The organism is Brevundimonas intermedia, assembly GCF_004614235.1.
In the GTDB taxonomy this organism is placed as follows: domain Bacteria; phylum Pseudomonadota; class Alphaproteobacteria; order Caulobacterales; family Caulobacteraceae; genus Brevundimonas; species Brevundimonas intermedia_A.
Genome location: NZ_SPVH01000002.1, coordinates 114667 through 169381, shown reverse-complemented (window position 1 = coordinate 169381; position 54715 = coordinate 114667). Strand labels below are relative to the sequence as shown.

Here is a 54715-nt window from a genome sequence, read left to right as displayed (position 1 = left end):
GCTGCGCAGGGCGACCATCTCCAGCGAATAGGGCAGGGCGCTGGAGAAGATCGCGACCGCGACGCCCGCCAGGATGATGGCCGGGTTCAGCAGGGCCGCGCCCGCATGGGCCACGCCGAACGGCACGACGACTAGGGCCGCCACGCTCATGCCCAGCGCCACCGACTGGCCCGCATGGATGTGCGAAAGCCGCTTGCCGAAGACGATGTACAGCGCCCAGCACAGGCCGGCGAAGGCGGCCAGGGCCATGCCCACAGGATCCAGCGCCCCGGCGCCAGCCTTCAACGGCAGCAGCAGGCCCAGGCCCACGACGGCAAAGCCGATGCAGACGAAATGGATGGGTTTCCTCGAATGGATCAGGGCCAGGGTCAGCGGCCCCATGAACTCGATGGCGATGGCCAGACCCAGCGGAATGGTGCGCAGCGACATGTAGAAGCTGAGGTTCATCGCCCCCAGCACGACGCCGTACAGGGCGATGGCGCCCAGGTCCGCGCGGGCCAGATGGAACCGCCACGGCCGGAACACAGCGACCAGCAACAGGGCCGAAATCCCGACGCGATAGGCCGACGTCCCCTCCGCCCCGATGATCGGGAACAGGGTCTTGGCGAAGGAGGTGCCGCCCGCCAGCGTCACCATGCCCGCGAACAAAGCCAGATAGGGGATGACGCGCATCGCCAGCGGGGAGTTCAGGTGCTGTTTCAGGGCCAGGGAAGTCATGACCAGTGAGTAGCCGAATCCTGCTTGCGCTTCCCGGCGATTTTCCGCTTGAATGCGCCTGAAATCGTCACGAAAGGCCATGTAATGACGAATTTCGTCACCCTCGACGATTTCGACCATCGGCTGCTGGAGCGGGTCCGGCGCAACAATCTGGAGCCGGCGCGGGTGACGGCCGAGGCGGTGGGCCTGTCGGAATCCGCCGTGCTGCGCCGGCTGCGTCGTCTGCGGGCGGAAGGGGTCATCGCCGCCGACGTCGCCGTTATCGATCCCGCCCGGGTCGAACCGCGCATCGTCCTGCATGTCCAGGTCGAGATGAACACCCAGGACCGCAAGGTGATGGACGACTTTCAGCGCGCCATGAAGGCCAGTCCCGAGGTCCAAGGCGCCTGGGACGTGACGGGCGAGACCGACTATCTGCTGACCGTCGCCGTGCGCTCGATGCAGGACTACGAGGCCTTCGGCATCCGCGAACTGCTCCCCGAAAAGGGCGTGCGCGGCTTCAAGAGCATGATCGTGATCCGCGAGGTGGTCGGCTTCGACCCGGCGCGCGCGGTGCTGGAACGCTAGGTCGCCGAGGCCTCGACCACCAGGATCGCGCCGACGCCCTCGCCTTCACCGGCGTCTTTCCCGGCGTGTGGGGCCTGGTTCACGATGGTGCCGCCGATCTGGCGCACCAGACTGTCGATCACGCGCATGCCCAGGCTGCGGTCGCTGCGGGCGGCGATCAGGTCGAAGCCCTTGCCCTGGTCGGCCACCGTCACGGTCAGGCGCCCGTCCGCGATCCGGCCGGTCACGGCGATGTCGCCGCCGTCGGGGCCATAGGCGTATTTGATGGCGTTGGTGACCAGTTCGTTGACGATCAGGCCCAGCGGAATGGCGATGTCGGCGCCCAGAGGCGCGTCGGAGGCCTCGCAGGTGATGACGTGACGATCGCTGCCGGTGTCGATGGCCGCGCACAGCTGGCACAGGAAGTCGGACAGGATCACGGTCTGGACGTCGGCGCCGCGCCACAGCTGGTCGTGGACCTGGCTGATGGCCTGGATGCGCGACCCGGCCGTGGCCAGGGCGGCGCGCACGTCGTCGGACGCGGCGCCGCGCGCCTGCATCGACAACAGGCTGGAGACCAGGGACAGGCTGTTCTTGACGCGGTGGCTGACCTCGCGCGTCAGCAGGGCCTGGTGCTCGATGGCGGCCAAAAGCCGCTGCTCGGTCTGCTGGCGGGCGATGGCGGCGCCGACGACGGCGGCGAAGGCGTCCAGGAACAGGGCGTCGCGGGCGTCGAACTGACCCTCGTCGGGGCTGTCGACCTCAAGCACGCCCCAGGGTTCGCCGTCCAGTTCGGGCCGGATCAGCACGTTGATGGCGCGTCGCACCCCGTGGTCGGCCAGCAGTTTGGGCGTGCGGAACCGGTCCTCGATGTCCAGATGGTTGGAGATCAGGGGCTTGCCGGTCTGGAAGGCGTAGCCGGCCGGGGAATCCAGCTCGACGCCCAGCGAGGCGCGGCCCTCGACCTCGCCGCTCCAGCCCACGCCGGCGACCAGAACCAGGCGGTCGCGGGCCTCGTTGTGGATCAGCACCTTGGACAGGGGCGTCTCCAGCCCGTCGGCGCAAACCTCGCAGGCGGCGTCGAGCAGGGCCTGGCGGTCCCGCTCGCGCAGGGCCACCTCGCCGAACCGCGCCAGCAGCGACTGCTGCTTGAGGCGATAACGCAACTCGTCGGCGGTGGAGCGGGTCTCGGGCGCCGGGGCCTCCTCGACCTTGGGCGCGACCGGATCGTCCATCTGAATCTGGGTCTCTGCGGCCGTGTCGGCGTGCACCTCCGCGACCAGTTCGGCGATCTCCGGCGTCAGGCCGGTGTCGGAAGGCGGGCGGGTGTGGGGCAAGGGAGAAAATCTCGGTTCGCGCGACCGCGTCATATAGGCCTACATAGCCGCTCTGAAAGGGTCGCGCAGAAATGATCGCGTTCGCCCCCTTGCGCCGTGCGGCGAGGCCTTATCTGTTGCGGGCCACAGATTCACGGAGACCTCCCTCATGACCGACTTCAGCTACGATGCGTCCCGCCACCTGAAGAAGGGCCGGGGCAAGGTCTATGACTCGATCGTCGACACCATCGGCGACACCCCCATCGTGCGGCTGCCGCGTCTGTCGGCGGAGTATGGGGCCAAGGCGACGGTGCTGGCCAAGCTGGAGTTCTTCAACCCCATCGCCTCGGTCAAGGACCGGATCGGGGTCGCCATGGTCGAGGCGTTGCAGGACGCGGGCAAGATCAACGCGGACACGGTCCTGGTCGAGCCGACCAGCGGCAACACCGGCATCGCCCTGGCCTTCGTGGCGGCGGCGAAGGGGCTGAAACTGATCCTGTGCATGCCCGAGAGCATGTCCATCGAACGGCGCAAGATGCTGGCCCTGCTGGGCGCCCAGCTTGAGCTGACCCCGGCCGAGAAGGGGATGAAGGGCGCCATCGCACGGGCCCAGGAACTGCTGGAGACGACCCCCAACTCGGTCAGCCCGTCGCAGTTCGAGAACCTGGCCAACCCCGCCATCCACCGGGTGACGACGGCCGAGGAAATCTGGAACGACACGGACGGGGCAGTGGACATCATCGTCGCCGGCGTCGGCACCGGCGGCACCATCTCGGGCGTAGGCCAGGCGCTGAAGGCGAAGAAGGCCTCGGTGAAGATGATCGCGGTCGAGCCGGAGGCCTCGCCCGTCCTGTCGGGCGGCGCGCCCGGCCCGCACAAGATCCAGGGCATCGGCGCCGGCTTCACGCCCGCCATCTACGATCCGGCGGTGGTCGATGGGGTCGAACAGGTCTCGAACGACGACAGTTTCGACATGGCGCGCAAGGCCGCCCGTGTCGAAGGCATCCCCGTCGGCATCAGCTCGGGCGCGGCCCTGACCGCCGCCTTCCGTCTGGCGGCGCTGGACGAGAATGCGGGCAAGACCATCGTGGTCATCATCCCGTCCTTCGCCGAACGCTATCTGTCGACGGCATTGTTCGAAGGGCTTTAAGCCGAGCGTGATTCACGCTTTTTGACCTCACCGCTGCGCGGTTCAGTTAAAAAACGATCAAGCTCCAAGCGGAGCCTTTTCACCGCCCGCGTGTTCGATATCGGACGCGCGTGCGGCTCCGCTTGGGATGTGGGCGACGCGCGGCGGATCAACAACGCCGGAGCGTTTCATGACTGTCGCCCTTCGCCTGATCGCCGTCGCAGGGGCTTCGGCCCTGGCGCTCGCCGCTTGTTCGAACAACGACGACAAGCAGGCGGTCGATCCGTCGATGTCGCCGGAACAGCAGGCCGCAGCCGCCGCCAACACCCCCGTCACCGCCCAGCCGCGCCAGATCCGCAACGTGCCGGTGGACGTGCAGGGCGTGACGGACGTCGGGGCCACGGTGCGGGTCAAGAACGTCGATTTAGCCGAGGACGCCACCATCCTGGACGTCAGCATCTCGTTCGCCAGCGACATGACGAACAATGTCCAGATGGCGTCGAACGCCACCTATATCGAACTGCCCAACGGCCAGAAGCTGCGTCTGAAGCCGCCCGAGGGCAATCCGAACATGAACATCGTCAAGGGCGACACCATGAACGGCCGCCTGGTCTTCATGGGCGCCGTGCCGGCCGGGGTTAACCAGATCTCGGTCGTGTTCAACGAAGGCTCGACCTCGGACAGCATCATCGGCCCGTTCCTGCGGATGACCATTCCGCTGACGGCCCAGGCGGCTCAGAATCCGACGGCCCAGAACCCGGCAGGAGCCGCCGGATGATGCGACGACACGCGCCCGCCATGGCGGCGGCGCTGTTGGCCGCCGGCCTGACGCCGAGCGTGGTCTCGGCCATGACGGTGCGGCTGATGAGCGGCAGCGCCATCGGCACGATCTCGACCTTCGAGAAGGACATGACCGCGCCCCAGTCCAGCTTTGCCAAGGCCGGGCCGGACAGTGAACTGGAGAGCGTCTTCGTCTCGTCCGAGGTGGCGCCGGAACGGGTCGAGACGACGCGCAGCCTGCTGACCGAGCTGAATGCGCGGCGCAGCGACGGGGTGATCGTGATCGACCTGCCCGCCGACGTGCTGTTCGACTTCGACAAGGCGACGATCCGGGCCGATGCGGAGCCGGCCCTGATGCGGGCGGCCGAACTGCTGAAAAGCTACCCCGGCGCCCAGGTCAGCATCGGCGGCCATACCGACGCCAAGGGCGACGACGCCTATAACGAGCGCCTGTCGCTGAGACGCGCGCGGGCGGTGGCGGCGCGGCTGCAACGCGAGGCCGGGCGCACCCTGGGCGCGCAAGGGTTCGGGGAACGCCAGCCGGTCGCCGCCAACGCCAGGCCCGACGGCTCGGACGATCCCGACGGGCGGCAGAAGAACCGCCGCGTCGAAATCCGCATCACGCCGAAACCGGGAGGCTGAGCATGGCCCTGATCCCTTGCCCCGCCTGCGCGCACCAAGTGTCCGAGGCCGCCGTCGCCTGTCCCAACTGCGGTCATCCGATCGCGGGTGGGGGCGGTGCGGGCGGCGGCTTCAAACAGGCGCTGACGCGGCCGGAGGCGGTCAAGAGCGGCTTTACCGTGCTGGGCGTCTTCGTCGCCTCGCCGTGGATCGCGCGCGTGCTGGCGGTGATCGCCTTCGTGATCCTGGCCATCGTGGTGGTGGTCAACAAGAGCTGAAGGCTCACGCCCGGTTAACCGCTGGCGCCTAAACTGGGCGAATGGGCGAACTGTCAGCCATGATGGGGGAAGAGGCGACGCCGGAGACGCCGCTGCGCGCACGCCGTGCGCTGCTGAAGCGGCTGGCCGATGTCGTGTCCCTTCCCGCCAGCCGGATCAACGCCTTCGAGCGGGCCGTCACCGGCGATCTGCTGGTCGAGATGCTGCGTCTGGCGTCGCGCGAGGAGCGGCGTCGCGTGGCGTCGCGGCTGGCGCCGCTGGCTGAACTGCCCAACAGTGTGGCGCGCATCCTGTTGCGCGACGAGCCGGAGATCGCCGGCCTGTTGATCGAACAGTGCGCGTCGTTGAGTGACGCCGACATCGTCGGCTGTGCGCGCGACGCCAGTTTCGAGCATCGGCTGCTGATCGCGGCGCGTCGGGGCCTGTCCGAGATCGTGACCGAGACCCTGTTCTCGTTCGGCGAGATGGAGGTGATCGAGGCGGTGCTGCGCAACAAGACCGCGCGCCTGTCGCAGGTCGGGGTCGAGGCGGTGGTGGGGCTGAGCCGTCAGTCGCCGGGTTTGTGCGGCCCGTTGCTGAAACGGCCAGAGCTGAGGCCGTCGGGCGCCTATGTCATGTTCTGGTGGTGCGTGCCCGAGGATCGCCGCACCATCCTGCAGCGGTTCGCCGTGTCGCGCGAAGTCATGCAGGAGGCGACCGAGGACGTCTTTCCCATGGCGGCCGAAGAGGGCTGGGCCGATCCGGTGGCGCGCAAGGCGCTGCAGTTCATCGAGCGCCGCCAGCGCAACCGCGCCGCCATCGAAAAGAGCCCGTTCGACAGTCTGGAACAGGCCGTCATGGTCGCCGCGCGCGATGGGCTGACGCGGGAGACAGCGTCCGAAATCGCCTTCCTGGCCGGGGTCAAGCCGCTGACGGGGGCCAAGCTGCTGGGCGATCCGGGCGGTGAGCCGCTGGCGATCCTGTGCAAGGCCACGGGGATGTCGCGTGTGGACCTGACCAATCTGTGGCGCTCGATGCGTCGGCCCGAGACCCTGGCGGACGGCAAGATCCATCCCGACTGGGAGCGGGTGCAGATCACCTACGAGATGCTGGCGGTCGACCGGGCGCAGACGGTGTTGCGATACTGGAACTGGTCTTTGTCGTCGGCTTTGACGCCCAGCCTGTTGCGGGCGATCCGCGATGGCGAGGATGATGCGGTCGATGAATATTCGGCGCCCGAACGCGCGGCGATGATGGTGCTGGCCGAAGACTTCGGCCGCTGATCTTAACCACTACATGTATTTTCAGTAACGTGCATATCGCACCGCTTGAGCGCGTGTTTGCTTTCGGACCAAAACAACCCTATGACGGTATAGGGATGACTCGACTGGAGAATCAGTCGAGCGCACATGGATCATGAAAGCGATGTCGATAATGGAAGATAAGCCCGAACTGCTAGAGATGACTGCGGATATCGTGTCGGCCTATGTCGGCAACAACTCCGTCTCGGCAGACGCTCTGCCGGCGCTTATCTCCAATATTCACGCCGCCCTTTCGGGCGTTTCCAATGGTCCGGTCGAAGCTGAGCCCGAGCCCAAGGAGCCGGCGGTGCCGATCCGCAAGTCGATCGCGCCCGACTTCCTGATCTGTCTGGAAGACGGTCGCAAGTTCAAGTCGTTGAAGCGCCACCTGCGCACCAAATACGACATGAGCCCCGAAGATTACCGCGCCAAATGGGGTCTGCCGAAAGACTATCCCATGGTCGCCCCGAACTACGCCAAGGCGCGTTCGGAACTGGCCAAGTCGATGGGCCTGGGCCAGGGCGGCCGCAAGCCCGCCCGCGCCGCCACGACGGCGCGCGCCAAGAAATAAGCCGGATTTTTTCGGTAACAGGACGCCCGCTTCCGAAAGGAGGCGGGCGTTTTTGCTTTGGGGGCACGATCCTCTCCCTCCTCCTGCGGGGGAGGGTGGTCGCGTAGCGACCGGGTGGGGGCGGCGGCAGGGACGCACTTGCCGGAAACAAGAAGGATGGTGGGACGTCGCCTTGCCGTCCCCACCCGGCTTCGGCTGCGCCTCAGCCACCCTCCCCCGCAGGGGGAGGGAGAAGTCAGTTTTGCGTCAGGCCGCCTGTGCGGTCCGCCGCATGCGCCAGAAGCGCAGGGTGCGAAGGGCGGCGTCACGGGTCAGTTCGCCGTACATCCGGCCGTAGGCGGCGGCCTTGCCCATCGGATTGTCTTCCGAGCCCAGGACGGCGACGGCGTAGGTCAGATAGATGGCGCGGTCCATGTCGGCCGCCTTGCAGACCACCGACAGGGCGTCCAGGTCCTTGCGCTCGACGATGCCGCGCGCGGTGTGGAAGTCGATGTCGGCCAGTTTGGACAGGGCGATCAGGAAGGGCGTGCGGCCGTTCGAGCGCAGGAAGCGGATCAGCACCTGGGGCGTCAGCTGTCCGGCGGCCTTCAGCTCGTCCACATAGGCCAGGTTCTCGGCATAGTCGGCGGGCAGGGCGCCGTCGTCGGTGGCGACCCGCGTGCGGCCGGCGGCTAAGGCCGCCTCCAGCAGGTCGGGATCCATGCGGGCGTTCTGTTCCAGAATCTGGTGACGCAGCCGGGCCTCGACGACGAAATACATCTCGTTCAGCAGGTCGGCAGGCAGGCTCTGGCGCTCGACCGTGGCGGCGTGCAGGGCGGGATTGGCCTTGGCGCGTTCGACGGCGGTCTCGGACGCCGCGCGCGACAGGCGGGCGCCGTCGTTGCGCAACAGGGCGTCCAGGGTGTCGTCGTCGCCGCGTTCCACGATGATATCGGACACGGCCTCTGACACGGTGGCCCGCTCCGACACGGCGCGCAGGTGACCCTGGCCGCGCCGGCGCACGACGTGGATCAGGTCTTCGTCAGTCAGGACGCTGGAGGCGCGCAGCACCTGTTCGGCGACCTCCAGCTCGTCGTCGGCGAAGCGGCGGATCAGGCTGTGGGGGGCGTTGGGCGCCTCGGCGAAGCGGGCGGCCAGTTCGGCGCGAACCGCCAGCTCCATCTCGTCGGACAGCTTGGCCAGGACCGAGCCGTAGAGGTCGGTCTCGTTGGCGTTGTGGTCGGAAACGCCGAAGAAGTGGTCGGTCAGTTCGCGCAGCAGCAGGCGGCGTTTCTCGCTGGATTCCTCACCGGCCAGGGCGATCAGCTGCGGCAGGCGCGAGCCGGGGATCACGGCAGGTTCGATCACGACTTGATCGTTCATGGCAGGTCGTCGGCTTCGGTCTGGGGCACGGCGCGCAGGGAGCCGTTGGCGTTGCGGATCAGGGCCGGGGGACCGTCCGGCTGGGCCAGGTCGTTCGAGCGCGGCGTCTGGGTCATCTCGACCGGCAGGGCGTCCAGATAGGTCTGCTGCGGGGCCTGGATGGCGTCGGGGTGACGGCCGGCCTGGCGGTGGACGGAATAGTAGCGGGCGCTGTTGTCGCCGGTCGGGGCCATCTGCGCCGCCTGCTGATTGGCGGCGACGGCGGCGCCGTCTAGGGGGACGCCGGCCTGGGGTCGTTGCAGGCGATAGATGGGGGCGTCGCGGCGCGGGGCCATGGGGTCGGCGACGGCGACGGCTTCGGCCGGTTGCGGCTGAGGTTCTGGCTGGGGTTCGGGAGCGGCCTGGGCCGTCTGCTGCGGTACGGGCGCGGGCGCGACCTCGGCTTGCGGTTGCGGTTGGCTCTGGACCGGCTCGGGCGGCTGCGGCTGAGGCGCGGGGGTGTAGGGGGCAGGGGTGGACTGCGCAGGGGCGGACTGCACGGGGGTGGGGGCGGGCTGGCCCATCCAGGCGCTGGCGGGCGTCAGGCCGTTGCTGCGCGGTGTAGTGGTGGAGGGCGCGGGCGCCAGGCGGGCCAGCGGAATCGCGCCGGGGATCGTGCGGTTGGCGGCGACGACGGTCGGTTGCGGCGCCTCGGCCTGCGTGACCGCGGGCCTCGGCGCGGGGCTCTGGGCGGATCGGGCGGCGACCGGCGGCTTGCCGGGCCACGACAGGTAGCGCAGGCCGGACGGATTGGTCGACGCCTGCTGGGCGACAGCGCCGCTGGCCACGAGGCTGGCGGCGGTCAGGAGGGTCGTGAAGGCGAGGGCGCTGCGCAAGGCGGCTCTCCGGTAAGGAATTGCAGCCCGCACACTAGGGTTCGACCACTTAATCCCGCGCTAACGCCACGGCAGGTTCCCACGACGAAGGCGTGTCAGCCGCGACCGGGCAGATAGTTGTCGGTGAAGGCGTCGCGCCAGTTCAGGTCCGCCTCATAGACCCCGGCCTGGGAGGTCACGTCGAAGAAGGCCTGCCAGCGCTCCTCGGTCAGGGCGCCCAGGCCGTAGAGGGCGGCGTCGCCGCCGTCGACGATGGCGTAGTCGCGCAGCTTGTCGCGGGCCTGATCCAGCACGGCTTGCGTCATGTCCGGGTTGTCCTTGCGGATCAGGGCGTCGGCGGCCGAGGCGTCGCCCCGGATATAGTCGCGCCACCCCTCCGCCGAGGCGGCGATGAAGCTGCGCAGGGCCGCCGCGTTGTCGCGGGCGAAGGCGTTGGGGGCCAGCACCATGGCGGCGTAGGAGGGATAGCCTTCGTCGGCCATCAGGAAGACGCGCGGGTCGAAATCGGCCGACTGTTCGATGGCGTAGGGATCGCTGGTCAGATAGCCCTGCTGCACCGCGCGCGTGTTGGCGATGAAGGCGGCGGGGTCATAGGCGTAGGGGCGCAGCTGCTCGTCGGTGAAGCCGTAGCGGGCCTTCAGCCAGACCCAGAAGGTGTTGATCGCCGTGTCGGCCAGCAGGAAGGGGCGGCCGGTCAGGTCGGCGATGGTCTCCAGCGCGTCGTCGGGATGGGCCATCAGGACCTGGGGGTCCTTCTGGAAGAAGGCGGCGACGGCCTTCACCGGGGCGCCGGCCGCGACCAGGTTCAGGGGGATGAAGCTGTTGGAGCCCATGCCCAGCTCGACCGCGCCGGACGCCAGCAGTTGCGGCACGTTCACGCCGGGACCGCCCTGGACGATCTGGACGTTCAGCCCGCGCTTCTCATAGGCCCCGCTGGCCAGGGCCTGATAGAAGCCGCCCTGCTCGGCCTGGGCGCGCCAGTCGGCGGCGAAACGCAGGCGAACCCGACCCTGTTCGTCCACCGGCGCCTCGACCCGCCCGCAGGCCCGAAGCCCCACGGCCCCCGCCGCCACGGCCGCACCGCCCGCGATCAGAGCGCGGCGGCGGGTCAGCAGGCGATTCCCCAGCATAGTCATGCGCCTGACTTACGGGGGGATAGGGGCCTTGGGAAGGCGCGGCGTCAGTCGGCCGCGTTGTCGGACGTGGGAGAGGCCACGTCGCCGGGACTGTGGGAAAGGACATAGCGGACGGGCGCGACACAGCGAATGCCCGCGTCGAACCCGGAGTCGGCCCGACTGGTGCGAACCACGCGAATGCCGCCGTCGCCGAACGCGGCGGCGGGCTGGGCGTCAATGACCCCCACGTTGCCCACCTCACCCCAGCTGGCGAGGTCGAACCGCACGCGGGCCCAGCCCTCGATCCCGCGATCCCTGAAAGCCTGAGGGTAGGTTTCCGGCGTCGCGCGCGCCTGGAAGCGCGCGCCGACTTCGGGGGGACAGTTCTGCAGCGGATCGTCGCTGGTTTGCTGCATCACCGGCGCGGGCAGGTTTTCGCCGTTGCGATAGAAGTTGAACACGCAGCCCTTCAGGGGAGCCCCGCCCTCGACCACGGTTTCCGAAAGGGCGCGTCGCGTCTCGGCGTCGAATGCCGTGTCGCCGGACGAGCCAAGGGTTTCGACATCGACGGAGCGTCCGTCAGCATCCACGCCCCAGCGCACGACGGTCCAGGACCGGCCGCCAGGCGGCGGACGTTGTCCGATCTTGTAATCTGGATAGCTGACGACGCGGGGCGCGCGACCGCCTCTGCGCTCTCCTCCGCAGTTGGCGTCTGGCCCGGCGAGACGAGCGGCCACAGCGTCACGGATAAGGCCGCGCGTACGCGTAACGGCGAAATAGCGCAGCAGATCGCCTGTCGTCGCCTCAATGAGAGGCTTGAAGGCGTAACGGATCGTCAGGGTGCAGTCACGACGAGGGCCATCGAAGCGCCAGGCGGCGAGAGCGGCCTGTTCATGCTGCGAGGCAATGTCGGTCGGGATGATAACAGGGATGGGGCCAAGCGTTGCAGCTTGAGGCACGCGAATGTCAAAAGTGCGACCCGTGTCATCGACGCTGAAGGACAGAGAGACGGCCGCCCGGTTCGGTCGAGACGGGCCGGTGGTTTCCACGCGCAGATCGTCGGAATAGGTCGGCTGAACCGCTTCGCCGTCACATCGGATGTCGGTCGAGGGAATCTGAAACAGGACCTGATCGGGCGATGTCCCATTTTGATGGCGGATGACCGGCGCTTGCGCCAACGCCGAGGTGGTCATCGTCAGGGTCAGGCCGAGGCCGAACAGGGCTGCGCGCATGAGTGTCTCCATCTGCACTTCATGGGTGCATCTGGCGCGTCGGCTGTCTAGCGGGATTTCGTGAAATCCAACCCCAATTGAGCGAGGGGACGAAGCGTGCGGGCAAGCCCGTGCTCTTCGTCCCCTCGCCAAGTCCGGGTTGGACTTGGCCGTCTGGGTCAGGGCCTTGGCGTCAGCGCCGTTTCGAGCGAACCCGAAAGGGCGGTCGGCTGTGTCCTGTCGCGCTCCTGGTCTTGGGCGTCCCACGGCATTGCGTCCGCGTCGTCCGTCGATCCCGATCCGGTTCTCTCGTTCCTTGTCGATCCGGAGACCGTCGAGGACTGGAGCCTGGATCCCGCCTGTCGCACGTTACGATCCGAAGATCGCCCGATCGCGCCGGGTCGGAGAGCCGGGCCGGTTCGCTTGATGTCCGGGGTCTCCCCTGGATTTCCGCGCCGCCGTGTCCCTTGGCCTGTTGACGTTCGGACGAAAGCGGCTATCAGGCAAGCGTCCGAATTCGCCCCGATGTGCACGACTGGCCCGGCGGCGGTGGACAAGCCTGTGAACATCGGTGGACGGATCAAATTCGCTTTGGCGGATCAGCGGTTTGTCTTGTCCACAAGAAGACGGTGATGCGGGCTTATGTTCGGCGGCGGACACATTGCGCTGCAACCGCCCGGCGCGCTTTGGGTTCTGTGATCAGCGGATGAAAGTCCTTGGGGGAATGTTTGTCCATCACCGGGTCTGGCCACGCCTTGTCTAACGGTATCAATCGCGGGCAGCTGGCCCATATGTTCGCCCATGCGCCGGGGTTCATGGCGCTGGTCACGGGACCCGAGCATCGGTTCGAGCTGACCAATCCGAACTATCAGAAGGTGATCGGCCATCGCGAGGTGATCGGGCGGACGGTCGCCGAGATGCTGACCGACGCCGTGGCGCAGGGCTATCTGGACCTGCTGGATCAGGTCTATCGCACGGGCGAGGCGCACCGGGCCGACAGCGCGCTTTACGCCGTTCAGGCCGAACCCGGCGGCGACGTCGTGGACCGCTACGTCGATTTCGTCTTCCAGCCCCTGAAGGAAGACGGTCAGGTCTGGGGCATCTTCATCCAGGGCATGGACGTCACGGATCGCCACCGCGCCGACCAGGCCTTGGCGGCCAGCGAGTCGCGATACGGCGCCCTGTTTGCCGCCATGGCGACGGGGTTCTGCGTCATCGAAATGAAGTTCGACGAGGCGGATCGCCCCATCGACTATTGTATCGTCGAGGGCAACCAGGCCTTCGAGGCGATGACGGGCCTGGTCGATCCCTATGGCAAATGGGTCAGCGAGATCGCGCCGGGGCTGGAGCAGCACTGGTTCGACCTGTACGGCCGCGTCGCGCGCACGGGCGAGCCGGCGCGGTTTGAAAATCCCGCCGACATCTTCGGTCGCTGGTACGATGTGCAGGCGCTGAGGATCGGCCAGCCGGGCGCCTATCAGGTCGCGATCCTGTTCAACAACATCACCGAGCGCAAACAGAGCGAGGCGCGCCAGAACGCCCTGCTGGAGCTGAACGACGCCATCCGCGACCTGACCGACGCCGGCGAGATCGCCCAGGCGTCCGCCGAGGTGCTGGCCCGCACCATGGGCGTCAGCCGCGCGGGCTACGGTACGGTGGACACCGTCGCCGAGACCATCACCATCGAACGCGACTTCAACCAGCCGGGGGTGAGCAGCATCGCCGGCGTCCTGTCGTTCCGCAACTACGGCTCCTACATCGAGGACATCAAGCAAGGGCGGACGGTGGCGATCGACGACGTCGCGCGCGATCCCCGCACCGCCGACACGGCCGAAGCCTTGAAGGCCATCAGCGCAGGCTCTTTCGTCAACATGCCGCTGATGGAACAGGGGCGGGTGGTGGCGATGGTCTTCGTCAACCATGCGACGGCGCGTCACTATACCGACAGCGATCTTCAGCTGATGCGCGACGTGGCCGAACGGGTGCGGATGGCGACCGAGCGCGCCCGCAGCGAGGCCGCCCTGCGCGACAGCGAGGCCCAGTTCCGGGTCTTCGCCCAGGCCACGCCGAACCAGATCTGGGCCAGCTGGGCCGACGGGTCGCTGTATTGGTTCAACCCCCAGGTCTATGCCTATACCGGGTTGATCCAGGGCGCGCTGGACGGGACGGACGGGTGGGGCCAGATCGTCCATCCCGATGACCGGGAGAAGGCGGCTGTGCGCTGGTCGCAGGCCCTGGCGAGCGGTCAGGTCTATGAGGCGGAGTTCCGCATCCTTCGCCACGACGGCGTCTATCGCACCTTCATGGTGCGGGCCGAGCCGGTCCATGACGAGGAGGGCCGGATCACCCGCTGGGTCGGCTCCAACATCGACATTGAGGATCTGCGGCGCCAGTCGGCCGAATTGGCGCGGTTCAACGAGACGCTGGAAGACCAGGTCGCCGAACGCACCAGCGCCCTGATGAAGGCCGAAGAGGCGCTGCGTCAAAGCCAGAAGATGGAGGCGGTGGGCCAACTGACCGGCGGCATCGCCCACGACTTCAACAATCTGCTGGCCGGGATCAGCGGCAGTCTGGAGCTGATCACCAACCGGATCGCCCAGGGTCGGTATGGCGATGTCGAACGGTTCACCGCGGCGGCCCAGGGGGCGGCGAAACGGGCGGCGTCCCTGACGCACCGGCTGCTGGCCTTCTCGCGGCGTCAGACGCTGGATCCCAAGCCGACCGATCCCAACCGGCTGATCCGCGGGATGGAGGACCTGATCCGGCGCACGACGGGGCCGGGCATCGATGTCGAGGTGGTGGCCGGCGCCGGCCTGTGGCCGGTGATGATCGACGCGCACCAGCTTGAGAATGCGGTGCTGAACCTGTGCATCAATGCGCGCGACGCCATGCCGAACGGCGGGCGGCTGACCATCGAGACCGGCAATCGCTGGATCGATGCGCGCACGGCCAAGGCCCAGGACCTGGACCCCGGCCAATATGTCTCCATCTGCGTCAGCGACACCGGCGGTGGCATGGCGCCCGAGGTGGCGGCGCGGGCGTTCGAGCCCTTCTTCACCACCAAGCCGCTGGGCGAGGGGACGGGGCTGGGGCTGTCGATGATCTATGGCTTCGTGCGCCAGTCGGGCGGGCAGGTGCGGATCTATTCCGAACCCGGGCAGGGGGCGCTGATCTGCCTTTACCTGCCGCGTCACTTCGGCGAGGTCGAGGACAGCGATATGGTTTCCGAGGTCGAACAGGCCCCGCGCGCCCAGGCCGGCGAGACGGTCATGGTCGTGGACGACGAGCCGACGGTGCGGATGCTGGTCGCCGAAATCCTGCATGAACTCGGCTATCAGTGCCTTGAGGCGGCGGACGGGGCGGCGGGTCTGAAGCTGCTGCAGTCCGGGGCGCGGATCGACTTGCTGGTCACCGATGTGGGCCTGCCCGGCGGAATGAACGGGCGCCAGATGGCGGACGCCGCGCGGCTGGAGCGGCCGGACTTGAAGGTGTTGTTCATCACCGGCTATGCCGAGAATGCGGTGGTCGGAAACGGCCACCTGGATCCCGGCATGCACGTCATGACCAAGCCCTTCGGCATGGAGGCCCTGGGCAGCCGGATCCGCGAGTTGATAGAAAGCTAGAGAACTCGGCTGAGTTGACGAAAAGGGGGATCAAAGCGGTCACGACGATCACAGCGAGCACGACGGCGTTATGCTGGATCGGAAAATCTTGACGGCCTGCGGCGGCGAAGCCGCAGAGTGATCGACAGCTTGGCCATGGAGTGGGGGAGCCGACGCGGCTTCGCTCCCGTCGTGATCTCGTCGTGCGCGTTGTGGTGAACGCCTTCCGGGCCGCCCTAGAGTTTCGCATCCAGCCAGGCGCGGATCGCTCTGCGCGCGCCCCGGGCCGCCGGGCCGCCGAAATGCAGGAAGCCGTGCGGGGTCTCGGGCACGCGGATCAGGTCGGCCTGCGACGCCTCGCCCCAGCGGGTGGCCATCAAGAGACTGTCCTCGAACAGGGGGTCGTCCTCGCCGGCGATGAACAGGGCGGGCGGAAGGCCGGTCAGGTCGGCGTAGAGAGGCGAGACGTCGGGCCGGCGAAGGCCCGCCTCGTCGCGGTCGGGGGCCAGCCGGGCCAGGTCGGCGCGCATGGTCGGGCCGTTGAACAGCAGGGTCTCTGGCCCGGCCGAGCGCACGCTTTCCGTGCCCGACAGATCGAAGACGCCGTAGGTGAAGACGCAGCCCTTCACCAGGTCGATCAGTCCTTGGTCGCGCAGGGCCACCGCCGTCAGGGCCGCCAGATGCCCCCCGGCGGATTCGCCCGTCAGGAACAGGGTCGAGGCGCCCAGCCGATCGACATTGGTCACGGTCCAGTAGGCGGCGGCTAAACAGTCGGCGATGGCGGCGTCGATGTAGATTTGGCGACGCTCGGACAGCAGGCGGTAATCGACCGAGACGACGCAGAAGCCGTGGTGGGCCAGATGGGCGTTCAGCCGATCGTTCAGCCCGGCGCTGCCCAGCACCCAGCCGCCGCCGTGGATGTCCAGAATGACGGCGCGGGGCGTGCCCGTGGGATGCAGGATGCGCAAGGGAACGGGATGGTCGCCGTCGGTCTGGATGATCTCGACCGTGACGCCGCGCTTGCGAAGCCGGGGGACCGTGACCCGCCCGGCGGCGGCGTCCAGCCACAGCGACAGCCGCTGGCCCGCATCGATCCGCCAGCCGTCGGTGCGCAGTCGCGGCGCGCGGGCCAGGACGGCGTTGATCCGCCGCACCGCCGCCTGCTGGGGCGGGGCGAATTCAACGAGGTGGGTGCGCAGGGTCATGAAGCTTGAGTGTGCGGCGGCGGATTTGGTTTCAAGGGGGACCGCGCCTCGCTTGAACTTCGTCATCCTAGGCCTTGTGCCTAGGATCCAGACTCCCGGTGTCGACGGGGTGCGTCGCTTCTCCGACGGAGTCTATGGATCCTCGCCACAAGGGCGAGGATGACGGGTGATGGAGATGGGGGTTGGTCACCCCGCCAAGGCCGCCTTCTTCTCTTCCAACTCCAGCCATTCCAGTTCGGCGCTTTCCAGGTCGGCGCGGGCCTTGTCGGCGGCCTTCATCGTGGCGTCGAAGGTCTTGGGGTCGCGGGCGTAGAGGCCGGGGTCGGCCAGCGCAGCATCATGTTTTGCGATGGTGGCGGGCAGTGCGTCGATCAAGGCTTCCAGCTCCTTCAGGCGGTGGGCGTCCTTGAAGGTCAGCTTGCCGGCTTTCTTGGGGGCGACAGCGGCTGGTGCGGCCTCGGCGGCGCGCTGGGCGGCGGCCTTGTCCTGGGGGCGGGGGTTGGAGCCGGGCTGGAGGAAGCCGGGGTTCTGGCGGATGAAGTCGGTCCAGCCGCCGGGGGTCTCGACGATGTCGCCGCGCCCGTTCAACGCCAGGGTCGAGGTGGACAGGCGGTCGATGAAGTCGCGGTCGTGGGAGACCAGGATCAGGGTGCCGTCATAGCCCTCCAGCAGCTCTTCCAGCTTGTCCAACGTGTCCATGTCCAGGTCGTTGGTCGGTTCGTCGAGGATCAGCAGGTTGGCGGGCTTGGCCAACGCCCTTGCCAGAAGAAGGCGGTTGCGCTCGCCGCCCGAGAGGGTCGAGATCGGCTGGCGCAGCTGGGCCTCGGAAAACAGGAAGTCCTTGGCGTAGGCGGCGACGTGTTTGGACACGCCGCGCACCAGGATCGAGTCCCCGCCGCCCGGCGTCAGGGCGTCCCAAAGGGTCATGTCCGACTTCAGCCCCTCGCGCGACTGGTCCAGATAGACGGACTCCAGGTTGGAGCCCATGCGGACCGTGCCCTCGTCAGGCGGCAGTTCGCCCAGCAGGGTCTTGACCAGGGTGGTCTTGCCCGCGCCGTTGGGGCCGACGATGCCCAGGCGGTCGCCGCGGATGATGCGGGTGGTCAGATCCTTGAACAGGGTGCGGCCGTTGAAGCCCTTGGACACGCCCTTGATCTCGGCGACCAGCTTGCCCGACGTGCCGCCGGAATCGACGCCCAGATAGAGCTCGCGCGGGGCGTCCTTCATCTTTTCGGCCCGTTCGGCGCGAAGGGCGTTCAGCGAGCGGGCGCGGCCCTCGTTGCGGCTGCGGCGGGCGGTGATGGAGGAGTAGAAGGTGGCGGTCTCGCGCTCGATGGTCTTGGTCAGGCGACGCAGGGATTCGGCCTCCTCCTCCATGACCTTGGAGGACCATTCGTCGAACTCGACGAAGCCCTTGCTCAGGGTGCGGACGCGGCGGCCTTCCAGCCAGTGGACGGTGTTGGTGACGCGGTTCAGGAAGGCGCGGTCGTGGCTGACGACCAGCAGGGCGAACCGGGCCTGGATCAGCTCGTTCTCCAGCAGTTCGATGGCCAGGATGTCGAGGTGGTTGGTCGGCTCGTCCAGCAGCAGCAGGTCGGGCTCTTCGGCGAAGGCCTTGGCCAGGGCGGCGCGGCGGGTCTCGCCGCCGGACAGGCCTTGGGTGGATTTTTCGGGGTTCAGGCCGAAGGTGGCCAGCCAGGATTCAGCGGTCCAGCTCTCGGCCTCGCCGGAGGAGGCGTAGTCCAGCAGGGTCTCGCCGGTGATGACGGGTTCCTGCGGCACATAGGCGAAGCGGACGGCGGACTGGACCGAACGGTCGCCGCTGTCGGGCTCGATCATGCCCATGACCACCTTCATCAGGGTGGACTTGCCGGCGCCGTTGCGGCCGACGAGGGCGGCGCGGCTGCGCGGTTCGACCGCAAGATCGACACCGTCGAAGAGGGGGCGCTGGCCGTCCTGAAGACGGACGTCCTTGAGTGCGACGAGGGGGGGTCTGGCTGCCATGGGCGGCCATATAGAGGAGGGGAGGCCGAACCGCCATCGGCGTTCCAAATTTGACAGTTACCGTCCGGTTGGTATGTCGCGGTCATGGACACGATCACACGCCGCCGCGCGCCCGACGACACCCGCGCCGAGATCATCGATAAGGCTCTGGAGGTCGCCGCCGAGCTGGGGGCGTCGGGCTTTACGCTGGATGCGGTGGCGGCCCGGACGACGGTCAGCAAGGGGGCCGTGCTGCATCACTTTCCGACCAAGGTCGCCCTGCTGGAAGGGATGATCGACCATCTGGGACAGATGCATACCGACGGCATCCTGGCCGAGGCGGCGCGCGATCCCGAACCCTATGGCCGCAATGCGCGGGCCTATCTGCGGGCCACGGTGACCGAGCCGGTGACGCCGCAGGACGTCAGCATCGGCCGGGTGGTGATGGCCGCCTGCGCCATCGAACCGTCGCTGGCCCGACGCTGGCGGACCTGGGTGGATCGAGTGAAGGTGGACGATCCCAGCGATCCGGTCGGGGCGGACGACGCCCTGATGCTGCGGTTGCTGGCCGACGGTCTGTGGGTTTCGGACCTGTTCGGCATCCATGAGGTCTCCCCGGAGCAGCGGCAGGCGCTGCTGTCGCTGCTGACGCCCGGCCATCCGATCACGGCGAACGACGCATGAGCCCGGTGACCTGGGCGGCGCTGCTGGGCGCCATCATGCTGGAAGTGGCGGGGACGACCCTGCTGCAGGCCTCGCAGCAGTTCACCAGGGTCTGGCCGACGGCGGGGATGGCGGCCTGCTACGGCCTGGCCTTCTACCTGCTGTCGATCGCGCTGAAGCAGATGCCGGTGGGGATCGCCTATGCGATCTGGAGCGGGCTGGGGGTCGTGCTGATCTCGGTGATCGGAGCGGTGGTCTTCCGCCAAAGGCTGGACCTGCCGGCGATGGCGGGTCTGGCGATGATCGTCGGCGGGGTGGTGGTGATCAACCTGTTCTCCAAGACGGTGGGGCATTGAGGCTGTGACAATCGGCGGCGCGGCGCGTATGAGGCGCGCCATGAAGCCCTACTGGGAAACCAAGACCTTGGCCGAGATGTCGCCTTCCGAGTGGGAGGGGCTGTGCGACGGGTGCGGGCTGTGTTGCGTGATCCGGTTCGAGGACGAGGATACGGGCGACGTCGTTCCGACGCGGGTGCACTGCAAGCTGTTCGATTCCCAGGCCTGTTCGTGCTCGGACTATGCGAACCGCAAGGCGCAGGTGCCGGACTGCATCAAGCTGACGCCCGGAAACATCCAGGCGCTGGGGTGGATGCCCCTGTCATGCGCCTATCGCCGGCTGCACGAGGGGCGGCCGTTGGCGGGGTGGCATCATCTGATCTCGGGCAGTCGCGAGACGGTGCATACGGCCGGGGTGTCGGTGCGGGGGCAGACGATTTCGGAGCTGTCGCTGGCCCAGCCGGAGGATGCGCTGGACTTCGAAGCGCCCGAATGGATGCTGGAGCGGGGCTGAGGCTGCTAGGGTAGGCCCCGCCAGCCAGCGCAATGACGCTGGTCGAAGTCTTTAGAAAATAAATCGTTGGCGAATTATGTAGGCGTTCTTCCGGCCTGAGGACGCTGCTGCGCTATGGTTTGGGCATGACGGGAAATCGGGATGACGGAGAGGGCGGCGGTGGCGGCGCTCCTAGCACAGCTGCGGCCTGCGCCGGGTGGCTGGAGCCGATGTTCCTGATGCTGAAGGCCAAGATGGAAGAGGCCGCGCAGAAGGTTTGCAAGACAGAGATCGAGGACGCGGCCGCAGCCGAAAAGGTCGCGCGCCAGATAGGCGTGATTGCGCGCTCGGCCAAGGCGGTCGAGGCGATGCGGCTGCTGTGCCTGAGCGACAACGAAGAGGACGAGATGGGTGGACGAACCTACGACCCCGCAGACGACGAGCGAATCCGAGGAGAACTGCTCGTCGAATACGAGCGGCTCGACCGCATCATCGAGAGAAAGGATGCTGAAGCGGCTGAGCGGGCAAGAGCTAAGGCTGAAGCGCAATCATGCGCGCCTGCTGGACCACCAACACAAGCCGCGTGATCTCGACCTGCGGACCTGGCTTCTGCTGGGTGGGCGAGGGTCAGGCAAGACCTTCGCCGGATCAGTCTGGGTCGACAAGATGGCCCGGAAGTTGTCGGGCATCACTATCGCCCTGGTCGGCCCCGCCTTGCACGATGTGCGCGAGGTGATGGTGGAGGGGGCGTCGGGGATCAAGGCGCTGGCGGAACCGGGCGACCGGCCGCGCTGGGAGGCGGGGCGGCGGCGGCTGGTGTGGGACAATCAGTCGGCGGCCTATGCGTTCTCGGCCGAGGATCCCGACAGTCTGAGAGGGCCGCAGTTCCATGCGGCCTGGGCCGACGAGTTCTGCGCCTGGCGCAAGCCTGAGATGGTGCTGTCGAACCTGAGATTCGGGTTGCGGCTGGGGGATGAGCCGCTGCTGGCGGTGACGACGACGCCCCGGCCGATCCCGGCGCTGAGGCGGCTGATGGCCGAGGCGGGGACGGTGACGGAGCGGGCGGCGACGGCGCTGAACGCGCAGAACCTGTCGCCCGGCTTTCTGGCGCATCTGCACGACGTCTATGGCGGGACGCGGCTGGCGGCGCAGGAGTTGGAAGGCCTGGTGGTCGAGGGCGAGGGCGCCCTGTTCCGCATCGAGGATCTGAAACGGGCCAGGGGCGCGCGGCCGGTCGAGCTGGAGCGGGTGGTGGTGGCGGTCGATCCGCCGGCGACGGCGGGCGGCGACGCCTGCGGGATCGTGGTGGTCGGTCGCAAGGGTCGGCAGGCCTTCGTGCTGGCCGACCGGACGGTGCGGGGGCTGTCGCCGGGCGGCTGGGCCGGGGCGGTCTGTCAGGCCGCGCGGGATTATGGGGCGCACGAGGTGGTCGCGGAGGGCAATCAGGGCGGGGACATGGTGCGCGCGGTCTTGAGGACCAACGACTGTCCCGCGCCGGTGGAGATGGTGCACGCCTCGCGGTCCAAGGCGGCGCGGGCCGAGCCGGTGGCCCTGCTCTACGAACAGGGGCGGGTGGTCCATTGCGAGGCCTTTCCCGCGCTGGAGGAAGAGATGCTGGCCCTGGGGTGCGAGGGCGGACCTAGCCCGGATCGGGCCGACGCCCTGGTGTGGGCGGTGTCGCGGCTGATGCTGGGGAAGGCGTTGGAGGGGCCGAGTATCAGAAGACTATGACGCCTGATGTTTGGGGGTGTCGCTGTGTGGATGCGCGCAAGGGGCCGTCGGCGCTGATCAGGGGCACGTCCAACGCCAAGGCTTGGGCCACGAGGATGCGGTCCCACGGATCGCGGGCGTCTATGGGCAGGTTGGCCGCACGCCAGGCGACATCCGGATCGATTGCAAGCAGGGTGAAGCCGAGCTGAGGCAGGGCGGCCGGCATGTTGCGAGGCATGCGGTGCAGAAGAGCGTCTGTCGCTCGACTGCCTCCGCGACGACGCTTGTTGTCGATTTCGAAGATGCTGACGACGCTGACATAGATCGGTTCTGAAGGATCAATCCAGGATCGGGCGGACGGCGTCATCTGGGGCTGATCGAACAGGCTCCAGATCAAAACGTGCGTGTCGAGCAGGACGCCGCTCAACGATAGAGATCGTCTTCGTCGGCGGCTTCGGCCGCTTCTATGAATTCCGGATCGGGCTGGAGGAAGACATTGGCTTCCTCGTCCGTCAGCGGGCCGAGGTGAGCCAAAGCCCCGAAACGAAACCGGGGCGTCTCAGGGACCGCCGCGGCGCGTATGACGGCGACCGCCTGGCCGTCGCGGGACAGGACGATTTCCTCGCCGTTCTCGGCCTGGGCGGCGAGTTCGGCCAAGGTAGCGTGCGACCGGGCAATATCGACGTGGATCGTCATGGGCGAAGATTAGCACGCGCCGGGCGGCGGGGGAATGTCGCCCGGCCTGCCCCTTCCACGAGGGGGAGGGGGATTCATTTTTATCATTCAGGAGAGAGACATGCCGGCCATTCCCGAGCGGGACGGATTGCTGAACCATGGGCGCGATGCGAGCGGGCCGGCGCGGCGCGCGGCGGCGGTGACGCCCAGCGATGCGGTCGATCTGACCAGTTACGCCAAGGCGCTGTATGTCGGGGCGGCGGGCAATGTCCGTGTGCTGACGGTCGGGGGTGAGGATGGGGATGCGACGACGTTCGCCAACCATCCGGTGGGCTGGTTGCCGGTGCAGGTGCGCCGGGTTCTGGCGACCGGGACGACGGCGACGCAGATCGTGGCGGCCTTCGACTGATGTCGGGCGTCGAGATCGGAGCGGCGACGGCGGCGCCGGGCGGGGTGCTGGGGCGGTCACGGTTTTCCGTGCCCGACCTGCCGGCCTGGTCGGCGGCGGTGCGGACGATGCAGGCGGGCGGGCGCGAGGCGCGGCTGCTGTGCATCGGCGACAGCGTGACGCAAGGGTTTGGCGGTGTCTCCGGCGGCTGGACGCCGAACGGTCGGGCGGGGGCCTGGCCCGAACGGCTGGCGGCGATGATGAGCGGTCGGGGGCTGCCGGCCTCGGCGGCGTCGGTGGCCGGAGCGGGGGCGGCGGACGGAGCGAGCGGCGGCTATTCGGCCTATGATCCGCGCCTGACGCTGGGCGCCGGGTGGGGCGTCAATGCGCTGACGGGGATGGGGGGCAAGCTGTTCTCGGGCGCGGGTTCGTCCACGGGCGTCTGGAGCTTTCAGCCCGACGGACCGGTGGATCGGTTCGACCTGTGGGCCGTGACCAATACGGCGCTGGGGGTGATGACGGTCGAGACGGACGGCGTGGTGCGCGCGAGCGTGAACACGACCAAGCCGGCGTCGATGGAGGTCGCGACCGTGGCCTTTCCCGAGACGAGCGGTCCGGTGACGGTGCGCTGGGCCTCGGGCGGGGCGGTGTTCATCGCGGGCGGGGTCGCGTGGCGGTCGGACGTGCGACGGGCGCGGGTGATCAACGCCGGATGGGGCGGGGCGAAGGTGGCGGACTGGATCACGACGGACCAGCCGTACCGAGCCTATGGATCGATCCCGGCGGCGGCGCCCGATCTGTCGGTCGTCTGTCTGACGATCAACGACTGGAACGCGGGGACGGCGACGGCGACCTACAAGGCCGGGCTGGGGCTGCTGGTGGATCGGTGCCTGACGACGGGGGACGTGCTGCTGATGACGGGATGTCCGTCGGACCCGGCGCAGGGCAAGGCCAGCTATGCCGCCCAAGGCGCGATCCGGGATGCGGTGTTTGAAGTCGCGGCGGCGCGGGGATTGGCGGCGCCCATCGATGGGACGGCCCTGTTCGGCGGTGGTTTCGCCGGCGGGTTGATGTTCGATGCGGTTCATCCCAATGCGGCGGGTCAGGCCAGGATCGCCGAGGCGGTGAGGGCGCGAGTGATGATCTGAGGTTGTCGGGCCTGCGCGCGCGGTGTTAACCGTGGCGGATGGGGGAGCGGTTTTACGGGGTGCAGGGGCTGCGGTTCGCGGCGGCGACGGCGGTGGTCGTCGCCCATGCGCTGGACCTGGCGGGGACGCGGCTGGGGCTGGAGACGGCGTTGGCGGGGAGTGCGCTGGAGGATTTCGGCGCACTGGGCGTGGATGTGTTCTTCGTCATCAGCGGCTTCATCATCGCCACGACGACGCGGGGGCAGACGGGTTTAGCGGCCGCCGGCGACTTCCTGTGGCGACGGTTTCGCAGGGTGGCGCCGATCTACTGGCTGCTGTCGCTGCCGATCCTGATCGGGATGGCGCGGGGCGGAACGCTGAGCCCGGAGGTGGCGGCGGCGACGTTTCTGTTCTGGCTGTTCAGCGGACGGGAGATGACGTTTCCGGCGTTGGGGCCGGGGTGGACCCTGTGTTTCGAGATGCTGTTCTACGCCGGGTTCGGGTTGGCGATGGCGGGCGGACGACGGGTCGGGTGGGGGCTGGTCGGGGCCTATGCGGCGATGCTGGCGGCCGGCTTGGTCGTGGCGGCGCCGGTGCTGAGGTTCTGGGGCGCGCCGATCGTTCTGGAGTTCTTGCTGGGTGTGGGGATCGCGTCGGTGTGGCGGAGGACGCCGCGAGGGACGGGGCCCTGGGCAGTCGGACTGGCGCTGGCCGGGTTTGGGCTGAGCCTGGTCGTCGGCTATGGCGGGATCGACGATGTGCGGGCGCTGAACGATCCGTGGAACGGGTTGAGGCGGGTGGTGATCTGGGGGCTGCCCAGCGCGCTGCTGGTGTTCGGCGTGGTGCGGATGGAGCGGACGGACGCGGCGCCGGGGCGGTTGGAGCGGGCGGCGGCCTTCATGGGGGATGCGTCCTATTCGATCTATCTGACGCATGTGCTGGTCATCCGGGCGCTGGGGCGGCTGTTCGAGAGCGGTGTGGTCGCCATGCCGGGGGATGCGGTGGTGGTGCTGACGGTGTTCGCGAGTTTGGCGGCGGGGGTCGCGGTGCATCTGTGGGTGGAGCGGCCGATGTTGAGGCTGCTGACACCCTCTCCCAGAGGGAGAGGGCTTGAGCGCCCGAGCGCGTAGCGGTCGGACTTGCGCGAAAGGGTGAGGGGTTACGCTGTGCGATTTTGGTCCACACCGTAACCCCTCATCCGGCCCTGCGGGCCACCTTCTCCCTCAGGGAGAAGGAAAGAAGGAAGTTCAGGGAGATTGCGATGGTTTCGATCCGGTGGCCGTTCGGCCAGGCGGGGCGTGTGCGTGCGCCTGAAGCGAAGGAGAGCCGCGCGGGCGGGGTGATCGCCCTGTCGGGGGTGGGGCGGCCGCGGTGGACGCCCAACGACTACGCCAGCCTGGCGCGCGAGGGGTATCAGAAGAATGCGGTGGCCTATCGCTGCATCCGCATGATCGCCGAGGCGGCGGCGGCTGCGCCGTTCGCGGTGTTCGTGGACGGGGTGCGGAACGACGATCATCCGCTGGCGAAGCTGATCCGCCGGCCCAATCCCGAACAGTCGGGGGCGGAGCTGATGGAGGCGGTCTATGGGGCGCTGCAGGTGTCGGGCAACGCCTATGTCGAGGCGACCGGCGATGCGGACGGGGACGGGGCGCCGGACGAGCTGTGGGCGTTACGGTCGGACCGGGTGAAGGTGGTGCCCGGCCGGTCAGGCTGGCCCGAGGCGTGGGACTATTCCGTGGACGGACGTTCGGCTCGGATCGGGCGCGCGGCGGACGGCTGGGCGCCGGTGATGCATCTGAAGCTGTGGCATCCGCTGGACGACTGGTACGGGCTGTCGCCGATGGAGGCGGCGGCTCAAGGGGTGGATGCGCACAATGCCGCCGGGGCCTGGAACAAGGCGCTGCTGGACAATGCGGCGCGGCCGTCGGGGGCGCTGGTCTATGGGGCGCGCAACGGCGAGCGGCTGACGGACGGGCAGTTCGAGGCGCTGAAGGACCAGTTGTCGAACGTCTACGCCGGGACGACGAACGCCGGGCGGCCGATCCTGCTGGAGGGCGGGATGGACTGGAAGCCGCTGAGCCTGACGCCGGCGGAGATGGATTTCACGGCTGGCAAACATGCGGCGGCGCGCGAGATCGCCCTGGCGTTCGGCGTTCCGCCGCAGCTGCTGGGGATACCCGGCGACGCGACCTACGCCAACTATCGCGAAGCCAATGCGGCCTTCTGGCGACAGACGGTGATCCCGCTGGTCAGGAAGGCGGCGGGGGCGATGACGGGCTGGCTGGGCGAGCGGTTCGCGGGGTGCGAGGTGCGGGCGGACCTTGATGCGGTGTCGGCGCTGCAGCCCGAGCGGGACGCCCTGTGGGCGCGGCTGGAGGCGGCGAGCTTCCTGACGGACGAGGAGCGACGGCGGATGGCGGGGTTGGGGGCGTGAGCGGTGATTGGTGAGTCGTGAATGGTGGTTCGCCTGCACTCACGATTCACGGCTCACGATTCACGAAAGCGAACGGAGAGAGCGACAATGACCGAACATCAAATCCGGCGCGTGCCGACGGCGCTGCTGATCGCCGTGGCGGTGCAGACGGTCGGCGGACTGGTCTGGGCAGGCGGGGCGGCGGCGCGGATCGGCACGCTGGAGCAGCGGGTCGGGGAACAGAGGCTGGTCGCCGAACGGCTGGCGCGGCTGGAGGTGCAGGGCGAGGCGACGGCGGCGGCCGTGGAGCGGATCGAGCGGCGGTTGGAGGGCGGGGCGTGAGTGGTGAATCGGGATTGGTAATTGGGCGCAGGCCTTCACGGCTCACGAGTCACGACTCACCCCTTCGGATCGAAGGCTACGCCTCCCTGTGGGGCGTGGCGGATCTGAACGGGGATGTGGTGCAGGCGGGGGCCTTTGCGGACAGTCTGGGCAAGACGGGGGCCGAGAGCGTGCGGATGCTGAACCAGCATGATGCGCGGGCGCCGGTCGGGGTCTGGGAGCAGATCGTGGAGGATGCGCGCGGCCTGTTCGTGCGCGGACGGATCGAGGACTGGTCCGCCGAGGCGCGGTTCGCCGGGGCGTTGAGCCGGGCGGGGGCGATGGACGGGCTTTCCATCGGATACCGCACGGCGCGGGCCCGGCGTCAGGGGCGGCTGAGGGTGCTGAGCGCGGTGGAGCTGTGGGAGGTGTCGCTGGTGACGTTTCCGATGCTGCCGGGCGCGCGGTTCAGTTTGGCTTGAGGGCTTGGAACACGCCGTTGCGATCCAGGCTGTCGGCGATGTCGGACATCATCACGCGGCCCTTGGGGTTGTGGATGTAGCGCAGCGCCCAGGCGGCGACGATGGCGGCGAAGATCCAGCCGAGATGCAGGACGAACTGGGCGAACAGGACGAACAGCACAGCCAGCGCATAGGCGCCGAGATAGACCAGGGCCAGCTTGCCGGCGCGAGAGGCGGTGGGGTTGGAGGCGCTGGCGAGGATTTCGGTCAGGTTGGGCGCGGCGGCGGGCGCCGGGGCGGGGTCCGCAGGCTTGGCGGCTGAGACCGGCAACCTGGTCGGGGTTTGAGCCTGTGGGGCCGGTCGGGCGGCGGGTTTCGGCCTCGGAGCGACGGGGTCGGGGGCGCGCCGGGCGGGGCGGTAGAGGACGGATTGGCCACGGGCGTCGACGGTGAAGACCTCGCCGAAGGGGGTGCTGGAGAAGTCGATGGCGCGGGTGTCCTGACCATAGCTCTGGCCGTGCAGGGCAATCAGCCGGCCCTGACGCAGCTCGATTTGGAAGCCGATGGGATCGGGCAGGTCGCCGACCATGACATGGACCGTGCCGAACAGGCCGGTGGCGTCCGGGTTGCGTGTCGCGCGGTCCGCATCGACGACGATCCGGGAATAGAGGCCGGCGCCGGTGTTGCGACGCAGGCCCGGCGAGCTGGACGCCGCCTGGGTCGCCAGATCGGGGACGCTGTCGCCCATCTGCCAGACCATGGCGTCCATGACGGCGCTTTCGAGCGGCGTGAGGTGGGACATCAGGCGGGCGTCACAGGGCGGGGAAGGGATGGCGGCCGGAAGTCGAGGCCTCGGCGACGTAGTGGCGGTGCATCTGATTCAGTCGGCCGAGCAGAAGCAAGACGACAAGCGATAGAGCGAGGAATGCGAATACGGGCCAGTAGGGCAAGGGCGGCATGTCCAGACGGCGCGAGAGTTCGCCCATCGGATCATCAATGAAAATCATGGCGGCCAACAGAACATAGACAAAGAGGCTTAACACCAGCGGCGTTTGCGAAAGAGGCTTGGGCAGGGGCGCGCCCCAGAAGGCGACCGCCACCTGCACGTAACGCGGCAGAGTTTCGACTGGCGGATTGTCGGCGATGCGAAGAGTTTCGCGGAGTGAAACCACATCGGTTTCGTCGGACATTTGCACGCGTTGCAACGGAGACAGGCCGCGAATGCGGGCTCGCTTCTGTCGACGGCCGATCATCCCGAGGGCCCAATAGGTAGCAAGGCCTGCGCACGACAACAAAAACGGAAGCGCAGAAAGCCAACCCGAGATCGGGCCTACATAATGTTTGACCAAGGCGATGAGGAAGAGCGGCGCCAGCGGCGCCGCTACCCAGGCGAGCTTGAGCAGCCAGAAGCGCTGCAGGCCGTCTAATAATTTCGAGGTCGTGTCGGTCACGCCTCGACCCTAACCGCAACAGGCGGTTCTTCAACCGGAGACACCATGAAAGAGACCAAACAGGCTTCGGGCACTCCCGAGGCGCGCGCTGTCGTGCATGAGATGATGGCGGCGTTCGAGGCGTTCAAAGGGGCGAACGACGCCCGCCTGGGCGAGATCGAGAAGAAGGCGGCGGCCGATGTGCTGCTGGAGGAGAAGGTGGCGCGGATCGATCAGGCGGTGGCGGCGGCTCAGGCACGACTGGATCGGGTGATGAGCCAGAGCCGGCGTCCGGTTATCGGGGGCGAGCCCGTGGAGCCAGCGTCTGCGCCGGAGGCGAAGGCGGCGTGGGACGGCTATCTGAAGACCGGTCAGTCGGGCGCGCTGGAGGTCAAGGCGGGGCTGTCGGGCGGGGCGACTTCGGGCGGCTATGTCGTGCCGTATGAGACCGAGCGGGCCATCGAGCGTCGGCTGATGGCGGCCTCTCCGATGCGCGAGATCGCCACGGTGCGCACGGTGGCGGCGGGCGTGTTCAGAAAGCCGGTGTCGACGGCCGGGGTGGCTTGCGGCTGGGTGGCGGAGACGGCGGCGCGGCCGGAGACGGACCCGGCGACCTTGGCCCTGCTGGAGTTCCCGTCGGCCGATCTGTACGCCAATCCGGCGGCGACCCAGGCGTTGCTGGACGACGCCATGGTCGATCTGGACGAATGGCTGGCGGCCGAGGTCGAGGACGCCTTTGCGGCGCAGGAGACCCAGGCCTTCGTAGGCGGCGACGGGGTGAACAAGCCCAAGGGTTTCCTGACCTATCCCACCGTTGCGGATGCGGGCCAGGGCTGGGGTCAGATCGGCTATGTCGCGTCGGGCGCGGCGGGCGGGTTCGCCCCGACCAGTCCGGCGGACCGGCTGATCGACCTGGTCTATGCGCCCAAGGCCCAGTACCGGCCGAACGGGCGCTTCGTGATGAACCGCAAGACGGTCTCGGCCGTGCGCAAGTTCAAGGATGCGGACGGCAACTATATCTGGCAGCCGGCGACGCGGCTGGGCGAGACGGCGTCGCTGCTGGGCTATCCGGTCACCGAGATCGAGACCATGCCGGATGTGGCGGCGAACAGTCTGTCGATCGCGTTCGGCGACTTTCAGCGGGGGTATCTGATCGTGGATCGGGCGGGGGTGCGGGTGTTGCGCGATCCCTATTCGGCCAAGCCCTATGTGCTGTTCTACACGACCAAGCGGGTTGGCGGTGGGGTGCAGAACTTCGATGCGATCAAGGTGATGAAGTTCAGCGTTAGCTGATGTGAGCTGATCGTCTCCTCCCTGTCGCGCAGCGACGGGGAGGTGGCGCGGCGCGTCTTTGCGCCGTGACGGAGGGGCTCTTCGACGCCTCACAGACGCCTGTGGGACTTCAAGAGCCCCTCCACCACTTCGTGGTCCCCCTCCCCATTGCATGGGGAGGAGACGTGATTTCTGACAATGGAGATTGCCATGGCGCAGCCGGTGACGGTGGCGGAGGCGAAGCTGTTTCTGAGGGTCGAGCATGAGGCCGAGGACGGGCTGATCCAGACCTTGATCGAGGCGGCGCAGGCGAAGGTCGAGGGGGATGTGGGGCTGGGCCTGACATCCACCTCGCCGGCGCCGTTGCGGCTGGCGATCCTGATGCTGGTGCTGCGGGCTTATGAACGGGGGGAGCCGGTGGCGGTGGAGCCGGTCGAGGGCTGGATCGCGCCCTATCGCGTGGTGCGGTTGTGAGAGTTCTCGCGGGGCTGTTTCAGCCGGTGGAGGCCGAGACGCCGTATGGCGGGAGCAGCGTGACGTTCGAGGCGGTGGGGTCGGCCTGGCTGAAGTGCGGGGCGCGCAGGCGGACCGAACGCGGCGAGGGCGATCAGAGACGGGCGGTCGAGACGATGGGCGCGGAGGCGCGGGCGGATCCGAGGCTGGCGGTCGGGCGGGTGCTGCGGTTCGGCGGGGCGGACTGGCGGATCGTGGCGATGGACAGCGGGCGTCCGGGGCGGGTGACGCTGGATCTGGAGCGGGTGCGATGAAGGATCATGAAAGCGCGCTGCAGAAGGCGGTGCTGGTGGCGCTGAAGGGCGATGCGGCGGTCGCGGCCCTGCTGGGCGGGCGGGTGTTCGATTTCGCCGCTATCGGGTCGCCGGATGAGGCCGCGTTTCCGCACCTGGTGATCGGGCGGTGCGAGAGCCGGCCGGTGGCGGCGGACGGGGGCGGGGTCGAGCAGAGGCTGACGCTGACGGGCGTGTCGCGGTTCGCAGGATCGGAGGAGGCCAAGGCGGTGGCGGCGGCGGTGCGGGCGTGTCTGCACGAGGCGGTGCTGGAGGCCGACGGTGTGAGGACGGCGACGCTGAGGGCGACGTTCGCGGATGTGTTTCGGGCGGGTGACGGGCGGCGGACCTATGCGGTAGTGCGGCTGAGGGCGGTGACGGAAGACGTGAGTGGTGACCCGTGAGTCGTGAGTGACGACGACGCCGGCCGGCACGCGATCACGCGTCACGACTCACGATTCACGACCAGAGGGAGAGACAGAGATGACGGCACAGGCCGGCAAGGACATGCTGCTGAAGATCGAGGGCGCGCCGGGCGTGTTCACGACGGTGGCGGGGTTGAGGGCGCGGACGATCTCGCTGAACGCGAAGACGGTGGATGCGACCGACGGCGACAGCGCCGGGCGGTGGCGCGAGCTGCTGGCGGGGGCGGGGGTCAAGTCGGCGGCGGTGTCGGGGCAGGGCATCTTTCGCGATGCGGCGTCGGATGCGCTGGTGCGCGAGGCCTTCTTCGATCAGGCGGCGAAGCGGTGGCGGCTGGGCGTCGATGGGCTGGCGGCGGTGGCGGAGCGGATGAAGGCGCTGTCGGCGAGGGATCTGATGGTGGTGCTGGCGGCGGTGTTGCGCGGGGGCGGGGAGACTGAGCCGGACGTGGCGGCGGTCGATCCGCGCGAGGCGGCGGTCGCGGTGGCGCAGGCGTTTGCGGCGGCTGCAAGGTGACGCCCTGGGGCGAGATGCTGAGGCTGGCGGCCGCGATGGGCGTGGCGCCGGAGGCGTTCTGGCGGCTGTCGCTGAAGGAGTGGCGGATGTTGACGCAAACGCCGCGCGGCACGGCGCCGCTCGGGCGCGAGGGGCTGGCGCGATTGATGGAGGGTTGGCCGGATGGCGGATGAGTTTGGGCCGGGCGGGATCGATCAGGTCGCGTTGAGAGCAGCGGAGGCCGGGGCGGCGCTGGAGGCGCTGAAGGCGCCGGCGCAGGACGCGGCTGACGCCATCGAGGAGGCGTTCGGGCGTGCGGGCGACAGCCTGACGCGGTCGCTGGCGCGGGCGGCGGCGGACGGGGAGGTGTCGCTGGCCGAACTGGCGCGGGCGGTGCTGAACGCGGTCAATGCGGCGGCGGGCTCTAACGGCGGAGGGCTGAGCGGCGCGATCCAGGCGGCGATGTCCAGCTTCGGCGGGGCGCGGGCGGACGGCGGGCCGGTGCTGGGCGGCGGGGCCTATCTGGTCGGAGAACGCGGGCCGGAGGTGTTCCGGCCGGCGGCGGGCGGCGAGATCGGGCCGGTTTCCGGCGGCGGCGGGGTGACGGTCAATGTGGCGGTGGACGGGGGCGCGCCGGGCCTGCTGAGGTCCGAGGCTCAGATCGCCCAGATGATGGCGAGGGCCGTCAGTCTGGGCGCGCGGCGGATGTGAGGCGTGACGGGTGAATCGTGAGCGACGGCGAGCAGAGCGGCGATGCGTCGCCTCCACTCACCCTTCACCCGTCACGATTCACCCTCGCTGGATCATTCGCCCTTGGGGTTCGGGCCGAAGCGATTTTCACCCTTCTGGCTATCCGTGATGCCGATCCAAAGCAGGAAGGCCAGGTTGACGAGTGTGGCGATGGTGAAGGCGCCGAAGGCCGGACCCATGATGGACAGCGCGGCCATCGGGTTATCCTCGTAGTAGCTCTCATCCATGCCGCTGGCGGCGATGCCGGCGAACATCATCACGAAGCCGGTGATGACCAGTATCGTGGAGATCGCCCAGGGGATGGCGACCAGCCAGCCGCTCTTGCCCATGTCGTGCAGACGCTTCACCGAAATGGCGAGGTTGGGCCAGATCAGAGCCAGAGAGATCAGCCCGCCCAAGAAGGGAATCCAGCCCAGCACCAAACTGGCGCCGAAGATGATCAAGAAGCCGATCCAGAAGTGCGAGCGGCGCAGGCGTCCATTGAAGGACAGCATGGCGGACTGGAAGTCGAAGCCCGAACCGGGCGCGCCGACGGCGGCTGAGGAGGCCGAAGCGGCGTAACCGCCGGCGACGCCGGTGGTGGTCGCAGCGCCGGCGAGGATCAGGATCTGGGTGGCGACGGCGCCTTCAGGCACGAAGTCCACGCGGACGCCGGCGGCGGGCAAGGCCGGCGACTGAAGCGCGGCCGAGGTGAAGTCGTAACGGGCGCCGTCGTCGCCGCTGATCAGGCCGGCGCCGGTCGTGGCGTCGTAGCTGAGAATTTCACCGCGCACGGAAGTCTCCTGGGTTGTCGCCGCCGAGCGGCAGTTTGCGAACTTCGCCGGACGACGTGCGCCGGACAAGACTGAAAGGTCAAGCTTGGCGAACGGTTCCTGAGAATTTCTCTCAAGTCGCGATTTGGCCCAGGCCCTTGGGGGGCGCGCCGTGGATGTTCACGCCCAGCTGCGAGGGCAACAGGCTGACGATGAACACGAACAGGCCGCCGACGTAGGGCACGAGGCCGATCAGGATCAGCCAGCCGCTGAGGCCGACATCGTGAAAGCGGCGGATGGCGACGGCGACATAGGGAATCATGAGAGCGAAATAGATCAGGGCGACGATGCAGATCCAGGCGACGCCCCAGGCCTCCATGTCATAGCCCATCTCGGCGTCGGCGATGGCCAGGCCGATGATCGGCATGAAGGCGAGCATCAGGATCAGGAACTGGAACAGGGCGAACGACCAGTATTCCTTGCGCCGGGCCCGGCCCATGCCGTCGACGTATCGGTCGGTGACGCAGCGGACGAAATAGCCCCACAGCCCGAGGTCGGGTTCCGGCGCGTAGACGGCAGGCGGCAAGGGGCTGTCGCGCAGCACCATCAGGCTGAGCGCGCGGTCGTCCTGAACGACGAAATCGACGCGGCGGCCCGGTTCGAGACCGGCAGTGGTCGAGGTGAAGGCGTAACGCTGAAGATCGTCGCCGCTGATCAGGCCGTCGCCGGTCATGGGATCGTAGCTGAGAATTTCGCCGCGCAATGCCGTGGACCTGAAAAGGCGCGGCCGAAGCGCCGCCGCCAAGGGTTTGGACCGGGCGCGCGGCTTTGCACAACAGGAGAGTGATCATGGGCGCCTTTCATGAGGTGCGCCTGCCCGCGCGGCTGGCGTTCGGCTCGACCGGCGGGGTGGAGCGTCGGACCGAGATCACGACCCTGGCTTCGGGGTTCGAGCGGCGGTCGACGCCCTGGGCGCTGGGTCGCAGGCGGTATCTGATTGGGGCCAACCTGAGATCGCTGGACGACATGGCCGAGCTGGTCGCCTTCTTCGAGGCGCGGCGGGGGCGCCTGTACGGGTTCCGGTTCAAGGACTTCGCCGACTTCAAGTCGTGCGCGCCGGGCGGGGTGATCTCGGCGGAGGATCAGGTGCTGGGCGTGGGGGATGGGGCGCGGACCACGTTCGATCTGGTGAAGCGATACGGCGATGTGGAGCGGCCTGTCAGCAAGCCGGTCGAGGGGTCGGTGCGAGTGGCGGTCGGGGGCGTCGAGGTCGCGGATTTCACGGTGGATGAGACGACGGGGGCGGTGACGCTGGCCAGCGCGCCGGGGGCGGGCGTGGTGGTGACGGCTGGCTTTCAGTTCGACACGCCGGTGCGGTTCGACTCGGACCGGATCGAGACGACGCTGGAGAGCTTCGAGGCCGGACGGATGGCGGCGGTGCCGCTCATCGAGGTTCGGGTCTGAACCATGCGGGACATACCGGAAGAAATGGCCGCCCGTATCGAGAGCGGGGCGACGACGCTGTGTCATGTTTGGCGGCTGGAGCGGGCGGACGGGACGGTGATGGGGTTCACCGATCATGACCGGAACCTGGTGGTGGACGGGGTCGTGTGTCGGGCCGCGAGCGGCTGGACGGCGGGGGCGGGCGAGAGCGCCGTGGGGCTGGCGGCGGGATCGGTCTCGGCGGCGGGGGCGCTGGATGACGAGGCCATCAGCGAAGCGGATGTGGCGGCGGGTCTGTTCGATGCCGCGACGGTCGAGCTTTGGCGGGTGGATTGGGCGCGGCCGGATCTGAGGGTGCGGTTGTGGGCGGGGACGCTGGCGCGGATTCGACGGGAAGGGGGCGTGTTCCTTGCCGAATTGGAGGGGCCGCTGGCGAAGCTGGAGCGGGTGGTCGGGCGGACCTATGGGCGGATGTGCGATGCGCGGCTGGGGGACCAGAGGTGCGGGGTCGCGGAGGCGGCGGGGCGGGTCTGCGACAAGCGGTGGGAGACCTGCGTCGGGACGTTCGGCAATGGGGCGAACTTTCGCGGGTTCCCGGATGTGCCGGGGGACGACTTCCTGACGGCCTATCCGGCGGGAAGCGCGCGGAACGACGGCGGGAGTCGGCGGTGAGGGGCGGGGCGATGAAGAACTCTCCCTCCCCCTGCGGGGGAGGGGCGTTAGCGCGTAGCGATGACGGGGTGGGGACGGCAGGGAGAGTGGGCGCGGGTCGCCTGGCCGCCCCCACCCGGTCTCGCCTGCGGCTCGACCACCCTCCCCCGCGGGGGGAGGGAGAGGGCTGTGCGGTCGCTGCCGCTCGAACCTGGCTCGGCACGCCTTATCGGCATCAGGCCAGCGTGAAGGGCGTGGGCGCGGATTGTCTGGGGCTGGTGCGCGGGGTGTGGCGCGAGGTGGCAGGCGAGGAGCCGGAGGTCTTGCCGGCCTATTCGGCGGACTGGGCCGAGACGGGCGGGCGCGAGACGCTGCTGGAGGCGGCGGGGCGGTGGCTGAGGCCGGTCGCGGTCGATGAGATGCGGGCGGGGGACGTGCTGCTGTTTCGGATGTCGCCGGGGGTGGCGGTGAAGCATTGCGCCATCCTGAGCGACATCGGCGGGCCGGAGCTGAGGATGATCCACGCCTATTGGGGGCGGGCGGTGGTCGAGAGCTGGATGGGCGTGTGGTGGCGGCGACGGCTGGTCGCCGCGTTTCGGTTTCCGAAGGAGGGTTGATTGGCTCAGGTTGTGTTGAGCGCTGTGGGCCAGCAGGTCGGCGGCGGTATCGGGCGGGTGATCGGCTCGACCCTCGGGCGGGCGATCGACAATCGCGTGGTCGGGTCGCTGGCGCCGGCGCGGCAGGTGGGGCCGCGGCTGGAGACGCTGAAGGTGCAGGGGACGGCGGAGGGGTCGCCGATGGCCTGCGTCTTTGGACGGGCGCGGGTGACGGGTCAGGTGATCTGGGCGGCGCGGTTCCTGGAAGGCAAGTCCAAGGGGCGGGCGGGCAAGGGCGGGCCGAAGACTGTCGACTATGTCTATTCGCTGAGTTTCGCGGTGGCGCTGTGCGAGGGGCAGATCGACGGCGTTGGGCGGGTCTGGGCCGATGGGCGGCTGATGGACATGACCGGCGTCGTGATGCGGGTGCATCGCGGGGGCGAGGACCAGATGCCGGATCCTCTGATCGAGGCGGTGGAAGGGGCGGCGCCGGCCTATCGCGGCACGGCCTATGTGGTGTTCGAGGACTTGCCGCTGGGACCGTTCGGGGACCGGGTTCCGCAGCTGAGTTTCGAAGTGTTTCGGCGGCCGCGCGGGCAGAAGGCGCGGCTGGAGGATATGCTTGAGGGGGTGTGTCTGATCCCCGGCGCAGGGGAGTTCGCCCTGGCGACCGAGGCGGTGGTGCGACGCGAGGGGCTGACGCGGACACGGCCTGAGAATGTGCACAACGGCGAGGGTCGGGCGGACCTCTTGGTGTCGCTGGACCAGCTGCAGGCGCAGCTGCCGGAGCTGAAACGGGTCAGTCTGGTGGTCGGTTGGTTCGGCAGCGATCTGAGGGCCGGGGAATGCCACGTGCGACCGGGGGTGGAGCGGCGGGACAAGCCGACGGAGCCGATGGCCTGGTCCGTGGCGGGGGTGGCGCGCGAAGACGCCTATCAGGTCAGTCAGATCGATGGGGCGCCGGCCTATGGCGGGACGCCGTCGGACGAGAGCGTGCGTCAGGCGATCCGCGAGCTGAAGGCGCGGGGGCTGGAGGTGACCCTGTATCCGTTCGTCTTCATGGACTGCCCCGGTTATCCGTGGCGCGGACGGGTGGCGGGCGTGGACGGAGCGGGGGCGACGGCGGAGATCGCGGCCCTGTTCGGCGGGGCCGAGGATTGGGGTCTACGGCGAATGGCGCTGCACTATGCCCGGATCGCGGCCGAGGAGGGGGCGGACGGGCTGTTGATCGGTTCGGAGATGCGGGGCGTGACCTGGACGCGGGATGCGGCCGGGGGCTTTCCGGCGGTCGAACAGTTCAGGACGCTGGCGGCGGAATGCCGGGCGGTGGTCGGGTCGGGCGTGGCCCTGTCCTATGCGGCGGACTGGAGCGAGTATTTCGGGCGGCAAGCGGGAGGGGAGGTCGTGTTCCATCTCGATCCGCTGTGGGCCGATACGAACATCGATCATGTGTCCATCGACTGGTATCCGCCGCTGACGGACTGGCGAGAGGACGACGGCGGCGTGGACGCGGCGACGTTCGACGGGGCGGCGGACCCGGCCTATCTGGCGGCGGGCGTCGCGGGCGGGGACGGGTTCGACTGGTACTATACGGATGAGGCGGATCGGACGGCGCAGGTGCGGACGCCCATCATTGATGGGGCATATGGCGAGGACTGGGTGTTTCGGCCCAAGGACCTGAAGGGCTGGTGGTCGAACCGGCACCATGACCGGCCGGGCGGGGTGAGGGCGCCGACGCCGACGGCCTGGGTTCCCGGCATGAAGCCGGTGCGGCTGTCGGAGTTCGGCTGTGCGGCGGTGGACCGGGGCGGCAATGCGCCGAACCTGTTCCAGGACCCCAAGAGTACCGAGAGCCATCTGCCGCCTGGATCGACGGGCGCGCGCGACGATGCGGTGCAGCGGGCGTCGCTGGAGGCGGTGCTGGGGCACTATACGGACCCGGAGAACAATCCCGCATCGGCAATCTATGGCGGGCGGATGCTGGCGGGGGCGGACGCCTGGTGCTGGGACGCGCGGCCGTATCCGGCGTTCCCAGCAAGGGGGGATGTCTGGGCGGACGCCGGCGCGTGGCGGGCCGGGCATTGGCTGAACGGGCGGCTGGCGGGGGACGGGCGTGACCTGATCGAAGCGGTGCTGGCGCGCGGCGGGTTGTCGCCGTCAGAGATGTCGGTCGAGGGCGTCGAGGGGGCGGCGGCCGGCTATGTGATCGACCGGCCGATGCGGACGCGCGATGCGCTGGAGCCGCTGCTGGCGGCGTTCGACGCCGTGGCGGCAGAGCGGGACGGGCGGGTCGCCGTGCTGGGGCGTGTGGAGGTGGTGGTGGAGATCGCGGGCGAGGCGCTGGCCTTGCCTGAGACCGGTGCGGCGGAGGCGACGACGCGGACGCTGGAGCCGAGGGCGGGCGAGGCGCGGGTGCGGTTCATCGACGAGACGGCGGATTATCAGACCGGCGCGGTGGTCGTGCGGTCGGACGATGCAGCGGCGACCGGCGGCGGGGTGGATCTGGACCTGCCGCTGGTGTGCGGCGGCGGGCTGGCGAGAGCAGCGGCGGAGCGGGCGCTGATCGGGGACGGCGTGGAGGCGAAGACCCTGGCGCTGGGGCCGCTGGAGGCTTTGCGGATGGAGCCGGGGGACGGGGTGTGTCTGGAAGGCGCGGCGGGCGCCTGGCGCGTGATGCGGACGACGGCGGACGAGACGCCGTCGGCGGTGCTGGAGCCTCTGCGCGCGCGGCGGGTCGTCGAGGACGATGGCGTCTGGCGCGGCGGCGAGACGCCGGCGGTGGTCGGGGCGCCGTTCCTTAGAGTGATGGATTTGCCGCCGTTAATGGGGCGTGAGGAAGATGCGCGGCCGGTCGTGGCTGTGGCGGCGGAACCCTGGCGGACGATGCGGCTGCATGCGGGGGCGTCGGCCGAGACGCTGACGGCGCGAGGCGATGTGGAGACGCCGGCGACGGTCGAGGTGCTGGTCGAGGCGTTGGGGCCAGGGGTGCGGCATCGCTGGGACGAGGTCCATGCGGTCGTGGTGCGGGTCGAGGGGGCGGCGCCCGAGAGCGCGGTCGCGGCGGCGGTGCTGGGCGGCGGCAATGCGCTGGCGGTCGAGACGGCGGCGGGCTGGGAGATCGTGCAGTATCGGTCGGCTGTGCTCATCGGGCCGGGGACGTGGCGGCTGGAGGGTCTGTTGCGCGGACAGCAGGGGACCGAGGTCGAGATGCGGGCCGGCGCCGGGGCGGGATCGGTCGTGGTGTTCCTGGACGACCGGCTGGCGCGGGCGGAGATCGGGCGGGGGGGGCGGGGCCTGCCGCTGGTCTGTCGCGCGGGGCCTGCGGGCGCAGCGCCGGGCGGGACGGGGTTCACCGAGACGGTATTTCAGTCGAGGGGCGTGCATGACCGGCCGTGGTCGCCGTGTGGAATGGTCATCGCTGCGGAGGGGGACGGGCTGACGATCCGGTGGACGTCGCGTGTGCGGCTGTTCGGCGATGGTTGGGACGGGGAGCCTGCGGCGGTCGATCCGGTGCGGTTCCGTGTGCGGGTGCTGGACGGCGGGGTCGGGGTTCGGACGATGGAGGCGGAGAGTTTGTCCGCCTTCTATCCGGCGGCTGCCTTGGCCGCGGACTTTCCCGAGGGCGTGACGGCGACGGCGCGGATCGCCGTGGCGCAGTGGGGCGAGGGGTTTGGGTGGGGCCCAGAGGCAGAGGTGGAGGCGGAAATCGGGCTGATCTGAGCAAATGACGGGTCCGGCCCTTTGCGTGGGGCGGGGCATGGCTTAACTGACGGCCTCTCGATCTTTTCAGTTGGAGCGACAACGCACGTGGCAGGCGACCCCTACAAGGAACTGGGCGTTTCGAAGGGCGCGAGCGCGGACGAGGTCAAGAAGGCGTATCGCAAGCTCGCCAAGGAGCTGCACCCCGACAAGAACCCCGGCGACAAGATCACCGAGGACAAGTTCAAGCGGGTGACGGCGGCCTTCGACATCCTGGGCGATGCCGAGAAGCGGGCCAAATACGACGCCGGCCAGATCGACAATGACGGCAACGAACAATATCGCGGCTTCGGCGGAGGCGGTCGCGCCGGCGGCAGTCCGTTCGGCCAGGGCGGCGCGGGCGGCGGTTTCGGCGGCGGACCGGGCGGTCGCGCGAACTTCGAAGGCGTCGATCTGGACGACCTGTTCGGCATGTTCGGCGGGGCGGGGCGTCAGCGCGGCGCGCGGGACTTCACCTCGCGCGGCCAGGACGTGAAGGCGACGCTGGACATCAGTCTGGAAGACGCCATCGCGGGGGCTACGCGGCGGATCCAGTTCTCGGACGGCCGCACGCTGGACGTGACCATTCCCAAGGGGGCGTCGGAAGGCCAGACCATCCGCCTGCGCGGACAGGGTTCGCCGGGGCGCGGGGCCGAGAACGGCGACGCCCTGATCGAGCTGAGGATCGAGACGCATCCGATCTACAAGCGCGATGGGGCGGACCTGACCATGGATCTGCCGGTGTCGGTGCCCGACGCGGTGCTGGGCGCCAAGGTGCGCGTACCGACGCCCGAGGGCGTGGTGCAGATGACGATCCCGGCGGGGTCGAACTCGGGCAAGATTCTGCGGCTGAAGGCGCGCGGGGCCTATGCGGCAGGCAAGCGCGGGGATCTGCTGGCGCGGCTGGTGGTGACGCTGCCGGACGAGCCTGACGAGGCCCTGACCAAGTTCGCCGAGGAATGGCGGGCCAAGCGGCCCTATACGCCGGGACGTTGAGATTATGACCGCGAAGCCTGATGTGAAGCCGGCGCGGCCGTGGTTTTCGGCAGGGCCGACTGCAAAACGGCCTGGGTATGCGTTGGGCGGATTGCCGACGGATTTGTTGGGGCGGGGCATCCGCGCGCCGGAAGTGGTGGAGCGGTTTGCGCATGGCCTGCGACTGACGCGCGAGGTGCTGGAAGTCCCCGAGAGCCATGTGATGCTCTACACGCCGGGGTCGGACACGGGCGCGGTAGAGGCGGCGCTGTGGGGCATGCTGGGGCACCGGCCGGTGCAGGTCGTGGCGTTCGAGAATTTCGGCCTGACCTGGCTGGCGGACGTGAAGGATCATCTGGGCCTGGAGCCCGAGGCGCTGACGGCGCCGTGGGGCGAACTGCCGGATCTGAGTAAAGCGGACTGGTCCAAGGACGTGGTGTTTCCGTGGAACGGCACGACCTCGGGCGTGCGCGTGCCGGACGCCGACTGGATTTCCGACGATCGCGAGGGGCTGGCCATCTGCGACGCGACCTCGGCCGCCTTCGCCATGCCCTTGCCGTTCGACAAGCTGGATGTCGTGACCTTCAGCTTCCAGAAGGCGCTGGGCGGCGAGGCGGGCATCGGCGTGATGATGCTGTCGCCGCGCGCGGTGGCGCGGCTGGATGGGTATCGGCCTGATCGGGCGATCCCCAAGCTGCTGCGGTTGACGGACGGCAAGGGTCGGTTCGACCGGGCGTTGGCGGACGGGGTGGCGATCAACACCTTCTCTATCCTGACCATCGAGGACTGGATCGACGCCCTGGACTGGGCGAAGGGCATCGGCGGCCTGACGGAGCTGATCCGGCGCACGGACGCCAACTATGCGGCATTGGCGAAGTGGGTTGAGCGGACGGACTGGATCGCCTTCCTGCCGGATCGGCAGGAAATCCGATCGACGACATCGGTCTGCCTGAAGTTCACCGATGCGCGGATCGCTGCGCTGGACCCCAAGGCGCAGAAAGCCTTCGTCGTGCGGTTCAAGGCCCTGCTGGAAGGCGAGGCGGCGGTGTTCGACATGGAGCCGCATCGTAACGCACCGCCTGGGCTTAGGCTGTGGTGCGGTTGCACGGTCGAGACGACCGATGTGATGGCGGCGACGCCTTGGCTGGAATGGGCGTTCGAAACGGCGGTCTCGGAGATCGGATAAATCCGACTTCTGGGACGACATCGGATGATTCCCCCGCTATAGGCTGCGCCCGCATTCAGATCGCCGCGATGACGCGGCGCCTGCTGGTTTTGACGCGTTCTCCAAGGAGAACGCTAGGCGGAGTACGGACCTTGGCGAACGTAGCGGTGGTCGGCGCCCAGTGGGGCGACGAGGGCAAGGGCAAGATCGTGGACTGGCTGTCCAACCGCGCCGACATGGTCGTGCGGTTCCAAGGCGGTCACAATGCGGGCCATACGCTGGTCGTGGACGGCAAGGTCTACAAGCTGGCGCTGCTGCCCAGCGGCGTCGTGCAGGGCAAGCCGTCGATCATCGGCAACGGCGTGGTCGTCGATCCCTGGCATCTGGTCGGCGAAATCGAGAAGATCCAGGTTCAAGGCGTGGCCATCAGCCCTGAGATCCTGACCATCGCGGACAACGCCTGCCTTATCCTGCCCATCCATCCGGCGCTGGACGTGGCGCGCGAGGCGGCGGCGAGTGCCCCGGGCGCCAAGATCGGCACGACGGGGCGGGGGATCGGCCCGGCCTATGAGGACAAGGTGGGGCGTCGCGCCATCCGGGTCTGTGACCTGGCCAATGAAGACGACCTGAAGGTCAAGATCGAGCGTCTGCGCTCACACCATGATCCGCTGCGCGCCGGGCTGGGGCTGGAGCCGATCGACCCGGAGGCGCTGCTGGCGTCGCTGTTGGAGATCGCGCCGAAGATCCTGCCCTATGTGAAGCCGGCGTGGCGGGTGCTGGACCAGGCGCAAAAGGACGGCAAGCGCGTGCTGTTCGAGGGGGCGCAGGGCGCCTTCCTGGACGTGGACCACGGCACCTATCCTTATGTCACCAGTTCGAACACCGTAGCGGGTCAGGCGGCGGCGGGGTCGGGCATCGGGCCGCGCGGCGTCGGCTATGTGCTCGGCATCGTGAAGGCCTATACGACCCGCGTGGGCGAGGGTCCGTTCGCCTGCGAGCTGGACGATGAGGTCGGCCAGCATCTGGCGACTGTCGGCCGCGAGGTCGGGGTGAATACGGGGCGGGCGCGGCGCTGCGGCTGGTTCGACGCCGTGCTGGTGCGCCAGTCGGTGGCGATCAACGGCATCGACGGCATCGCCCTGACCAAGCTGGACGTGCTGGACGGGCTGAAGACGCTGAAGATCTGCGTCGGCTACAAGGTCGATGGCGAGGTGCTGGACTATCTGCCGTCCAGTCTGAAGGCCCAGGCGGCGGCCGAGCCGGTGTTCGAAGAGCTGGAAGGCTGGAGCGAGAGCACAGCCGGGGTTCGCAGCTTCAAGGACATCAACGCCAACGCCATCAAATATGTGCGGCGGATCGAGGAGCTGATCGGCGCGCCGGTGGCCCTGCTGTCCACCAGCCCCGAGCGCGACGACACGATTTTGATGCGGGACCCCTTCCAGGGCTGAGGCGGCGGTTTCCTTGATTCAACAGGCTTTAACCAGCGCGCGGTAAGGATAACGGCTCCAAACGGGAGACGGACGTGTTCGCCGCAAACGCCAGAACCTTGAGCCGCATCGAACCCGCCGTCAGGCGGGTGGTGATCGTCGATCCCAACCTGTCGTCCGCACGACTGCTGACGGACATCATGAAGGGGATGGGCGCGCGCGAGGTCTATGCCGAGACCGACGAGGAGCGGGCGCTGGAGCTGCTGCGCGACGTCGAGCCGGGCGTGATCTTCACCGAGCGGTCCGGTGAGGCGCTGAACGGCGAGACGCTGGCGCGGCGGATACGCCGGTCGAGCATGGCGTGCCGAATGTCGCCTATCATCATGGTGACGGGCGAGGCGACAGCCGCCGCCATCAAAGGCGCGCGCGATTCCGGCATCCACGAGTTTCTGAGAAAGCCCTTCACGACTGGCGACCTGTTCAAGCGGGTCGAGAACGTGGCGTTGAAGCCCAGGCCCTGGATCGAGGCGGTCGGCTATGTCGGGCCGGATCGGCGGCGGTTCAACTCGGGCGAATACTCGGGCGCGCGCAAGCGGCGCAGCGACGGTTTGGGCGGCGGTGGGCCGGCCGAGGTGAAGGATCAGGCGATCCGCATCCTGATTTCAGCATTGGCGCAGTTCGATCAGGATCCGTCGCAAGCGACGCGCGCCATTCGACAGCAGGCGGAAACGCTGAACGGGCTGGCGATCAAGACGGCGGACGCAAAGCTGGCGATGGTCGTGGCGACGCTGCAGGCCTATCTGGCCGGTGGTCAGGTGACCAAGGTCGGGCTGGCCCAGCCGATCGGCGCCGTAGTCGCGGCGGCGAAGGCTGCAGAGCAAGCGGCCCCGATGGCGCGGGCGTCCTGAACCGATAGAGGCCTGTCGCGCCGATAGAGCGCGACAGGTCAGGCTCGATCAGGCGTCGACGAGATTCCGCTCTTCGGCGGCGGCGCGCATGGCCTTTTGCAGTTTCTCGAAGGCGCGGACCTCGATCTGGCGCACGCGTTCGCGCGACACGCCGTATTGGCCGGCGAGTTCTTCCAGGGTCACCGGATCGTCCTTGAGGCGGCGCTCCGTGAGGATGTGCTTCTCGCGGTCGGTCAGCTCTTCCATGGCTTCCTGAAGAAGGCTCATGCGGATGCCCTTTTCCTCGTCTTCGGCGAGTTGGGTTTCCTGGGAAACAGCCGTGTCGTCGGCGAGCCAGTCCTGCCACTCGCTTTCACCGTCGGCGCGCAGGGGCGCGTTCAGCGAGGCGTCGCCGCCGAGACGGCGGTTCATGTTGGTGACCTCTTCCTCGCTGACGCCCAGCTTCGTGGCGATGGCGGCGAGGTGTTCGGGGTGCAGGTCGCCTTCCTCGAAGGCCGAGATCTGGCTCTTGGCCTTGCGCAGGTTGAAGAACAGTTTCTTCTGCGCGGCGGTGGTGCCCATCTTCACGAGCGACCAGCTGCGCAGGATGTATTCCTGGATCGAGGCCCGGATCCACCACATGGCGTAGGTCGCCAGGCGGAAGCCCTTGTCCGGGTCGAATTTCTTGACGGCCTGCATCAGGCCGACATTGCCCTCGGAGATCACTTCGCCGATCGGCAGGCCGTAGCCGCGATAGCCCATGGCGATCTTGGCCACGAGACGAAGGTGCGAGGTCACGAGACGGTGGGCGCTCTCGGCGTCCTGGTGCTCAGACCAGCGCTTCGCCAGCATGAACTCCTCGTCCTTGGTCAGCATCGGAAACTTGCGGATTTCCGTCAGATAACGCGACAGGCCTTGTTCAGGCGACATCACCGCGAGCGTACTATTGGCAGCCATATACAGGTCCCTCCGACCGTCTAAACGAGCGGGCTCTTCGTCATCGGCCACGGTGCGTGCTCCGAAGTCTCACCCCTCAACCGGTGAAGTAGCGATGGGTTGCCGCCATTTTTAGAGGCGGATGGTCACACGAAAGCGTGACCGTGACCCTGGCGCCACTCGCGCCGTTCAGAAGACTATATAGAACTTGGACAGTTGCTATTCAAGACGTGCGCGTTGGACGAAAGACAAGCTGGGAGTCTAAAACGCGACAATGAAAAAGAGCGTGCGCGAACAGGTCTTGATTGTCGTCCTCGCTGTGGGGGCGGTCGCCGCGTGCGTGTCGGCCGTCGCCATCGTGGGCCTGTTCGTCATGGCCATGGCCGGGGTGTTCGGCGCCGGATCCTAGATTCCCAGGATGCCGCGATAGGTCGGGTGAACCGCCTCGGCGTGTTCGGGGTGTTTCTGAAGATAGGCGGAGAAGAAGGGGCAGACCGGCAGGATCAGCAGGTCGCGGGCCTTGGCGTCGGCCAGCACGTGCTTGGCCAGGCGACTGGCGATCCCTTGGCCCTCAAGCCGTTCCGGGACCAGGGTTTCGGTGATCATCAGATTGGGCGGGGAGAGGTTGTATGTGACGATCGCCACCTCGCCATCGACGGGCAGTTCGTAGCGTTTCAGCGCGGCGTTGTCGTGGATTTCGGGATCGAGCATGGCGAGTCTCAGAGTTCGGACAGCAGGGCTTCGAGGCGCAGCATATCAGTCGGAGGTGCGGTTTCGAAGCGCATCTGTTCGCCGGTGACGGGATGGACGAAGCCGAGGACGGCGGCGTGGAGCGCTTGGCGCGACAACTCCGCCTCAGCGATGGCGGCGCGGACGGGGATTGCGGGGCTGCCCGAGCCATAGGTCGCGTCGCCGAGTATGGGCGAGCCCTTGGCCGACAGGTGGACGCGGATCTGGTGGGTGCGGCCGGTGTGCAGGGTGCAGGCGACGCGGGCGGCCATGGGGGCGCCGCCGGCCCTAGCCGGTTCTCCGAAGGTCGCTTGAACGACATAGTCGGTGATAGCTTCACGGCCGCCGGCCTTGAGCACGGCCATCTTCTTGCGGTCGCCGGTGGAGCGGCCGATGCGGGTCACGATCCGGGCCCTGGACGGCGACGGGGCGCCGCGTGTCAGGGCGATGTAGGTACGCTCGATGTCGTGGGTGGCGAACAGGGCCGACAGGCCCTGGTGGGCGCGGTCGGTCTTGGCGGCGACCATGACGCCGGAGGTGTCCTTGTCCAGCCGGTGGACGATGCCGGGGCGGGCGACGCCGCCGATGCCCGACAGGCTGTCGCCGCAGTGGGCCAGCAGGGCGTTGACCAGTGTGCCGTCGGGCGTGCCGGGCGCCGGATGGGCGGCCATGCCTGCGGGCTTGTCGATGACGATCAGGTCGGCGTCCTCGTAGAGGACGGTCAGGGGGATGGCCTGCGGCTGGGGCGTGGCGGGCGCGACGGGCGGCAGGGTGACGACATAGAGGCCGGGCTGGGCCTTGGCCGAACCACCGGTTAGGATCGCACCGTCGCGGGTGACGGCGCCTTCGGCCAGCAGGGCCTGGAGACGGGCGCGCGACAGGGTGGGGAAGGCCTCGGCCAGGGCCTTGTCCAGGCGGACGCCGGACGCGTCGATGCGGGCCTCCAACACCTCGGCAGGAGCGGAAGCGGGGGACGGGTCTTCGTCGTCGATCAGGTCAGGGTCGGACACCGGGGCTCCCTAGCACGACCGGCCGCTTGCGCGAGAGGCGGACGTGGGGCGATAGTCAAGCTTGGGGCGCAAGAGGGTATCCGATGACGCGGTTTATCATCGCCGGGGGCGCGGCCGCCGTGGCGGCGCTGCTAAGCAGTTGCACGACCATGAGCAAGGACCAGTGCCTGGCCGGCGCCTGGGGAGGAAGGGCTATGCCGACGGCGCGTCGGGCTATCCGATGACGCGGCTCGACGACCACGCCAAGGCCTGCGCCAAATATCAGGCCGCGCCCAATCCGGCCGCCTATGGCTCGGCGCGCGAGGACGGATTGCGGTCCTATTGCACGTTCGAGCGGGGATGGGCCGAGGGGCGGGCGGGCAATACCTATTATGGGGTCTGTCGGCCGGAGGAGGAGCAGGCGTTCCTTCCCGCTTATCGGGACGGGTTGAGGCTCCATGAGGTCGAGGACGCGTTTGAGGCGGCGCAAGGCGCGCTGAGCAGCGCCGAGGCCCGGATCGAGAACCGCGAGGACAAGCTGGAGGCCAAGCAGAAGGAACTGCGGGGCGAGGGCCTCACGCATGAGGAGCGGGATAGGATTGGCGACCGTATCCAAGAGGTCCGGGGCGAGATCCGCGATGCGCGCCGCAACGCCAGAGACGCACGCGACGCGCTGGACCGGGCCGAATGGTACGTTCGCCGGGTGCGGCGCGAACTGAGCGGCCGCTACCCGGTCTAGAAGTGCTTAGGCGGCCTTTACGGAGGCGCCGCGGAAGGACGGATCCAGGTCGCCCGAGGCGTAGCGTTTGGCCATCTGTGCGGTGGACAGCGGGCGGATCGTCGAGGCCTGGCCTTCGCAGCCGAACTGGACGTAGCGCTCCATGCAGAGCTTCTTCATCGCCTCCTTGGCGGGCTTCAGATAGGAGCGCGGGTCAAACTCGCCCGGCTTTTCCATCAACGCTTTACGAATGGCACCGGTGATGGCCATGCGGTTGTCGGTGTCGATGTTGACCTTGCGCACGCCGTGTTTGATGCCGCGCTGGATTTCCTCGACCGGCACGCCCCATGTCTGGGGCATTTCACCGCCGTACTGGTTGATGATGTCCTGCAGGTCCTGGGGAACGGAAGAACTGCCGTGCATCACCAGGTGGGTGTTGGGCAGGCGGCGGTGAATTTCCTCGATCACGTTCATGGCCAGGACTTCGCCGTCCGGCTGGCGCGAGAACTTGTAGGCGCCGTGGCTGGTGCCCATGGCGATGGCGAGCGCATCGACCTTGGTGGCGGCGACGAAATCGACGGCCTGATCCGGGTCGGTCAGCAGTTGCGAATGATCCAGCTTGCCTTCGAAGCCGTGGCCGTCCTCGGCCTCGCCCATGCCGGTCTCCAGCGAACCGAGCACGCCCAGTTCACCCTCGACCGAGACGCCGCAGGCGTGGGCCATTTCGGTGACGCGGCGGGTGACATCGACGTTGTACTCGTAGGAGGCGGGGGTCTTGGCGTCCTCTTCCAGCGAACCGTCCATCATCACCGAGGTGAAGCCGTACTGGATGGCGGTGGCGCAGGTCGCCGGGCCGTTGCCGTGGTCCTGGTGCATGCAGACCGGGATGTGCGGATAGAGCTCGGCCAGGGCGTCGATCAGCTTGGCCAGGACGATATCGTTGGCGTAGTTGCGGGCGCCTCGGCTCGCTTGAATGATCACGGGGGCGTTGACCTCGTGGGCCGCTTCCATGATCGCCAGACCCTGTTCCATATTGTTGATGTTGTAGGCGGGCAGGCCGTAATCGTTCTCTGCCGCGTGGTCGAGCAACTGTCGCAGCGTGATGCGCGCCATGGGATAGTCTCCTGAGCCGAATAGTCTTTTTTGATTGGGCGAGAGACTAGCCGCGAGGCGTGGCGAAGTCACGCCGCGTTACAGCCGTTTCAGCGTGAATTCGGAAGGCCGGGACGCAGGCGTGATCCGCCTGCATCGCCGCCGATCAGACGCGCAGGGCCTCTACGCCGGGCAGGGGCTTGCCCTCCATCCATTCCAGGAAGGCGCCGCCGGCGGTGGAGACGAAGGTCATGTCGTCCGACACGCCCGCGTGGTTCAGGGCCGAGACCGTATCGCCGCCGCCGCCGACGGCGACCAGCACACCGGCCTTAGCAAGTGCGGCCGCATGACGGGCGACTGTCACGGTGGCGGCGTCGAAGGGCGGCACCTCGAACACGCCCAGCGGTCCGTTCCAGATCAGGGTTTTCGAAAGCGTCAGGGCTTCCAGCAGGCGTGCGACGGTGGCCGGGCCGGCGTCCAGGATCTTGTCGTCGGCCGAAAGCGCGGCGCCGGCGATGACGGGGCGGGAGGCGGCGCCGGGCTTGACCTCGGTCGCGACCACGAAATCGACGGGCAGCAGCAGTGTGCAGCCCTGCGCCTCGGCCTCGGCCATGATCTCGCGGGCCGTGTCGGCCATTTCGCGTTCGGCCAGCGAACCGCCGATGTCGATTCCCTGGGCGAACAGGAAGGTGTTGGCCATGCCACCGCCGATGGCGAGCCGATCCAGCTTGCCGACCAGGTTCTTCAGCAGGTCCAGCTTGGTCGAGACCTTTGCGCCGCCGACGATGCCCAGAACCGGCTTCTGAGGATTGCCGAGGGCGGCGTCGAGCGCATCGAGTTCGCGGCGCATGGACTCGCCGGCATAGGCGGGGATGTGGTGCGCAATCCCTTCGGTCGAGGCGTGGGCGCGGTGGGCTGCCGAGAAGGCGTCGTTGACATAAAGGTCGCCCAGGTCCGCCAGCTTCTGGGCGAAGACCGGATCATTGGCCTCTTCCGCCGCATGGAAGCGGACGTTCTCCAACAGGACCACGCCGCCGGCGTCCAGATCGCGGATGGCGTCCACGGCGTCCGGGCCGATGCAGTCGTCGGCGAAACGGACGGGGGCGCCGAGCAACTGCTCCAGCGGTTGAACGACCGGCTTCAGGCTCATCGACGGGACGCGCTGACCCTTGGGGCGATCGAAGTGGGCCAGCAGCGCGACCTTGGCGCCGGCGTCGCGCAGGCGCTGGATTGTCGGCAGGGCGACGCGCAGCCGGGTGTCGTCCGTGACCTTGCCGTCCTCCATCGGGACGTTGAAGTCCACGCGGACCAGGGCCGTCTTGCCGCCGAGGTCGTGTGCGTTGTCGAGGGTGCGGAAGGTCATGATCGTTTCCCTGTCTCCTCCCCGTCGCGAAGCGAGGGGGGGGGCGCAGCGCGCTTGCGCCGTGACGGAGGGGCTCTGGCCCCAGGTTCGGTGCGGCGGAAAGAGCCCCTCCACCACTTCGTGGTCCCCCTCCCCACGCTGTGGGGAGGAGACGTCTGCGGCTTAGAGGAACTTCGCCATCACCAGGGCCGTGTCGGCCATGCGGGTCGCGAAGCCCCATTCGTTGTCGTACCAGCTGAGCACGCGGGCCAGCTTGCCGTCGACGACCTGGGTCTGGGGCAGGGCGGCGGTGGAGGAGGCGGGGATGTGGTTCAGGTCGTGCGAGACCAGTGGATCGGTCGTCGTGAACAGGGCGCCCTGCATCGGGCCGTCTGCGGCGGCCTGAAGCGCGGCGTTGATCTCTTCGACCGTGACCTCGCGACCGGCGACGACCTTCAGATCGACGACCGAGACGTTCGGGGTCGGGACGCGGATCGAAGAGCCGTCCAGCTTGCCCTTCAGTTCCGGCAGGACCAGGCCCAGGGCCTTGGCGGCGCCGGTCGAGGTCGGGATCATCGACAGGGCGGCGGCGCGGCCGCGGTACAGATCCTTGTGCATCGTATCCAGCGTCGGCTGGTCGCCGGTGTAGGAGTGGATGGTGGTCATATAGCCGCGCTCGATGCCGAACAGGTCGTTCAGCACCTTGGCGACCGGGGCCAGGGCGTTGGTGGTGCACGAGCCGTTCGACACGACGATGTCGTCGGCGGTCAGGGTCTCGTGGTTGACCTTGTAGACGATGGTCTTGTCGGCGCCGTCGGCCGGGGCCGAGACCAGGACGCGCTTGGCGCCGGCCTTCAGGTGGGCGCTGGCCTTGTCCTTGGACGTGAAGATGCCGGTGCATTCGAAGGCGATGTCCACCTTCAGTTCGGCGTGCGGCAGGTTGGCCGGATCACGCTCGGCCGTGACCTTGATCTTGCCCGTCCCAACGTCGATCCAGTCTTCGCCCGAAGTCACCGTGCCGGGGAAGCGGCCGTGAACCGAATCGTAGCGGAACAGGTGGGCGTTGGTCTCGACCGGACCCAGATCGTTGATCGCCACGACTTCGATGTCCGTGCGGCCGTGTTCGATGATCGAGCGCAGGACAAGGCGGCCAATGCGGCCGAAACCATTGATGGCGACGCGAACGGTCATGGGGAAGCTCCTGTGATCGGTATGACGAGCGTTATATAGGTGCGCGTCTCAATGGAGCGGTCGCGGACGGGTTTCAACCCCGCGCGCGTAACATGATGTGATGGACGGTTACGCTTCCAGAGGCGGCCCTGTCGGCTTTGGGTAAGAAACACCCTTCAGGCGGCCATTTTCGATCTAATGCGCAAAATTTTTGCGACAGGGATTGTAACTGTCCGGCGGCTATGGTTTCTTGGCGTCAGAACAGGAGCCACCCGTGGCCACGATGACGCGCGACACGATGAAGGGACGCACCGCTCAGGCGGTTGCCGCCGTTCGTGCGCCTGTCGGCCTGGAAGGCCCCGTATTCCTCATTCTCCTCGTACTTCTCGGCCTGCTTACGCAAGCGGCGTGGATGCACGCGACCTGACCTAAACGCACTCAGGATCGCCTCGCACCACCCCGCCTCCGAAAGGAAGCGGGGTTTTTAGTGCGCGGCGGTTCAAAAAGAACCGGACCGATGACGCAAGATTCTACCTCTCAGCCCAGAAAGCCCAACGCCCGCAGCGCGGCGGTGACGGCTGGCCCGAGCCGGGCCGCGGCCCGCTCGTATCTGCGCGCCGCCGGCATGCAGGACGCCGACTTCGACAAGCCGATGATCGGCATCGTCAACACCTGGTCGACGGTCACCCCGTGCAACATGCACCTGGATCGTCTGGCCAAGGACGTGCGCGCCGGCATCGTCGCGGCGGGCGGCTATCCGGTCGATTTCAACACCATCGTCGTCACCGACGGCATCTCGATGGGCACGGCCGGGATGAAGGCCTCGCTGATCAGCCGTGAGGTCGTCGCCGACTCGATCGAACTGGCCATCGAGGGCCACCAGCTGGACGGCGTGGTCTGCATCGTCGGCTGCGACAAGACGATCCCGGCGGCGGCCATGGCCCTGGCGCGGATGGATATCCCGGGCCTGGTCTATTACGGCGGCACCATCATGCCCGGCGTGATCGGGACCAAGGAGGTCTCGGTCCAGGAAGTCTTTGAGGCTATCGGCGCCCATTCGGCGGGCGCCTTGGACGACGCCGGTCTGAAGGCGGTCGAGCAAGCCGTCTGCCCCGGCGCCGGCGCCTGCGGCGGTCAGTTCACCGCCAACACCATGGCCATGGCCCTGTCGGTCATGGGCATCTCGCCCATGGGCGCCAACGATGTGCCCGCCGTCGATCCCAGCAAGGCGGCCGAAGGCGAACGCTGCGGCCGGATCATCGTCGAGCGTGTCTTTTCCGGCGACACGGCCCGCAAATACATCACCCGCGCCAGCCTGAAGAACGCCGCAGTCGCGGTCTCGGCCTCGGGCGGATCGACCAATGCGGTCATGCACTTGACGGCCATCGCGGCCGAGGCCGGCGTCGATTTCGGCGTCGAGGACTGCCACCAGGCCTGCGTCGAGGCGCCGGTCATCTGCGACCTGAAGCCGGGCGGCCGCTTCCTGGCCTCGCACCTGTTCGCCGCCGGCGGCACCCGCCTGGTCACGCAGCGGATGGCCGAGGCCGGCAAGATCGTGAACACCCCGACCGTCAGCGGCCGCAGCCTGTTCGCCGAGGCCGGCGACGCCGAGGAGACCCCCGGCCAGGTGGTGGTGACCAGCTTTGACGCGCCCGTCATGGCGCGCGGCAGCTATGCCGTCATCTATGGCGACGTCGCCCCGGAAGGCGCGGTCATCAAACTGACGGGCCACAAGGTCGATAAGTTCGAAGGCCCGGCCTGCGTCTTCGACTCAGAGGAAGACGCTTTCCACGCCGTTCAGGACGGTTCGGTCGGCGAAGGCGACGTCATCATCATCCGCTACGAAGGGCCCAAGGGCGGGCCCGGCATGCGAGAGATGCTGCAGGTCACCGCCGCCCTGAAGGGCCGCAAGATCGACAATGTCGCCCTACTGACCGACGGCCGTTTTTCGGGCGCCAGCTACGGCTTCGTCGCTGGACACGTTTCGCCCGAGGCCGCCGTCGGCGGGCCGATCGCTCTCATTCGCGATGGTGACCGCATCACCATCGACGTCACCAACCGCCGCATCGACGTCAATGTCGATCTGGCGACGCGCCGGGCGGGCTTTACGCCCCACGTAGTCCGCCCGGCGCGAGGTGTCTTCGCCAAATACCGCGCCTCGGTCTCCTCTGCGGCCCAGGGCGCCGTCACCATCCCCAACCCGCCGCCGGCCCAAGTCCCGGCGTCTCACAAGACAACTGCTGATCAGGACGCCTGACCCATGGCCATCACCATCTACACCAACGAAGACATCCGCCCCGGCGCTATCGCCGGTCAGCGCATCGCCATCATCGGCTATGGCTCGCAGGGTCGCGCCCACGCCCAGAACCTGAAGGACAGCGGCCATGACGTGGTCGCCGGCGTGCGTCATGGCGGCACCGGCTGGAAACACGCCACCGAAGACGGGGTCGCGACCGCCGAGCCGGCCGAGGCCGTTAAGGGCGCGGACATCATCGCCATCCTGACCCCCGACATGGTCCAGGGCGAGGTCTATCGCGACATCATCGAGCCGAACGCCAAGGAGGGCTCGGCCCTGCTGTTCGCCCACGGCTTCTCGATCATCTACGAACGCATCACCCCGCGCGCCGACATGGACGTGATCCTGGTCGCGCCCAAGGGACCGGGCGATCTGGTCCGTCGCGAGTTCCAGCGTGGTCGCGGCGTGCCCAGCCTGTTCGCCATTGAGAAGGACGTCACCGGCAAGGCGCGCGACCGGGCCATGGGGTACGCCAAAGGCAACGGCGGCGCGACTGGCGGCCTGCTGGAAACCACCTTCCGCGAAGAGACCGAGACCGATCTGTTCGGCGAACAGGCCGTCCTGTGCGGGGGCGCCAAGGAACTGGTCATGCAGGGCTTCAACACCCTGGTCGAGGCCGGTTACCAGCCCGAGATCGCCTATTTCGAATGCCTGCACGAGCTGAAGCTGATCGTGGACCTGTTCTACGAAGGCGGCATCTCGAAGATGCACCACTTCATCTCTGAGACGGCCAAGTACGGCGCCGTCGCCAGCGGCCCGCGCGTGGTCAACGAAGAGACCAAGGCCCGCATGAAGACCATTCTGGACGAGATCCAGGACGGCACCTTCGCTCGCAACTGGATCGCCGAGAACGAGGCCGGCAAGCCGCAGTACGAAGCCTGGCTGAAGACGGACCGCGAAAGCCAGATCGAACAGGTCGGCGCCCGTCTGCGCGAGCGGATGGCCTGGCTGAACACGCCCAAGTCCGAAGCGGCCTGAGCCGCAAGCGAAAGACCGGATGACCCTGATGACCGCCGCCGCCTTCAAATCCTCAGCCGAGGCCGCCCCGCAATCGGGGGCGCGCCTGCTGGTCTCCACCCTGGAGCGGCTGGGCGTGGAGGTGGTGTTCGGTTATCCGGGCGGCGCCATCATGCCGGTCTATGACGCCCTGGCCGGGTCCAAGCTGAAGCACATCCTGGTCCGCCACGAACAGGGCGCGGCCTTCGCCGCCGACGCCTATGCGCGCAAGAGCGGCAAGGTCGGGGTCTGCATCGCCACATCCGGCCCCGGCGCCACCAATCTGATCACCGGCATCGCCAATGCGCTGATGGATTCCGTGCCCATCGTCTGCATCACCGGCAATGTGGCCCAGGGCTTGATGGGGACCGACGCCTTCCAGGAGATCGACATCCTGGGCGTCACCCTGCCGATCGTGAAACATTCGATCCTGGTCCGGTCCGCCGCCGATGTTCCGGCCGCGATCGAGGAGGCCTTCCAT

59 protein-coding genes and 1 pseudogene (2 of these 60 running past the window's edge) are annotated in these 54715 nt (G+C 68.2%); 40 read left to right on the top strand and 20 right to left on the bottom strand.

Annotated features, from left to right (window positions below):
- Positions 1–717 carry the 5' portion of an EamA family transporter gene (locus tag EGY25_RS02550; protein ID WP_135193498.1) on the bottom strand. 186 nt of this gene lie to the left of the window's left edge, so the window shows 717 of its 903 coding nt (coding positions 1–717); it begins with the start codon at positions 715–717; its stop codon lies beyond the left edge, outside the window.
- Positions 718–801: 84 nt separating this feature from the next.
- Between EGY25_RS02550 and EGY25_RS02545 the strand changes: the two genes are divergently transcribed.
- Positions 802–1284, top strand: a complete 483-nt coding sequence (locus EGY25_RS02545) for an Lrp/AsnC family transcriptional regulator (RefSeq protein ID WP_135193497.1) — start codon at positions 802–804, stop codon at positions 1282–1284.
- Here EGY25_RS02545 and EGY25_RS02540 read toward each other — a convergent pair.
- Entirely contained in the window at positions 1281–2600 is a 1320-nt protein-coding gene (locus EGY25_RS02540) for a sensor histidine kinase (protein WP_245159309.1), read from the bottom strand. The two genes, EGY25_RS02545 and EGY25_RS02540, sit on opposite strands and share 4 nt — an antisense overlap.
- A 148-nt stretch (positions 2601–2748) precedes the next feature.
- On the opposite strand from EGY25_RS02540, the gene cysK reads away from it, so the two are divergent.
- The 6 genes from cysK (at position 2749) to EGY25_RS02510 (ending at position 7238) form a co-directional block, all read left to right on the top strand.
- Complete coding sequence (gene cysK / locus EGY25_RS02535) at positions 2749–3729, top strand: cysteine synthase A (RefSeq protein WP_135193495.1); 981 nt, start codon at positions 2749–2751, stop codon at positions 3727–3729.
- A 169-nt stretch (positions 3730–3898) separates the two neighbouring features.
- A complete protein-coding gene (locus tag EGY25_RS02530) occupies positions 3899–4486 on the top strand; it encodes a hypothetical protein (RefSeq protein WP_135193494.1) in 588 nt (195 codons plus the stop codon).
- Complete coding sequence (locus EGY25_RS02525; RefSeq protein ID WP_135193493.1) at positions 4483–5130, top strand: OmpA family protein; 648 nt, start codon at positions 4483–4485, stop codon at positions 5128–5130. The genes EGY25_RS02530 and EGY25_RS02525 overlap by 4 nt, the downstream gene beginning before the upstream one ends.
- 2 nt (positions 5131–5132) lie before the next feature.
- Entirely contained in the window at positions 5133–5387 is a 255-nt protein-coding gene (locus EGY25_RS02520; RefSeq protein ID WP_135193492.1) for a zinc ribbon domain-containing protein, read from the top strand.
- Positions 5388–5428: 41 nt separating this feature from the next.
- Positions 5429–6649, top strand: coding sequence for a DUF2336 domain-containing protein (locus EGY25_RS02515; RefSeq protein WP_135193491.1), 1221 nt, complete (start codon positions 5429–5431; stop codon positions 6647–6649).
- 151 nt (positions 6650–6800) lie between these two features.
- Entirely contained in the window at positions 6801–7238 is a 438-nt protein-coding gene (locus tag EGY25_RS02510) for a MucR family transcriptional regulator (protein WP_135194080.1), read from the top strand.
- A 246-nt stretch (positions 7239–7484) separates the two neighbouring features.
- On the opposite strand, the gene EGY25_RS02505 is transcribed toward EGY25_RS02510, so the two are convergent.
- The 4 genes from EGY25_RS02505 to EGY25_RS02490 form a co-directional block, all read right to left on the bottom strand.
- The gene (locus tag EGY25_RS02505; protein ID WP_135193490.1) at positions 7485–8600 is read right to left on the bottom strand and encodes a DUF2336 domain-containing protein; all 1116 of its coding nucleotides are present in this window, start codon (positions 8598–8600) and stop codon (positions 7485–7487) included.
- Entirely contained in the window at positions 8597–9475 is an 879-nt protein-coding gene (locus EGY25_RS02500; protein WP_135193489.1) for a hypothetical protein, read from the bottom strand. Before EGY25_RS02500 ends, EGY25_RS02505 begins: the two co-directional genes overlap by 4 nt.
- Before the next feature lie 95 nt (positions 9476–9570).
- Positions 9571–10611, bottom strand: a complete 1041-nt coding sequence (locus tag EGY25_RS02495) for an ABC transporter substrate-binding protein (protein WP_135193488.1) — start codon at positions 10609–10611, stop codon at positions 9571–9573.
- A 44-nt stretch (positions 10612–10655) separates the two neighbouring features.
- A complete protein-coding gene (locus EGY25_RS02490) occupies positions 10656–11822 on the bottom strand; it encodes a TonB C-terminal domain-containing protein (RefSeq protein ID WP_135193487.1) in 1167 nt (388 codons plus the stop codon).
- Positions 11823–12556: 734 nt separating this feature from the next.
- Between EGY25_RS02490 and EGY25_RS02485 the strand changes: the two genes are divergently transcribed.
- The gene (locus tag EGY25_RS02485; RefSeq protein ID WP_209307948.1) at positions 12557–15424 is read left to right on the top strand and encodes a GAF domain-containing hybrid sensor histidine kinase/response regulator; all 2868 of its coding nucleotides are present in this window, start codon (positions 12557–12559) and stop codon (positions 15422–15424) included.
- A gap of 215 nt (positions 15425–15639) precedes the next feature.
- Here the strand turns inward: EGY25_RS02485 and EGY25_RS02480 are convergent, their stop codons facing one another.
- Complete coding sequence (locus EGY25_RS02480) at positions 15640–16674, bottom strand: alpha/beta hydrolase (RefSeq protein WP_245159308.1); 1035 nt, start codon at positions 16672–16674, stop codon at positions 15640–15642.
- Positions 16675–16794: 120 nt separating this feature from the next.
- Entirely contained in the window at positions 16795–18612 is a 1818-nt protein-coding gene (locus tag EGY25_RS02475) for an ABC-F family ATP-binding cassette domain-containing protein (RefSeq protein WP_135193486.1), read from the bottom strand.
- Positions 18613–18696: 84 nt separating this feature from the next.
- Between EGY25_RS02475 and EGY25_RS02470 the strand changes: the two genes are divergently transcribed.
- The 5 genes from EGY25_RS02470 to EGY25_RS02450 all read left to right on the top strand — a co-directional run bounded on the left by EGY25_RS02470 (position 18697) and on the right by EGY25_RS02450 (position 21813).
- On the top strand, positions 18697–19275 hold the full coding sequence (locus EGY25_RS02470) for a TetR/AcrR family transcriptional regulator (RefSeq protein ID WP_135193485.1): 579 nt from the start codon (positions 18697–18699) through the stop codon (positions 19273–19275).
- Entirely contained in the window at positions 19272–19610 is a 339-nt protein-coding gene (locus tag EGY25_RS02465; protein ID WP_135193484.1) for a DMT family transporter, read from the top strand. The genes EGY25_RS02470 and EGY25_RS02465 overlap by 4 nt, the downstream gene beginning before the upstream one ends.
- A gap of 40 nt (positions 19611–19650) precedes the next feature.
- The gene (locus EGY25_RS02460; RefSeq protein ID WP_135193483.1) at positions 19651–20103 is read left to right on the top strand and encodes a YcgN family cysteine cluster protein; all 453 of its coding nucleotides are present in this window, start codon (positions 19651–19653) and stop codon (positions 20101–20103) included.
- A gap of 209 nt (positions 20104–20312) precedes the next feature.
- Positions 20313–20669: a hypothetical protein gene (locus tag EGY25_RS02455; protein WP_135193482.1), complete on the top strand. Its 357-nt coding sequence runs from the start codon at positions 20313–20315 to the stop codon at positions 20667–20669.
- Positions 20587–21813, top strand: coding sequence for a DNA-packaging protein (locus EGY25_RS02450; protein WP_135193481.1), 1227 nt, complete (start codon positions 20587–20589; stop codon positions 21811–21813). The genes EGY25_RS02455 and EGY25_RS02450 overlap by 83 nt, the downstream gene beginning before the upstream one ends.
- On the opposite strand, the gene EGY25_RS02445 is transcribed toward EGY25_RS02450, so the two are convergent.
- A complete protein-coding gene (locus tag EGY25_RS02445; protein WP_167762460.1) occupies positions 21800–22219 on the bottom strand; it encodes a type II toxin-antitoxin system VapC family toxin in 420 nt (139 codons plus the stop codon). The two genes, EGY25_RS02450 and EGY25_RS02445, sit on opposite strands and share 14 nt — an antisense overlap.
- On the bottom strand, positions 22216–22488 hold the full coding sequence (locus tag EGY25_RS02440) for a hypothetical protein (protein ID WP_135193479.1): 273 nt from the start codon (positions 22486–22488) through the stop codon (positions 22216–22218). Before EGY25_RS02440 ends, EGY25_RS02445 begins: the two co-directional genes overlap by 4 nt.
- A 100-nt stretch (positions 22489–22588) precedes the next feature.
- Here EGY25_RS02440 and EGY25_RS02435 point away from each other — a divergent pair, with 100 nt between their 5' ends.
- The 6 genes from EGY25_RS02435 to EGY25_RS02410 all read left to right on the top strand — a co-directional run bounded on the left by EGY25_RS02435 (position 22589) and on the right by EGY25_RS02410 (position 27198).
- Positions 22589–22876, top strand: coding sequence for a spike base protein, RCAP_Rcc01079 family (locus EGY25_RS02435; RefSeq protein WP_135193478.1), 288 nt, complete (start codon positions 22589–22591; stop codon positions 22874–22876).
- Complete coding sequence (locus EGY25_RS02430) at positions 22876–24003, top strand: SGNH/GDSL hydrolase family protein (RefSeq protein ID WP_135193477.1); 1128 nt, start codon at positions 22876–22878, stop codon at positions 24001–24003. Before EGY25_RS02435 ends, EGY25_RS02430 begins: the two co-directional genes overlap by 1 nt.
- 38 nt (positions 24004–24041) lie before the next feature.
- Complete coding sequence (locus EGY25_RS02425) at positions 24042–25112, top strand: acyltransferase family protein (protein ID WP_135193476.1); 1071 nt, start codon at positions 24042–24044, stop codon at positions 25110–25112.
- A 131-nt stretch (positions 25113–25243) separates the two neighbouring features.
- Entirely contained in the window at positions 25244–26416 is a 1173-nt protein-coding gene (locus tag EGY25_RS02420) for a phage portal protein (protein ID WP_135193475.1), read from the top strand.
- 87 nt (positions 26417–26503) lie between these two features.
- Positions 26504–26737 carry a hypothetical protein gene (locus tag EGY25_RS02415; RefSeq protein ID WP_135193474.1) on the top strand — a complete coding sequence of 78 codons (234 nt, stop codon included), beginning with the start codon at positions 26504–26506 and terminating at the stop codon, positions 26735–26737.
- Positions 26738–26757: 20 nt separating this feature from the next.
- Positions 26758–27198: an HK97 family phage prohead protease gene (locus tag EGY25_RS02410; protein ID WP_209307982.1), complete on the top strand. Its 441-nt coding sequence runs from the start codon at positions 26758–26760 to the stop codon at positions 27196–27198.
- Here EGY25_RS02410 and EGY25_RS02405 read toward each other — a convergent pair.
- Together EGY25_RS02405 and EGY25_RS02400 are read right to left on the bottom strand one after the other, a co-directional pair.
- A complete protein-coding gene (locus tag EGY25_RS02405; protein WP_135193473.1) occupies positions 27185–27979 on the bottom strand; it encodes a hypothetical protein in 795 nt (264 codons plus the stop codon). The genes EGY25_RS02410 and EGY25_RS02405 overlap by 14 nt on opposite strands.
- Before the next feature lie 10 nt (positions 27980–27989).
- Positions 27990–28628: a hypothetical protein gene (locus tag EGY25_RS02400; RefSeq protein WP_135193472.1), complete on the bottom strand. Its 639-nt coding sequence runs from the start codon at positions 28626–28628 to the stop codon at positions 27990–27992.
- 45 nt (positions 28629–28673) lie between these two features.
- On the opposite strand from EGY25_RS02400, the gene EGY25_RS02395 reads away from it, so the two are divergent.
- From EGY25_RS02395 to EGY25_RS02365, 7 genes and pseudogenes are all read left to right on the top strand, one after another.
- Positions 28674–29900 carry a phage major capsid protein gene (locus EGY25_RS02395; RefSeq protein ID WP_135193471.1) on the top strand — a complete coding sequence of 409 codons (1227 nt, stop codon included), beginning with the start codon at positions 28674–28676 and terminating at the stop codon, positions 29898–29900.
- Positions 29901–30089: 189 nt separating this feature from the next.
- A complete protein-coding gene (locus tag EGY25_RS02390; protein WP_135193470.1) occupies positions 30090–30353 on the top strand; it encodes a head-tail connector protein in 264 nt (87 codons plus the stop codon).
- Positions 30350–30646 (top strand): phage head-tail adapter protein, encoded by a 297-nt coding sequence (locus EGY25_RS02385; RefSeq protein ID WP_135193469.1) that lies wholly within the window; start codon positions 30350–30352, stop codon positions 30644–30646. The genes EGY25_RS02390 and EGY25_RS02385 overlap by 4 nt, the downstream gene beginning before the upstream one ends.
- Positions 30643–31068, top strand: a complete 426-nt coding sequence (locus EGY25_RS02380) for a DUF3168 domain-containing protein (protein ID WP_135193468.1) — start codon at positions 30643–30645, stop codon at positions 31066–31068. The genes EGY25_RS02385 and EGY25_RS02380 overlap by 4 nt, the downstream gene beginning before the upstream one ends.
- 79 nt (positions 31069–31147) lie before the next feature.
- Positions 31148–31423: pseudogene (locus EGY25_RS16720) on the top strand (phage major tail protein, TP901-1 family); the annotation flags it as partial.
- A 176-nt stretch (positions 31424–31599) separates the two neighbouring features.
- The gene (locus EGY25_RS02370) at positions 31600–31776 is read left to right on the top strand and encodes a phage tail assembly chaperone (protein ID WP_245159306.1); all 177 of its coding nucleotides are present in this window, start codon (positions 31600–31602) and stop codon (positions 31774–31776) included.
- The gene (locus EGY25_RS02365; protein WP_135193467.1) at positions 31766–32293 is read left to right on the top strand and encodes a phage tail tape measure protein; all 528 of its coding nucleotides are present in this window, start codon (positions 31766–31768) and stop codon (positions 32291–32293) included. The genes EGY25_RS02370 and EGY25_RS02365 overlap by 11 nt, the downstream gene beginning before the upstream one ends.
- A 92-nt stretch (positions 32294–32385) precedes the next feature.
- Here EGY25_RS02365 and EGY25_RS02360 read toward each other — a convergent pair whose 3' ends face one another.
- On the bottom strand, positions 32386–33105 hold the full coding sequence (locus EGY25_RS02360; protein ID WP_135193466.1) for a DUF805 domain-containing protein: 720 nt from the start codon (positions 33103–33105) through the stop codon (positions 32386–32388).
- Positions 33106–33217: 112 nt separating this feature from the next.
- Positions 33218–33847: a DUF805 domain-containing protein gene (locus tag EGY25_RS02355; protein ID WP_135193465.1), complete on the bottom strand. Its 630-nt coding sequence runs from the start codon at positions 33845–33847 to the stop codon at positions 33218–33220.
- 86 nt (positions 33848–33933) lie between these two features.
- Here EGY25_RS02355 and EGY25_RS02350 point away from each other — a divergent pair, with 86 nt between their 5' ends.
- From EGY25_RS02350 to EGY25_RS02315, 8 genes are all read left to right on the top strand, one after another.
- The gene (locus tag EGY25_RS02350) at positions 33934–34548 is read left to right on the top strand and encodes a DUF2460 domain-containing protein (RefSeq protein WP_135193464.1); all 615 of its coding nucleotides are present in this window, start codon (positions 33934–33936) and stop codon (positions 34546–34548) included.
- A gap of 3 nt (positions 34549–34551) precedes the next feature.
- A complete protein-coding gene (locus EGY25_RS02345) occupies positions 34552–35199 on the top strand; it encodes a baseplate hub protein (protein WP_135193463.1) in 648 nt (215 codons plus the stop codon).
- A gap of 125 nt (positions 35200–35324) precedes the next feature.
- Entirely contained in the window at positions 35325–35795 is a 471-nt protein-coding gene (locus tag EGY25_RS02340) for an NlpC/P60 family protein (RefSeq protein ID WP_209307981.1), read from the top strand.
- The gene (locus tag EGY25_RS02335; protein WP_135193461.1) at positions 35796–39494 is read left to right on the top strand and encodes a baseplate multidomain protein megatron; all 3699 of its coding nucleotides are present in this window, start codon (positions 35796–35798) and stop codon (positions 39492–39494) included. It begins immediately after the preceding gene.
- Between the two features lie 87 nt (positions 39495–39581).
- Positions 39582–40508, top strand: a complete 927-nt coding sequence (locus EGY25_RS02330; RefSeq protein ID WP_135193460.1) for a DnaJ C-terminal domain-containing protein — start codon at positions 39582–39584, stop codon at positions 40506–40508.
- Between the two features lie 4 nt (positions 40509–40512).
- The gene (locus EGY25_RS02325; protein WP_135193459.1) at positions 40513–41673 is read left to right on the top strand and encodes a phosphoserine transaminase; all 1161 of its coding nucleotides are present in this window, start codon (positions 40513–40515) and stop codon (positions 41671–41673) included.
- Between the two features lie 131 nt (positions 41674–41804).
- The gene (locus EGY25_RS02320; protein ID WP_135193458.1) at positions 41805–43100 is read left to right on the top strand and encodes an adenylosuccinate synthase; all 1296 of its coding nucleotides are present in this window, start codon (positions 41805–41807) and stop codon (positions 43098–43100) included.
- Positions 43101–43174: 74 nt separating this feature from the next.
- A complete protein-coding gene (locus EGY25_RS02315; RefSeq protein WP_135193457.1) occupies positions 43175–43987 on the top strand; it encodes a response regulator in 813 nt (270 codons plus the stop codon).
- Positions 43988–44035: 48 nt separating this feature from the next.
- Here EGY25_RS02315 and rpoH read toward each other — a convergent pair whose 3' ends face one another.
- Entirely contained in the window at positions 44036–44923 is an 888-nt protein-coding gene (gene rpoH, locus EGY25_RS02310; RefSeq protein ID WP_135193456.1) for an RNA polymerase sigma factor RpoH, read from the bottom strand.
- A 253-nt stretch (positions 44924–45176) separates the two neighbouring features.
- Between rpoH and EGY25_RS16835 the strand changes: the two genes are divergently transcribed.
- The gene (locus EGY25_RS16835) at positions 45177–45311 is read left to right on the top strand and encodes a hypothetical protein (RefSeq protein WP_280643902.1); all 135 of its coding nucleotides are present in this window, start codon (positions 45177–45179) and stop codon (positions 45309–45311) included.
- Here EGY25_RS16835 and EGY25_RS02305 read toward each other — a convergent pair.
- Both EGY25_RS02305 and EGY25_RS02300 read right to left on the bottom strand, forming a co-directional pair.
- A complete protein-coding gene (locus EGY25_RS02305) occupies positions 45308–45613 on the bottom strand; it encodes a GNAT family N-acetyltransferase (protein ID WP_135193455.1) in 306 nt (101 codons plus the stop codon). The two genes, EGY25_RS16835 and EGY25_RS02305, sit on opposite strands and share 4 nt — an antisense overlap.
- An 8-nt stretch (positions 45614–45621) precedes the next feature.
- Positions 45622–46641 (bottom strand): RluA family pseudouridine synthase, encoded by a 1020-nt coding sequence (locus tag EGY25_RS02300; protein WP_135193454.1) that lies wholly within the window; start codon positions 46639–46641, stop codon positions 45622–45624.
- Between the two features lie 163 nt (positions 46642–46804).
- On the opposite strand from EGY25_RS02300, the gene EGY25_RS02295 reads away from it, so the two are divergent.
- Positions 46805–47359 carry a DUF2799 domain-containing protein gene (locus EGY25_RS02295; protein WP_209307947.1) on the top strand — a complete coding sequence of 185 codons (555 nt, stop codon included), beginning with the start codon at positions 46805–46807 and terminating at the stop codon, positions 47357–47359.
- Positions 47360–47365: 6 nt separating this feature from the next.
- Here EGY25_RS02295 and fba read toward each other — a convergent pair whose 3' ends face one another.
- The 3 genes from fba to gap form a co-directional block, all read right to left on the bottom strand.
- Positions 47366–48451, bottom strand: a complete 1086-nt coding sequence (fba, locus tag EGY25_RS02290) for a class II fructose-bisphosphate aldolase (RefSeq protein WP_135193453.1) — start codon at positions 48449–48451, stop codon at positions 47366–47368.
- A 145-nt stretch (positions 48452–48596) separates the two neighbouring features.
- Positions 48597–49793: a phosphoglycerate kinase gene (locus EGY25_RS02285; RefSeq protein WP_135193452.1), complete on the bottom strand. Its 1197-nt coding sequence runs from the start codon at positions 49791–49793 to the stop codon at positions 48597–48599.
- A 162-nt stretch (positions 49794–49955) separates the two neighbouring features.
- Positions 49956–50963, bottom strand: a complete 1008-nt coding sequence (gene gap / locus EGY25_RS02280) for a type I glyceraldehyde-3-phosphate dehydrogenase (protein WP_135193451.1) — start codon at positions 50961–50963, stop codon at positions 49956–49958.
- 253 nt (positions 50964–51216) lie between these two features.
- Between gap and EGY25_RS16410 the strand changes: the two genes are divergently transcribed.
- The 4 genes from EGY25_RS16410 to ilvG form a co-directional block, all read left to right on the top strand.
- Positions 51217–51369: a hypothetical protein gene (locus EGY25_RS16410; RefSeq protein WP_167762458.1), complete on the top strand. Its 153-nt coding sequence runs from the start codon at positions 51217–51219 to the stop codon at positions 51367–51369.
- A 90-nt stretch (positions 51370–51459) separates the two neighbouring features.
- Positions 51460–53199: a dihydroxy-acid dehydratase gene (locus EGY25_RS02275; RefSeq protein ID WP_135193450.1), complete on the top strand. Its 1740-nt coding sequence runs from the start codon at positions 51460–51462 to the stop codon at positions 53197–53199.
- Between the two features lie 3 nt (positions 53200–53202).
- A complete protein-coding gene (gene ilvC / locus EGY25_RS02270) occupies positions 53203–54216 on the top strand; it encodes a ketol-acid reductoisomerase (protein WP_135193449.1) in 1014 nt (337 codons plus the stop codon).
- A 19-nt stretch (positions 54217–54235) separates the two neighbouring features.
- Positions 54236–54715, top strand: partial view of an acetolactate synthase 2 catalytic subunit gene (gene ilvG / locus EGY25_RS02265; protein WP_135193448.1) — the beginning only. It continues 1233 nt past the right edge of the window; 480 of the gene's 1713 nt are visible here — the first part of the coding sequence; it begins with the start codon at positions 54236–54238; its stop codon lies off the right edge, out of view.

Coding starts and splice junctions, on each gene's coding strand:
- EGY25_RS02420 (WP_135193475.1), top strand. CDS start 25,244: ATGGTTTCGATCCGGTGGCCGTTCGGCCAGGCGGGGCGTGTGCGTGCG.
- EGY25_RS02530 (WP_135193494.1), top strand. CDS start 3,899: ATGACTGTCGCCCTTCGCCTGATCGCCGTCGCAGGGGCTTCGGCCCTG.
- EGY25_RS02325 (WP_135193459.1), top strand. CDS start 40,513: ATGACCGCGAAGCCTGATGTGAAGCCGGCGCGGCCGTGGTTTTCGGCA.
- EGY25_RS02525 (WP_135193493.1), top strand. CDS start 4,483: ATGATGCGACGACACGCGCCCGCCATGGCGGCGGCGCTGTTGGCCGCC.
- EGY25_RS02380 (WP_135193468.1), top strand. CDS start 30,643: ATGAAGGATCATGAAAGCGCGCTGCAGAAGGCGGTGCTGGTGGCGCTG.
- EGY25_RS02390 (WP_135193470.1), top strand. CDS start 30,090: ATGGCGCAGCCGGTGACGGTGGCGGAGGCGAAGCTGTTTCTGAGGGTC.
- EGY25_RS02480 (WP_245159308.1), bottom strand. CDS start 16,674: ATGACGAAGTTCAAGCGAGGCGCGGTCCCCCTTGAAACCAAATCCGCC.
- EGY25_RS02495 (WP_135193488.1), bottom strand. CDS start 10,611: ATGACTATGCTGGGGAATCGCCTGCTGACCCGCCGCCGCGCTCTGATC.
- EGY25_RS02520 (WP_135193492.1), top strand. CDS start 5,133: ATGGCCCTGATCCCTTGCCCCGCCTGCGCGCACCAAGTGTCCGAGGCC.
- EGY25_RS02425 (WP_135193476.1), top strand. CDS start 24,042: ATGGGGGAGCGGTTTTACGGGGTGCAGGGGCTGCGGTTCGCGGCGGCG.
- rpoH (WP_135193456.1), bottom strand. CDS start 44,923: ATGGCTGCCAATAGTACGCTCGCGGTGATGTCGCCTGAACAAGGCCTG.
- EGY25_RS02460 (WP_135193483.1), top strand. CDS start 19,651: ATGAAGCCCTACTGGGAAACCAAGACCTTGGCCGAGATGTCGCCTTCC.
- EGY25_RS02405 (WP_135193473.1), bottom strand. CDS start 27,979: ATGTCCCACCTCACGCCGCTCGAAAGCGCCGTCATGGACGCCATGGTC.
- ilvC (WP_135193449.1), top strand. CDS start 53,203: ATGGCCATCACCATCTACACCAACGAAGACATCCGCCCCGGCGCTATC.
- EGY25_RS02440 (WP_135193479.1), bottom strand. CDS start 22,488: ATGACGATCCACGTCGATATTGCCCGGTCGCACGCTACCTTGGCCGAA.
- EGY25_RS02510 (WP_135194080.1), top strand. CDS start 6,801: ATGGAAGATAAGCCCGAACTGCTAGAGATGACTGCGGATATCGTGTCG.
- EGY25_RS02515 (WP_135193491.1), top strand. CDS start 5,429: ATGGGCGAACTGTCAGCCATGATGGGGGAAGAGGCGACGCCGGAGACG.
- EGY25_RS02430 (WP_135193477.1), top strand. CDS start 22,876: ATGTCGGGCGTCGAGATCGGAGCGGCGACGGCGGCGCCGGGCGGGGTG.
- EGY25_RS02465 (WP_135193484.1), top strand. CDS start 19,272: ATGAGCCCGGTGACCTGGGCGGCGCTGCTGGGCGCCATCATGCTGGAA.
- EGY25_RS02475 (WP_135193486.1), bottom strand. CDS start 18,612: ATGGCAGCCAGACCCCCCCTCGTCGCACTCAAGGACGTCCGTCTTCAG.
- EGY25_RS02545 (WP_135193497.1), top strand. CDS start 802: ATGACGAATTTCGTCACCCTCGACGATTTCGACCATCGGCTGCTGGAG.
- gap (WP_135193451.1), bottom strand. CDS start 50,963: ATGACCGTTCGCGTCGCCATCAATGGTTTCGGCCGCATTGGCCGCCTT.
- EGY25_RS02395 (WP_135193471.1), top strand. CDS start 28,674: ATGAAAGAGACCAAACAGGCTTCGGGCACTCCCGAGGCGCGCGCTGTC.
- EGY25_RS02350 (WP_135193464.1), top strand. CDS start 33,934: ATGGGCGCCTTTCATGAGGTGCGCCTGCCCGCGCGGCTGGCGTTCGGC.
- EGY25_RS02435 (WP_135193478.1), top strand. CDS start 22,589: ATGCCGGCCATTCCCGAGCGGGACGGATTGCTGAACCATGGGCGCGAT.
- EGY25_RS02305 (WP_135193455.1), bottom strand. CDS start 45,613: ATGCTCGATCCCGAAATCCACGACAACGCCGCGCTGAAACGCTACGAA.
- cysK (WP_135193495.1), top strand. CDS start 2,749: ATGACCGACTTCAGCTACGATGCGTCCCGCCACCTGAAGAAGGGCCGG.
- EGY25_RS02285 (WP_135193452.1), bottom strand. CDS start 49,793: ATGACCTTCCGCACCCTCGACAACGCACACGACCTCGGCGGCAAGACG.
- fba (WP_135193453.1), bottom strand. CDS start 48,451: ATGGCGCGCATCACGCTGCGACAGTTGCTCGACCACGCGGCAGAGAAC.
- EGY25_RS02365 (WP_135193467.1), top strand. CDS start 31,766: ATGGCGGATGAGTTTGGGCCGGGCGGGATCGATCAGGTCGCGTTGAGA.
- EGY25_RS02345 (WP_135193463.1), top strand. CDS start 34,552: ATGCGGGACATACCGGAAGAAATGGCCGCCCGTATCGAGAGCGGGGCG.
- EGY25_RS02490 (WP_135193487.1), bottom strand. CDS start 11,822: ATGCGCGCAGCCCTGTTCGGCCTCGGCCTGACCCTGACGATGACCACC.
- EGY25_RS02470 (WP_135193485.1), top strand. CDS start 18,697: ATGGACACGATCACACGCCGCCGCGCGCCCGACGACACCCGCGCCGAG.
- EGY25_RS02450 (WP_135193481.1), top strand. CDS start 20,587: ATGCTGAAGCGGCTGAGCGGGCAAGAGCTAAGGCTGAAGCGCAATCAT.
- EGY25_RS02415 (WP_135193474.1), top strand. CDS start 26,504: ATGACCGAACATCAAATCCGGCGCGTGCCGACGGCGCTGCTGATCGCC.
- EGY25_RS02455 (WP_135193482.1), top strand. CDS start 20,313: ATGTTCCTGATGCTGAAGGCCAAGATGGAAGAGGCCGCGCAGAAGGTT.
- EGY25_RS02275 (WP_135193450.1), top strand. CDS start 51,460: ATGACGCAAGATTCTACCTCTCAGCCCAGAAAGCCCAACGCCCGCAGC.
- EGY25_RS16835 (WP_280643902.1), top strand. CDS start 45,177: ATGAAAAAGAGCGTGCGCGAACAGGTCTTGATTGTCGTCCTCGCTGTG.
- EGY25_RS02505 (WP_135193490.1), bottom strand. CDS start 8,600: ATGAACGATCAAGTCGTGATCGAACCTGCCGTGATCCCCGGCTCGCGC.